Consider the following 57,671-nt stretch of genomic DNA (forward strand, 5'->3'; position numbering starts at 1 on the left):
TAGATCTCTATTAGGGAAGTAGCTCATGACAGTATTTCAATTGATAAATTCGGATTATAAAAAGCATAAAAAATACGGAGGCAGTTTTGGTTCTATTGTTTTTTTTACTCAAGGGTTTTGGGCTGCCTTTCAATATCGAATAGCTTATTTTGTTTATAAAAAAGTACAAATTCCTGTTTTGCGTCAATTATTACGTTTTTGTTGTTTATTATGGCAGAAAATAATTGAAATAGCGACTGGTATTTCTATACCAGCCTCGGCTGTAATTGGTCATTCATTTTATATTGGTCATTTTGGTGGTGTCATCATTAATTCAGAATCCATAATTGGAAATAATTGTAATGTAGCTCAAGGTGTAACCATTGGGATATCAGGAGAAGACAGTAAAAGAGGTGTTCCTGAAATTGGGGATAACGTATTTATTGGTGTTAATGCGGTTGTTGTGGGCAAAATACTAATTGGCAATAATGTTGTTATTGGAGCTTGCTCGATGGTAAATTCTTCTATCGAAGATGACGCAGTTGTACTCGGTGTTCCAGGGATAGTTATTTCGACAAAAGGATCTAAAGGATATATTTAATGAAGTTAGTAATTATTTCATCGGCCCCATTTATATATAAGCAAAATTGCGTTTTTGGTTATAGTCCCTATATTGACGAATTGATTATCTGGCAAAAACATGTTGATCAGATCGTGTTTTGTTGCCCTACATGGGGTGATGATCGTGGCCTTTTAGTTACTGAAATCCCATTTAAAATTGAAAAACATTATCAATTAAGTGATTTTAATTTAAATACATTATTTAATGGTTTAAAAGCTTTTTTTTATTCTCTGAGTAATCTTTTTGTTTTATATCAAGCGATGCGAAAAGCAGATCATATTCATTTACGCTGTCCAGGTAATATAGGACTACTTGGTTGTATTGTACAAATACTATTTCCTAAAACTCCCAAATCGACTAAGTATGCTGGGAATTGGGATCCAAAAGCGAAACAACCTTGGACTTATCAATTGCAAAAGTGGATTGTTAGTAATTCTTTTCTAACTCGAAACATGCAAGTTTTAGTGTATGGTGAATGGGGAGGAAGCAGTAAAAATATCAACCCTTTTTTTACCGCAACCTACAGAGAGGCTGAGATAGTTTCTGCGCTTTCTAGAAATTGGAATAATACAATTTGTTTTGTTTTTGTAGGTACATTAGTCATCGGAAAAAATCCTTTATACGCTGTTCAATTGGTAGAGCAGTTTTATAAGAGCGGCTATGATGTTCAATTGACATTGTATGGAGACGGGGTTTTAAGACAGAGTTTAGAACAGTATATTGTACAGCATGATTTGGAGAGTGTTGTGATGTTGAAAGGGAATCAGTCTAAAGAAACAATAAAAAATAAATACCAAGATAGTCATTTTGTCGTTTTACCGTCAGATAGTGAAGGTTGGCCAAAAGTGGTGGCTGAAGGTATGTTTTGGGGTTGTATTCCTCTGTCGACTCCGGTTTCGTGTGTACCGTTTATGTTAGATTATGGAAGCCGAGGAGTTCTGTTGGAAATGGATTTAGAAAAAGATTGTAGTCAAATAGAGATGTTATTGAGTTCACCTTCACGATTAGCAATGATGGGGGAGAATGGAACGGTCTGGTCTAGAAAATATACTGTCGAGTTTTTTGAGAGTGAAATAAAAAAAATACTGGATTGATGAGAGTTTTGCAATTAATAGATTCTTTAGCAGTAGGTGGTGCAGAGCGAATGGCTGTGAACTATGCTAATGGTTTGTCTGAAAGGATTGGTCTTTCAGCATTGGTTGCAACTAGGGAAGAAGGGGTGTTGAAAAGTCAACTAAACAATCAGATTTCTTATTTGTTTTTGAATCGGAAAAACACTTTGGATTATAGGGCTCTTTTGAGATTGAAAGCTTTTGTAAAGGAAAATAAAATTGCTACTATACATGCACACGGAACTTCCTTTTTTATTGCTTTTTTACTAAAAATAATTTATCCTCGAATTAGAATTATATGGCATGAACATTATGGAGGTCGGGTAGAACAATCACTTTTGTCAAATTGGATACTGTTTATTTGTACGCGATTTTTCGAATCCATTTTTGTAGTAAACTTGCAACTAGAGCAGTGGGTAAAAAAAACATTATGTTTTAAGAACGTGTTTTTCATTCCGAATTTTGCAACTATAAATGAAGACGTTATTAAGACAACTTTTTTGCAAGGAGAAGTTGGTAAACGTGTTGTGCTTTTGGCGAATTTAAAAAAACCGAAAAATCATATGGCTATCTTAAGTGCATTTCAAGAATTGCAACTGCAACGATTGGGTTGGAGTTTGCATTGTGTTGGGAAGATTTATAATGATCGTTATTCGGATGATATTAAAGAGTACATTTCAAATAATGAACTAGAAGATAGCATTTTTTTAATAGATGTTAGAAACGATATTTCTCACATATTATCACAAGCCACAATTGGAGTTTTAGTCTCTACAGCAGAAGGGTTCCCTGTTTCTTTGCTAGAATATGGCTTAGCTAAATTAGCGGTGGTTTCTACTAATGTTGGCTATTGTTCTGAAGTTATTAATGAGGGCGTAAATGGATTATTATTCAATCCTACTAACCCGAACGAGTTAGAATGTCAACTAAGTAAAATAATAGATGAACCGGTTAGTAGTCGGATGCAGTTTGGTTTAAATTTGCAAAAACTTGTGAAAGAGCGATATTTAGAAGAGAATATAATAACTACTTTATTTTTACATTATAGAAGAAAATAATCAAAAATGATTAAAGAAGATTTTACTTATTTGAATATGGTTTTCTTGCACGTTGCGATTGGTGCAACGGTGCAGTTTATTCCCTTTATTTCTATTTTTTTAGGGTATGGAATGTATTTTTTTTGGATTATATACATCATCAAGAAGCAAAATAGAAATAATGAAGTACTTATAGCAGCAGCTTATATTGTAGGGAGTGAGGTTTTTTTAAGGATGACAGGAGGGAATCCTTTATACGAGATTACAAAATACGGGGTAATTATTTTTCTTTTAATTGGGATGTATTATAAAGGGATATCGAGAGGAGTAATTCCATATTGGATTTTTTTGTTGTTGTTGGTCCCTGGCTTAGTATTGTCTACATCTGTTTTGAGTTTTGAATCTAACATGAGGACCACAATCATGTTTAATATCTCTGGTCCTGTGTGTTTGGGAATTGCATCTTTATATACTTTTAGGCGTAAAATTTCATTAGAAAATACAAATGATATTTTATTAGCGATGGGGTTGCCGATAGTTACTTGTATGACTTATGTTTTTATTCATGCTCCGAGTACTAGAGAAATAATAACAGGTACCAGCTCGAGTTCAGCAGCGTCAGGTGGGTTTGGTCCAAATCAGGTAGCTACGATATTTGGGCTGGGAATGTTTGTTTTTTTTTCCAGAATCATTTTATCCTCAAAAACGAGTTTTCAAGTAGTGCTTAATGCGATTTTGGCACTTTGTATCGGTTACAGAGGATTGGTAACGTTTTCAAGAGGAGGAATGATTACAGGAATTCTAATGCTTGGCTTATTGTTATTGTTTTTATATCAAAAATCAAATTTTAAAGGCCGTGTAAAATTGAGTTATATTATGATCCTTATTGGATTTACGCTATCTGTTGGATGGATTTTCACCGTTTCGCAAACAAGTGGATTAATTAATAATCGATATGCCAATCAAAATGCTAATGGAGAACAAAAAGAAAGTAAATTTACAGGTCGAGAAGATATTGCCATGGATGAGATTGATTTGTTTTTGCAAAACCCTATTTTTGGGGTAGGAGTCGGCAGAGGATATGAGCTTAGAACGATTTCAACTGGAGATGATGTTTTGTCTCACGATGAAATTACACGAATGCTTGCGGAGCATGGTTCTTTCGGTGTTTTAGGCTTGTTAATTCTTATAGTTACTCCACTAGTTTTGTATTTAGAAAATAAGTTCAATATGTTTTTGTTGTGTTTTGTAGTTTTTTGGTTTTTGACGATTAACCATGCAGCTATGAGACTGGCCGTACCCGCTTTTGTGTATTCGTTGTCTTTATTGAACTTGCAGTTAGGGAGCCCTGAGAAATTGAAAGAAGAAGAGTGATGAGTATTTAGCAATCAGTGTTCAGTATTCAGAGATCAATGTTTTTAACACGACCCTAAAGGGAGTTAGAATGTAGCGTACATTCTCCATATTTTGCTCTACAGTATAGTTGTTTCTCCATTATTACAGAGATTCGGTATTTAAATAAAAAAGAAGCTTCTTAAAATATTTAACATTTTTTAGAATGACATGAGCTCAAAAGCACTAAATTGCGAGGATAATCTATAAAAGTAATGTCCAATAAAAAAATGCATTTTGAAATCTCAGAACGGAAAATGATTCTTCGTTTCTTTGATGTTTTGTTTGTTTTGGCAGCTTTGTACTCGATAGGTAATGGCTTCGATTTGGACTATTTGCAAGCCTCTGTTTCCAATTTTTATGTGGTGCTAGTTCTGGCCATCTATATCAATGTTTTTGGAGCTATTTTCGAGATGTACGACCTTCAAGTAGCTAGCAATGAATTCCAAATTTTAAAAAGCACTTTGCTTACCGTGTCTACCACCGTCTTGGTATATTTGCTAACTCCGGTTTTTTCACCAGAATTGCCTAAGAATCGGCTTCAGATTCTGGCGTTTTATGTTGTTGTATTTGTAACCCTAATTTTATGGAGGCTGTTTTATGTTCGCTTTCTGGCGAGCAATCGCTTTCTTCAGAACGCCGTTTTGATTTGCGACCGGGAGCAAGTGGAAGAATTGATTCTGGGACTGGAAAGCATTGACCCACATTATAAAATAATTGGCTATGTGAGTGCTGATACCACGAAAAGCATTGACTTGAAGCACCATCATTATGTGGAGCCCATAAACAAAAATGATTTGGCTTCATTTGTCAAAAAAAATGGCGTTTCCGAAATTGTGATTGCTTCTCAGGAGACAGCCGGGATTACCGCTGAACTGTACCAGCAATTGATTCAGATGCTGGAATCCGGAAAGCTGATTCGGGAATACACGCAGGTTTATGAAAGTAAGACCCATCGCATACCAGTACAATACATTGAAAGGGATTTTTATCGTTTTTTTCCATTTAGCCGGAACAATCATAATAAATTATATTTATCAATTGTTCGGATTATTGAAATAGGGCTATCATTACTTGGTTTGGTTTTTTGTGTGGTTTTTATGCCCTTTATCGTAGTGGGAAATGCCATTGATAATAGAGGGAAATTATTCTACACGCAAGAGCGCGTCGGTAAGGATGGGGAGGTGTTCTCCATATGGAAATTCAGGAGTATGAAGAATGATTCCGAAAGTAATGGAGCTGTTTTTTCCACAAACGGCGATACCAGAGTAACCGCATTTGGAAAATTTATGCGTAAAACCCGCATCGACGAGTTTCCCCAATTCCTTAATGTATTGAAGGGCGATATGGCGGTGGTGGGACCGCGTCCCGAGCGTCCTTTTTTTGTAAAAGAAATTTCAGAAGTAATGCCGTTTTATGAGACCAGGCATATTATAAAACCGGGACTTACCGGTTGGGCACAGGTCAATTATTCCTATGGAGCATCGATTGATGACAGCCTGATTAAACTGCAATACGACCTGTATTATATCAAACACAGAAGCTTTTATTTGGATTTGAATATTGCGCTAAAAACCATTACAACGGTATTGTTTTACAGAGGGCAGTAACAAGACAATGGCAATGGTAAAAAGCAATGTCAATTGCAATTTCAAGAATCAATTGGTTTAAAACAGTTGATTTAATTTAAAAATAGGTCCGAATTTTTCTTTAAAAATCATTTGAAATGTTCTTGATGTAATTTTAAAATAGCAAACGCAATTTTATAAATCACTAGAACTGACGGATTGGCTCTTCAATCTAAGACAAAAGCTCTTGCTGCATTTCGGGTAGTTTTTTGATCACCCATTTCCTTTCAAAACCACAGTCGTCACTTTGAGTGTTTCAACAGTTTTATTTTGAAATGTATCGAGAAGGCTTAGCATAGATACTATTCCCCGAAATAGTTATTGGATAAATTGAACTACCCTTTTTGGGTTACTTTATTTAAATAATAATCGGAAGCTTCTTTTTGTTTTTCAGTGCTAATTTTACCAATACCACGCCAGTCGTAATAATGAGAGGGGATACAATCAGTAAATGGGCTTTGTTCATCATCATAAATAAGTACACCACTAAGCAAAGCAGGTTGAACAAAGAGCCGTTGTAGATCCATTTCTTTTTATCTGTATACCAAAAATAAAGCATCACCAGTAAGGCGGGGTTGAATAACAAGATGTTGTAATTGTATGCCAATTCGTGATGACTTGAATAAAACCCGACAAACAAAAAGAACAACCCTAATATTCCCATTAGTAAAAGGTAGATTTGGTTTATTATTTTGCGATTCATAAAGAGAATGAATCCAAGAAGAAGTCCATACGCATAGAAATTATTCCACCAAGAGCTAGGAGCGGGTTCATTAAAAGCAAGAAGGGTTTTGTTTTCCTTGGCGAGCAACTGCTTGTCGAATTTTACTGTCTTTAAACTTTTGTTCAATTCGAAGGGTAAAAAGATTTTTGTGCCTAATTGATCGACCTTTTTTCCGAAAATAATACTGGTTCCCAGTTTTTCATAAAAGTGACCATCAAAATAAGGATAGAGGATGGTTCTGTAGCTGATGTCAGTATCAGTATTTTTTACGATAGCGGTGGTATCTAATGTTTTATTGATAATATCCACTACCATGGAGGTGCAGTTTTTATCGATAAATTTATAGGTGTAATGACTTTCTCCCGAAGCCAGAGAAGTATTCAGGTTATCAAATAGCTTTTGTTTAAGACTATCGGGAATATGTAGTTCTTGCTCGTAAACGGATCGTCTTTCATAGGTATAGTCGTTTATGAAATCAGTGTACGGATGTGCAACGGCAAAATACTGCAGGTCTCCTTTGGTGAATTTAGCGACAAAGTTAGGCGTATTAAAGTCAAAAGCACCATAATTATAAACCAGATCGATAAATTGACTAGGGTCGCTAATTCGGATTGCCGTATGTCCAAAAAGGGAATAGGATTCATTTCCGATTCCGCATGTCAATACACTGACACGCGCGTTTTCTGACAATATCGGGCTTTGTGCAAAGCCATAGTTTATTGTGGCAATGAGCAGCAAAGAGAAAACTATTTTTTTTAATAATGAGGAATTCATTAGGTATACTGTTATGATAAATGTTGTGACTATTTTTTAACTAAATCGGATTTTACAATGATACATCTTAAAAAGCGTAATACTCGAACAGCTGTTTTTAATGCTCTGTTTTCTCTACTCTATGGCGTTCAAAATGAATGTACTACGCGCGCCTCTTAATTTGCTTTGTGAATCTTTGTGTAATAGTATTTTTTAAAATTATTGATTAAGTTGATTAATTCCTAAAAAGCGATAAATCCACTTTTAACGTAAATATATTCGAATACAAAGCGGCGCTTTGATTCCCTAAATCAGTTAAGGCATAATCCACCTGGATGCCTTTGTATTTGAAACCCAATCCGATATTGGGTTGGAAGCCTACTTTTTCTGTGTTGTCCAGTTGCTCAATGTTTTGGAAATTGCCCACTCCCGCACGCACAAAAACAAGATCCGTATATCCAAATTCGAATCCTAAAGCAGGATTAACACTGAAAAAATCAGTCGAAATCAAATCATTGGTTTTGGCGAAGCGCATATTGACATTGGCTGCAGCCATAATACTGTAATCATAGCGTATGATAAACTTTTTAGAGAGTCCCAGTTGTACTTTTGGAGCTGTGATCTCCGTGCTTTCGGGGAGTTCTTGATTTTGTCCCGGTACTGCATCTGCAATTTTTTGGTATTCCTTCTCATCGATATTCCATACATTATAGGTGGTAGTGATGTCGCGAACCATTAATCCGAATTTCCAATCCTTTTTTTCAAATTGAAGTCCGACATCAAATCCAAATCCCCAGGAATCGGCAAATTTACCTATAATCCTTCTTATTATTTTTGCATTGACTCCATATTGAAATCCGGGAACGGGTAGTTTTCGAGCATAAGAAAAGGTGAAACCATAATCAGCCGTAGAAAAAAGACTGATGCGATTGTAATCAATGTTTCCCTGACTGTCTATCAACTCTGTGGTGTTCAAAATCTCATCGACCCCAAAACGGATTAGGGAAATACCCCAGGCACTGCGGTCGTCAATAGGACTTGCATACCCTATGTAATCGTATTGGGCTATATTTGCAAAATAATTGGCGTGCATCAATGACAATTGATGGTCTTCTAAATGGATTAGTCCTGCAGGGTTCCAGTAGCCCGAATTCACATCGGCAGTCGAAGCCGTAACTGCGTTTGCCATCCCTAAGGCTGCCGCATCGACTCCAATATTCATAAACTCATTAGAATATTTTCTAACGGCTTGTCCGTAATTTACGGTACAAACCAAAGGCAATAAAAAGAATTGATTTATTTTCAATCGTATCGTTTTTTACTAACCCAAAGTGGGATTTAATTTTTATCAAAAATATAGTATTTTGCTGAGCTTAGTTCGTTGTTTCACTAAATAAATAGGATTGGCAATTGTACTGTTAATAATCTCTATAAAAAACGGGGGTTCAATTCACTTATTATATTAAATTTGTCAGCGAAGACTTTAAATTTCAATTTGCGATGAACATTAAAAAACACATTCCTAATTCAATAACATTACTTAATCTGCTGTGTGGCTGTATTGCGATGGTCTTTGTGACTAACGCAGATTTCGAAATGGCTTTTTATTTTGTATGTCTTGGAATCTTTTTAGATTTTTTTGATGGTTTTTTTGCCCGATTATTGAAAGTTTCAGGCCCGCTGGGTTTAGAGTTGGATTCCTTAGCTGATATGGTGACCAGTGGAGTCGTACCTGGATATGTGATGTTTTTCATGCTTTCCAACAGCCAACATGAAATTTCAACACACTTCATGCTGCCTTTTCTCGGATTTATCATCACGATGGGTTCTTGTTACCGTTTGGCTGTATTTAATATCGATACCCGTCAGACGAATTCATTCATTGGTTTGCCAACGCCTGCTAATGCGCTGTTTATTTTAAGTTTACCGCTAGTATTAAAATATTCGGATTCCTTAATTGTTCTCGAAATCCTGACAAATCAATGGGTTTTGTTGGTGATCACACTCTTTAGTGCTTACATTTTGAATGCGGAGATCCCATTATTTTCTTTGAAGATTAAAAAGTTTAATTTTAAGGATAATGCACTCCAAATTGGCTTTTTGTTTCTTTCCTTTTTGTTGTTGGTTTTTTTCCAATATGCAGGAATTCCATTTGTAATCATTGGGTATGTACTACTCTCAATAGTGAGCAATAAGTTTTTATTAGATGGGAAAAAAAAGCGTTAAAAGAATGCCACCTGTAAGACGCAGGGCTAAAAAGAAAGCTTCTTTTTTTTCTGGGAAAGTGTTGCGGGTTACAATACTTGCTTTTTTTATACTACTTGTTTTTGGACTAAGCTATTATTACCGAAATGGCCTGGCCTATTATTTTAGTTTTAAATCAAATAAGGTTTTACAGCAGGAAGAAGATAAGCGTATTTCAGATGTTCGAAATTACCAAGTTTTAGATAAACATGCAGGAAAAGCAATTGGATTAGATGTTTCTGAATACCAGGGGAAAATCAGTTGGGTTGATGTGGATACCTTGGAAAATAAATATCCCGTACACTTTGTTTTCATTCGGGCCACCGTGGGTAATGACCGATTGGACAAGCAATTTGATGAAAATTGGCTTGGCGCCAAAAAAAACAACCTCATTCGGGGAGCCTATCATTATTATCGTCCTAACGAAAATTCACTAGAACAGGCGGCTCTTTTTATTAAAACGGTTTCTTTGAAAAAAGGGGATTTGCCTCCGGTTTTAGATATTGAAAGACTTCCTGAAAACCAGTCCGTGGACCGACTGAAAATCGGATTAAAAAGATGGTTGAAAGCGGTGGAGGAGCATTACAAGGTAAAGCCTATTATCTATACTGGCGAAAGGTATTATGATGATTTTTTAAAAGAAGAATTCAGTGATTATCTTTTTTGGATCGCCAATTATAATTTTTACCGGGAAAATATACAGGAAGATTGGTTGTTTTGGCAATTCACGGAAAAAGCTTCGGTGTCAGGAATAAAAGGCAGCGTAGATGTGAATATCTACAATGGAGATGTGCAGCAGTTGCGGTTTATTACTATTGAATAACTTCTAACAGTGATGCGTTATCTTGACTGTTTACTTGGAGAAAAAAACCAGCCCAATTATTAGAATCGTTACGATCACAAATACGGCGATTGAAATAGAATTGGCAAAATTAACCGTCCAACCAGCCCAGGCTATTCTTTTGGGAGGTAATATGCGTTTGTCTTCTTTGTTGTAATAAAAGATACCAAGCTTCCAATTATCAGGGTCTTTGTGCCATTTCTCTAAAGTGGCTTTACTGGGTTTTTCTTTTTGGCTCATGAAGCAGACTAGTTTAAGTTATGGATTTGATATCCTTTCATTTTGGAGTAAAATAAGGCTCGTTTTTTTAAACTGATCACTCATTTAAATCTGACCACTGACCACTTTTTTTTAAACTGTACACTGAGTACTGATCACTCTCTTAAACCTAGCACTCCTTTAAAACTCTAGTTTCTTCTTTCTCAGTTCAAAATTTTGTCCAAGGTACACGCGACGCACCATCTCATCTTCCACTAATTCTTCCGGTACTCCTGCTTTTAAGATTCCTCCTTCAAACATAAGATAGGTTTTATCTGTAATGGCTAAAGTTTCCTGTACGTTATGGTCGGTGATTAGAATTCCGATATTTTTATCTTTTAATTGGGCTACAATTCTTTGAATATCTTCGACGGCTACTGGATCGACACCGGCAAAAGGTTCGTCAAGCAATATAAATTTGGGGTCGGTAGCTAGGCATCGCGCAATTTCAGTACGACGACGTTCTCCTCCAGAAAGTAAATCACCGCGGTTTGTACGGATGTGTTCTAAGCTGAATTCATCGATTAGGCTTTCCATTTTGGCAACTTGCTCTTCTTTGGAAAGGTTAGTTAGCTGTAAAACACTCAAGATATTGTCTTCGATACTTAGTTTTCTAAATACAGAAGCTTCTTGCGCCAAATACCCAATTCCTTGCTGTGCTCTTTTGTACATGGGATAATCGGTAATATTCAAATCGTCAAGATAGATGTTGCCGGAATTTGGTGTAACCAATCCTACAATCATATAAAAAGAAGTTGTTTTTCCAGCGCCATTAGGTCCCAGTAGACCAACGATTTCACCTTGGTTTACTTCGACCGAAATGCCCTTCACGACACTTCTTCCTTTGTATGTTTTTACTAAATTCTCAGCTCTTAAAATCATATACTTTGTTTTAAACGTTAATCGTTTAATCGTATCAAATTAACGAATAACCAAATTAACAAATAACCCTATTAACAATTATTTCGTTTCTTTTTCAAGTAGAATTCTTGCCCTATGAAGGTCAGGTGCCACTTTTGTTATCAAAGAAGAAGACTCTTATTTTGTTGTGGTTTCATCCAATGCTTCCCAAAATTCATAAGCTCTACGCAAATGAGGCACTACGATAGTTCCGCCCACTAAGGTTGCAATTCCCATTGCCTCCATCATTTCTTCTTTAGTGACCCCAATTTTATGACTGGTTTCCAAATGGTATTTTACACAATCGTCACAACGTAAAACAGCAGAAGCCACTAAGCCTAATAGTTCTTTTGTTTTTACATCAAGCGCACCTGCAGCGTAGGCATTGGTGTCAAGATTGAAAATTCGCTTTACTATTTTGTTGTTGTCCGCCAGTAATTTTTCGTTCATTTTAGAACGGTAGTCATTAAATTCTTCAATAATAGCACTCATAATTACTCTTTTTTATTTTTAGTTACAAGTACTGAAATAAAGATACTTGCTTCATAGATTAATAACATTGGTATTGCAACAATAGTTTGACTTACAACATCCGGTGGCGTTACGATGGCAGCCACGATAAGGACAAGTACAATTGCGTATTTGCGGTAGGTTCTTAAAAAGGCAGGAGTCACTAACCCTAGTTTTGTTAAGAAATAAATAATAATTGGTAATTCAAAAAATAATCCACTTGCGAGAACGGAGGTTTTAACCAACCCGATATAAGAATCTAACGTAAACTGATTTAGGACAAGATTACTGACTGTAAAGGTAGCTACAAAGTTAATTGACATGGGAATCACGATATAATAGCCAAATAGCACTCCAATAAAGAAAAGTAGTGAAGAAAAAAAGATGAATGCCTTGGCGTTTTTCTTTTCATTCTTGTAAAGTGCAGGACTTATAAATTTCCATATTTCCCATAAAATATAGGGAAAACTTAAAATAAATCCGGCAAGTAGACAGACCCAAATGAACACATTTACCTGTCCCTCCATGGAGGTATTCTGGATGATAAAGGGAAATTCAGTAATGCAGAAACTATCTGTTAAACCCAAGGATTGGGACAGTTCACAAAATAATCGATATGTGGTAAATGTTGGCCGTACCGGACCAAAGATAATAGCGTCAAACAAGTAATCACTAAAAAAATAAGTTGCAAAAGCCATAATCACTATTGCCAGTGTGCTGCGTACCAATAACCATCTTAAATCTTCAAGATGATCTAAAAACGACATTTCGTTTTGATTTTTCTTCGCCATTATACTATTCCTTCTTTTAAAATGTCATGTAAATGTAAAACGCCTTTATACTCGCCATGATCTACCACAACTAATTGAGTGATGGAGAAATCTTCGAGAATATTTAATGCGTCAGCTACCATGTCGGTTGTTTGAATTAATTTTGGATTCTTGGTCATGATGTCTTTCGCGGTCAAATCTGCGAAAGAATCTCTTTCGTTTAACATTCTTCGAATGTCACCGTCTGTTATAATTCCGATGACTTTATCGTTTTCGACAACTGCAGTAACACCAAGACGTTTTTCTGAGATTTCAAAAATCACTTTTTTTATTGCCGTATCCGGAGAAACTACAGGTTTTAAAGTATGTTCCAGCATGTCTTTAACTCTGAGCAATAATTTTTTGCCTAAAGCACCTCCCGGATGGTATTTTGCAAAATCTTCTGCTTTGAAATTCTGCATTTCCATAAGGCAAACGGCAATGGCGTCACCCATTACTAATTGAGCGGTAGTGCTATTGGTAGGAGCGAGATTATTAGGGCAAGCTTCGGCGTCCACAGTGGTGTTCAATACATAATCGGACCCTTTTGCAAGAAACGAAGTCATGTTCCCGGTTATGGCAATCAGCGTATTTCCAAAACGTTTTAAAAAGGGAACAACAGCTTTTATTTCAGGACTGTTTCCGCTTTTTGAAATGCAGATAATAATATCGTCTTTTTGTACCATACCCAAGTCTCCATGAATTGCTTCAGAGGCGTGAAGAAACATTGAAGGTGTTCCTGTGGAATTAAATGTAGCGACCATTTTTTGGGCAATGATTGCACTTTTTCCGATTCCGGTTACGATTAATCTTCCGTTCGAATTATAGATTGCTTGCGTTGCATCTGAAAAATTTTCGTCGAGGAAATCAGTTAGTTTTGTAATTGACTCGCTCTCAGATAAAATGGTTTTTTTGGCTATCGCCAATATGTTTTCTTTCGATATCAAAACGGAATATTTAAAATTTGTGAGTGTAAAAGAAAATTGTATCTTTATCTGATGCAAATTTATACAAAATACCACATAATAAAGAATGAATTCAAACGAAATTGACATACATAAAGAATTAAAGAAATATTTTGGCTTTAGTCAATTTAAAGGCTTGCAGGAACAGGTTATTGAAAGCCTAATGAAGAGACAGAATACATTTGTAATTATGCCTACGGGCGGTGGTAAATCATTGTGTTACCAGCTCCCGGCTTTAGTTCAAGAAGGCACAGCCATTGTTGTTTCTCCATTAATTGCCTTAATGAAAAACCAAGTCGACGCTATCAGAAGTTTATCTTCAGAAAGAGGTATTGCCCATGTTTTAAATTCATCACTCACAAAAACAGAGATTGCTCAAGTTAGAAAGGATATCACTTCCGGATTAACGAAGCTTTTGTATGTCGCTCCAGAATCTTTGACAAAAGAGGAAAATGTTAATTTTCTTAAAAATGTGACCATTTCTTTTGTGGCTATAGATGAAGCCCATTGCATCTCCGAGTGGGGTCATGATTTCAGGCCGGAATACAGGAATCTGAAACATATTATAAAACAACTGGGGGATTTACCTATAATAGGTCTTACCGCTACGGCAACTCCAAAAGTTCAGGAAGATATCCTGAAAAATTTAGATATGTGTGATGCTACGACTTTTAAAGCATCGTTTAACAGACCTAATTTGTATTATGAAGTACGTACAAAAACAAAAAATGTAGAATCAGATATCATTCGTTTTATAAAACAGCACCAAGGGAAGTCTGGAATTATTTATTGCCTAAGCCGCAAAAAGGTGGAGGCAATTGCTCATGTACTGCAGGTAAACGGAATTAGTGCGGTGCCTTATCATGCAGGATTAGATGCGAAAACACGGGCTAGACATCAGGACATGTTTCTTATGGAAGATGTGGATGTGGTGGTGGCTACAATCGCTTTCGGAATGGGAATCGACAAGCCAGATGTGCGATTTGTGATTCATCATGACATTCCAAAATCACTAGAAAGTTATTATCAGGAAACGGGTCGTGCTGGTAGGGATGGTGGAGAAGGACATTGTCTTGCTTACTATTCTTATAAAGATGTAGAAAAACTGGAGAAATTCATGTCCGGTAAACCAGTTGCCGAGCAGGAAATTGGGTTTGCTTTATTGCAGGAAGTGGTAGCCTATGCCGAAACTTCAATGTCAAGAAGAAAATTTTTACTCCATTATTTTGGTGAGGCATTTGACAGTGAAACGGGTGAAGGTGCGGATATGGATGACAATGTAAGAAATCCAAAGGTGAAGGTGGAAGCCAAAGACCAAGTAGTGAAATTGCTGGAGGTGGTTAGAGACACGAGGCATTTATATAAATCGAAAGAAATAGTTTTTACGTTAATCGGTAGAGTCAATGCGATAATTAAAGCCCATAGAACAGATTCTCAATCTTTTTTCGGGTGTGGTGTCGCCTTTGATGAAAAATATTGGATGGCCTTATTGAGACAAGTGCTCGTGGGAGGTTATTTATACAAAGATATTGAAACCTATGGTATCGTAAAAATTACGGATAAAGGCTTGGATTTTATTAAAAAACCAAGCTCTTTTATGATGTCTGAAGATCATCAATACAATGAGGCTGGAGACCAAGCAATTGTAAGTGCGTCTAAATCTTCGGGGGCAATAGATGAGGTGTTGATGGGTATGTTACGTGATTTACGTAAAAAAGTATCCAAAAAACTTGGACTACCGCCATTTGTTGTTTTTCAAGACCCTTCATTGGAAGACATGGCCTTGAAATATCCTGTTTCTCTAAATGAACTGATTCATATTCATGGAGTGGGAGAAGGAAAAGCTAAGAAATACGGTACTGAATTTGTTGAATTAATAAATCGGTATGTGGTAGATAATGAGATCTTACGTCCAGACGATTTGGTTGTGAAATCGACAGGAATCAAGTCGGCCATTAAATTGTATATTATTCAAAACGTCGATAGAAAATTGTCTTTAGATGATATCGCTAAGGCAAAAGGGTTGAGCATGGAAACCTTACTTAAGGAAATGGAACAAATTGTCTATTCAGGTACTAAATTGAATATCAAATACTGGGTAGATGAAATGCTTGATGACGAACAACAAGAAGAGATTCATGATTACTTTATGGAGTCAGAATCAGATAAGATAGAAGGCGCTTTAAAGGAATTTGAAGGTGATTACGACATTGATGAATTACGCTTAATGCGAATAAAATTTATCAGCGAAGTAGCGAATTAGAAAAGAAATTCTAATAAAAAGAAATTCCAAATTCCAATTCGTAACATCATTGGAATTTGGAATTTTTTATTGGGAGTTAGCCTTCGTAGACTTCACCACGATGTGGTTTCAGTGCATCACGTACTTGAATCATGTTTTCATCAGTAACTACCATAAAAGCAATAGCTTGCATTTCACCTTGGATAGCAAAACCAGTAATGTTTAGTGGCAATTTTTCCATTGCGATATATTCTTTTAGGTGGATTTCATGATGTTCAGCTGTTTTTGCGGAAGCAGGTCCACGGAAATCCCATATTAGTTTTATTTGTCTCGACATGGTGTAATAGTGTAAGGTTTAAAGGGGCAAAGTTACAAAGTTTTCAAGGCGAAAAACAATTACCGCCAAAAGAACCAATTAATTCCACTTCAAAATACTATTTTTGCACTTTGTTTTTCAATAATTATAAGGAACAAATAAACGAATTATCACTAAAGAAATGCCTCAAGAACATCTACTACAAGTATCTCCTGAAATTGCCGCAAACGAAATGTTGCTAAAAGACCACCTTGGAAAACTACTAAAGGTTTCTCCAAAAGAAATTCAGCATGTTTCCATTTTAAAGCGGTCTATTGATGCACGTCAAAAAGCAATTAAAATTAATCTGAAAGTGGCAGTCTATTTTAAAGGAGAACCTTTTAAAGAAGATACAATACGACTTCCAGAGTATGGAAATGTTGCGAACGCGCAAGAAGTAATTGTGGTTGGTGCTGGACCTGCCGGACTTTTTGCTGCCTTGCGGTTAATTGAATTGGGCCTAAAGCCAATAGTAATTGAAAGAGGGAAAGAGGTGCGTGGCCGACGTCGTGACTTGAAGGCAATCAATGTAGATCACCTTGTTAATGAAGATTCTAATTATTGTTTTGGAGAAGGCGGAGCAGGAACGTATTCTGATGGAAAATTATACACACGCTCTAAAAAAAGAGGGGATGTAACACGGATTCTGGAGTTATTAGTGGCTTACGGTGCTACTCCGGATATATTAGTGGAAGCACATCCGCACATCGGAACCAATAAATTACCCCAAATTATTCAGGATATTCGAGAGAAAATTATCGAATGTGGCGGGCAGGTACTGTTCGAAACACGAGTGATAGATATTGTAGTAAAAAATAATGAAGTTCAGGGAATCGTAACCCAAAAGGGAGATACGATTTTAGCTAATAAAATGATTTTGGCTACCGGACATTCGGCGAGAGATATTTTTGAATTATTAGACAGAAAAAAAATATTTATAGAGGCTAAGGCTTTTGCTTTGGGCGTTAGAGCCGAGCATCCGCAATCCTTGATTGACAGCATTCAGTACAGTTGTGATTATCGCGGCGAACTATTGCCACCGGCACCTTATAGTATTGTAAAGCAAGTGGGAGGCAGAGGAATGTATTCCTTTTGTATGTGTCCCGGTGGGGTGATTGCGCCTTGTGCTACCAGTCCCGGTGAAGTAGTGACAAATGGTTGGTCTCCGTCGAAACGGGATCAGGCTACGGCTAATTCTGGTATTGTAGTCGAGCTAAAACTGGAGGATTTCGAGCCTTATGCTAAATATGGTGCTTTAGCCGGAATGGAATTCCAAAAGAGTATTGAGCAAAAAGCTTGGCATCTCGCTGGTGAAACTCAAAAAGCACCAGCTCAACGCATGATCGATTTTACAAAAAGCGTAGTATCGTCGGAGATTCCTAAAACATCCTATGTTCCAGGTACCACCTCAGTAGAAATGGGGCAAGTTTTCCCTCGTTTTTTAACCGAGATTTTAAGAGAAGGTTTCACTGAATTTGGGAAATCTATGCGCGGGTATTTGACTAATGACGCTATACTGCACGCACCGGAATCAAGAACGTCTTCGCCTGTACGAATTCCCAGAGACCCCTTTACCTATGAACACGTCCAAATAAAAGGACTGTATCCATGTGGAGAAGGGGCAGGCTATGCGGGCGGAATTATTTCAGCTGCCATTGACGGAGAGAAATGTGCTTTAATGATTGGGGAAAGTCTACATAAAAAAACCTTGATTTAATTTTATATAAATCGAGGTGGGTATTTTTAGTTGTTCTTTCTAATTAAGGAATAAGAATTATTTTACCAGTACTTTTTCTGCTTTCGAGATAATCATACGCTTTTTTTCCTTCTGAAAGTTTAAAAACTGTTGGCGCCGCAATGGTAATTTGATTGCCGCTAATCCAGTCAAACAATTTGTTAGCTCTTTTAATGCGTTGTTCTTTTGATGCTAAATAGCTCCATAAGTCACCGCCGGTTAATGTTTTAGATGTATCCATTAACATTCTTGGATTGATAAAATCAGGATCTCCGCCTGCCATCCCAAAAAACACCACTTGTCCGCACGTTTTAGTTACCTCAAAACTGTCGCTTAAGGTACTGCCCACGCTGTCGTAAACAACATCTACTCCTTTGGGACAGTAGTCTAATACCTTAGATTTCCAGTCTTCAGAATATAAAAATACTTTGTCGGCTCCGTTTTTCAAAGCTATTTCCGCTTTTGACTCTGATGAGGTTAGACCAATAACTGTGGCACCCAATAGTTTGCTAATTTGAGTTAAAAATTGACCTACTCCTCCAGCAGATGCATGAATAAGCACTGTTTCTCCTTTTTTTGTTTTATGGCTGTCAGTCGCTAAATAATGAGCGGTCAATCCTTGAAGAAGAATGGTGGCGGCAGTTTCGAAAGTGATACTGTCGGGCAAAGGAATAACATGTGCAAGGGGAACGGCTACTAATTCTGCATTGGCGAAAGGGACATCAGCAAACGCAATTCGATCTCCGACTTGGAACTTGGTATTATTCGAGTCAACTACTAGGCCGGCACCCTCGTAACCCGCAATAAAAGGGGGGTCTCCTTGTAAATGATAATTCCCTTTTCGTCTGTACACGTCTGCAAAATTTAAGCCTATCGCACGCATTTCGATTAGAATCTCCTCTTTTTTTAGTACTGGAGCTGGTATGTCTATATATTCAAGAACGTCTGAAGTACCAAATGCCGAAAAAGTAAGTGCTTTCATATTTAAAATTATATTTCTTTACAAGGCAAAGTAAGGGAATTTAAATTTCTGCCGACTCTAATACAATCATAAAAAACTGATAAATAGATGGTGGTTAACCTAAATTCTCACAAGATGTTTGGTAATTTTGGCGAACAATAATTTTTCATTAATTGGTTTTGATATGTATTCATTCCCAATTAGTTGCATTTTTCCACATCGGAAGTCGTGACATCGGCAGTAAGGGCAATAATTGGAATTTTAGAATTCAGAACATTGCGGATGTATGATGTAGTCTCAAAACCATTCATTACTGGCATTTGGCAGTCCATCAAAATTATGTCATATTCATTTTCGTTTTTTTGAAGTAAATTGATTGCAATCTTGCCATTTTCAGCTATCTCAATCTCAAATCCGAAATCCAATAATATTATTTTTAGTAAAAGTTGATTTAGGACTACGTCTTCGACAACTAATACTTTGGTTGTTGATTCTTTGGAAATGTCAAGGTAAGATACTTCTGGTTCACCGTCGTTTGTGATTTCTTGTGATTTCGATTTTTTGAAATTCATAATAAAGCCAAACGAGGATCCTTTTCTTTCTTCACTAAGTGCTATTATTGTTCCTCCTTGCAGTTCGACCAAATGTTTAACAATGGCGAGACCGAGGCCGGTTCTGCCATAGGATTTGGAGGTCCCCTTGGTAGCCTATTCGAAATTCTTAAATATTTGCTCGACGTTATCTTGGGCAATGCCAATCCCCGTGACAGTTATTAAGAATTCAATTGCGATAGATTTCCTGTCTTCACTGACCATCAATATGTTTAAACTTATTTTGACTTTTGAAGTAAATTTAAGAGCGTTACTCCTTAAATTTAAAATAACTGGCCGCAAACGCATCGGATCTCCAACTAAAAGTTTAAGGATGGCGGGATCATAGATATAGGATAATTGTATGCTTTTTTTTTTTCAGCATCTTTTGTTCAAAAAGATGAAGCTTCGCAGAAATTGACTTTGATAGTTTAAAAAGGGATATTCTCAAAAGTGATCTTGCAGTATCTACCTTTGCGATGTCTAATATGTTATTTATTAAAATTATTAAAGCGTCTCCTGACTCGTTGATCGCCCTAATATTTACTGTTTGGGATTGCTTAATTAGCTTTATGTAGTCATTACCATTTAGACTAATGTTGAATCAAAATGAGGTATTTTCGACCCTTTAAATCGTAATGATTCAGAGCTCATTTTTTTAATAAAAAATGAAGATAAGGTACATAAACAGCGATTTGATAATATTTAATTTTTTAGCTGAAATAGCAAGTCTGAAACTAAATTATATTTTCCAAGTTTGGATGCCATTAATTATGTTTTGAACTGATTTTTCCTTTTTTGTGAATGCCAATGGGACGTGAAATAGCGATGTGGTATATTCTTTTTACAGATTATAGCGCTACCGGGAATAGGTTGAAAGCTAAGCTAGAAGTACGTAAAAAAAAACTGAAAATCACTTTTCGGTTCCATTGTTTATACTGTTTTTTTAAACCTTTCTATTTTGTGTTGGTTGCCATATTCCAAGTGGGTTGGCTGTTGTTATTTAGCATTTTATTTTTTCGATTGCATTTCCATATAATCTACTGTAAGGTTTGACATGGTTTTCATTCCTAAAACAAAACCACTTTCATCAATATAAAAATCCGGAGTATGATGTGGAGCTGTTTCAGAGATTGGTTTGCCTTTAGGAGCACCTCCTAAAAAGAAGTATAGCCCCGGAATTTTTTCTTGATAAAATGAAAAGTCCTCTGCGCCCATTACGGCAGGTGTAATAGAGACGTTATCTTTACCGGCCGTTGCTTCTAATGTTGGCAACAACTTTTCAGTTAATGATGGGTCGTTGTAGGTGATAAGAGTTTGCTTAGTTATATTTATTTCGGCAGTGGCTCCAGCACTTTCAGCAATTGAAGTCGCTACTTGTTTTATTCTGGCATGCAACATGTCCTGCACTTTGCTGTCGAGAGAGCGAATAGTTCCGGTCATTGTAAGTTCCTCTGGAATAACGTTACTTCTTACTCCCGCGTTTATTTGTCCTACACTAATAACAGCTGCTGATTCTGTAATGTTTATATTTCGGCTTACAATTGTTTGAAGTCCAAGTACTATCTGTGAAGCGGTAACAATAGGGTCGATTCCAAGCCATGGATAAGCTCCGTGTGTTTGTTTGCCCATTATTTTTATTGTAAACCAGTCCGAGGCTGCCATGGTTCCTTTTGGGCGATATTTTATCTTACCAACTTCTGTCTGAGCATTAATATGTAATCCGAAAATAACATCCACCTTTGGGTTATTTAAAACACCTTCTTCTACCATTAATTTTGCTCCTCCTTCTTCGCCTTCAGGAGCACCTTCTTCCGCTGGTTGGAAAATAAATTTTACAGTTCCTTTTAACTCACTTTTAATGGAAGCTAAAATTTCCGCAGTCCCCATTAGCATAGCAATATGAGTATCATGTCCGCATGCATGCATGACAGGTACTTCTCGGCCATTATACTCTCCCTCTGCTTTTGAAACGAAAGGAATGTCTACTCGCTCTTTAATCGGTAAAGCATCAATATCTGCTCTAAGAGCAACAACCGGTCCCGGTTTTCCTCCTCTTAAAATACCTACAACTCCTGTTTTGGCGACACCTGTCTGTACCTCAATTCCAAGAGAACGCAGATGTGCTGCAATTTTTTCGGCAGTTTTGAATTCTCTGTTTCCTAACTCAGGATTTTGATGAAAATTTCTCCTCCATGTGATAACTTTTGACTCTAAGGACTCAGCCTTCCTGTCAATCTTGATTTTTAGGGCAGCATTTTGAGCATAGGCAAGGCATACAAATGAAAATAGAGCTGCAGAAAAGATTATTTTTTTCATAGTTGTTTAGGACAAAGGTTCTGGTTAGTGTCTTAAAAACACTACGTTATAAGCAAATATATTAAAAATTAAACCTCTGCAATGCTATTCTAAAAAGAAAAAACATCTTGTTTGAAAAGCAAATCAAATAAAAAAAACCGAAAATCACTTTTCGGTTTCATTATTTTACCCACTATGCTTAACGCAGTCATAAAGGTTATTAAAATATTTTGTTCATCTTATTTTGTGTCCGGTATAAAATCGAGGGCTATAGAATTCATACAGTATCTTTTGCCGGTCGGGGCAGGTCCATCATCAAATAAATGACCTAAATGGCCGGCGCATCTTCCGCAAAGAGCTTCAATTCGTTCCATGCCCAGCGAATTGTCTTTTTTATAAATAACACTGTTTTTATTGTCTTGTTCGAAAAAACTCGGCCAGCCGCAGCTACTAGAAAACTTGGCGCCGGAACGAAATAATTGGTTGCCGCAGGCAGCACAGTAATACGCTCCTTTTTCATCTGTATTCCAGTATTTTCCGGTAAAAGGTCTTTCGGTGTCGGCATTTCGTGTTACCTCATATACGTCTTCTGGCAATACCTTTTTCCAGTCGGCATCTGTCAGGTGTAGTTTTGTACTGTCTGTATTGGAATAATATGGGTTTTCCGGTTTGTTGATCTTATTTTCCATAATTGTTGATTTTTTTGTTTTGATCTTTTGCTGTTTGTCCACTAGCGGTATACATGAACAAGGGGTATAAGCAAAATGATGATAAATGCTATTTTTGCATGTGTAAATACCATTTTTTTTAGAAGGAATACCGGTTTTATCTGGCTGTAGCATTCCGTTTTAATGCCCAAAGGACTTTCCGCCGTCTTGATAACAAAGATAAGCCGCTATTCGACTTTATGATGCCTTGTACCTGTTGTATTAACAGCTATTTATGTAAGTTTTAACTATTGTTATTTACATAGAAAAGAGGCTTTTGATGTTGTGGCTGATTAACTGTCAAAGTTCAACTCTCATATTCAATAAGTGTTTTTTGAATCCCACTTTTTCATAGGCTCTAATTGCGGAAGGATTATCGTGATAAACATCTAAACGGAGTTCCGTTATTTTTTGGGAAAGACACCATTCTTTTAAGGCCTCGATAATTATTGCGTTGACTCCCTTTCCTCTGTGTTGAGGATCCGTATACATAAATCCCAGATAGGCATAGTTGTCGTGATTCAAATAGGGCTTTGCAGTTTCTATTCGAGCATAACCGGAACCTACAATTTTAGCCCCGATTTCAGCAACGACAACCTCAATATGCGCTGCAGTAATCATTTTTTCAATATCGTAATAATTGATTTTCTCTTCCTTTAAGGTTGGGTCATAAGGGCGTTCGGCAGTAATGATTCCTTGTTCAAATTCGAGAAGGATATTCAAGTCTTCCAGTCTGGCTTTTCGGATATTTATTTTACTCATTGTCAAATAGTATTTAGGATATCAAAAGTAAGAAAGAATCAATTAATGATTTTTATAGATTGTTAGTGTAATTCCGATGTATTTTTTTAACTTCAACAATTCGAAACAGAAAGTTAAAGGACCCGCTATTCTTTAGGTTTTTTGTATTTTTGCAATGCTAAAATTAATTATGATAGAAGAAAATGTAATATTAGTTGATAAGGACGATCAGCAAATTGGATTGATGCCAAAGTTAGAGGCACATGAAAAAGCGCTTTTGCATCGTGCCTTTTCTGTTTTTGTTTTGAACAACAAAAATGAAGTCATGCTGCAGCAACGTGCTCATCAGAAATACCATTCTCCGCTTCTTTGGACTAATACCTGTTGCAGCCATCAAAGAGAAGGGGAGAGTAATACGGGTGCTGGTAGTAGAAGATTGTTTGAAGAAATGGGGTTCAAAACAGAGCTCAAAGAGCTTTTTCATTTTATATACAAAGCCCCGTTTGATAATGGTTTGACAGAGCATGAGCTAGATCATGTAATGATTGGTTATTATGATGAAAATCCCATTATAAATCCAGAAGAAGTCGAAGCTTGGAAATGGATGGCTATTGATGACGTGAAAGACGACATGCAAGCGCATCCGGAAATTTACACCGTATGGTTTAAAATAATTTTCGATGAATTTTATCATTTTTTAGAAGATCACAAAATTTAATAGTATCCTAAACCTTAATTTTTTATCTAAAATCCATTTGTGACTTTGAACGGAAGCAATGGTCAAAATTATAAACAATATGAAAGTAACTATAAGTAGAAAAGCACATTTTAATTCAGCTCATCGATTGTATCGCAAGGACTGGACATTCGAGAAAAACGATGCTGTTTTTGGAAAGTGCAATAACCCGAATTATCACGGTCACAATTATGAATTGATTGTAGGTGTTACTGGTCATATCGATCCAGAGACAGGCTATGTTATGGATGTAAAGATTTTGTCTGATCTCATTAAAGAAGAGGTAGAAAATCGCTTTGATCATAAAAATCTAAATCTAGATGTCCCTGAATTTCAAGATCTTAATCCTACAGCCGAAAATATAGTGGTGGTGATTTGGAATAAGTTGCGAAAAAAGATTCAAGCAGACTTTGATATAGAAGTTATTCTTTATGAGACTCCGCGTAATTTTGTAACTTACAGAGGAGAGTAATGGAATTAAAAAAAGGGGACAGCATCCCGAATTTTAAAGCGAAAGACAGCAATGGGAATGATTTTGACAGTCAAAAGCTGGTAGGTCAGAAGCCATTGGTTATTTATTTTTACCCCAAAGACAATACTCCGGGCTGTACCGCGCAGGCATGCAGCTTCCGGGATCAATACGAAGATTTCAAAGATTTGGGTGCGGAAGTTATCGGAATCAGTAGTGATACAGTAGAGTCTCATCAGAAATTTACGAAACAATATAAATTACCTTTTATTTTATTATCGGATCATGATAAAAAAATAAGGAGGCTTTTTGGAGTTCCATCAGGAATGTTTGGGATGCTTCCAGGAAGAGTAACTTATGTGACAGATAGAGCTGGGGAAATAATAATGATTTTTGATAGCATGATGGCTACTAAGCATATTCCAAAAGCGCTGGAAGCGGTAAAAAAATTGATATCTTAGAGTAACAAACAATAGTTGACATTAATTACAGAACATATAATTTTGTTTTCTGAAAAGACATTGAAATGAGTATAAATATATACCCTTTACAGTTTGATCCTATACTAAAGGAACGAATTTGGGGTGGCGAAAAACTAAAAACGGTCCTTAATAAATCAATTACTTCAAAAATAACGGGAGAGAGTTGGGAGTTGTCGACTGTTGAAGGTGATGTTAGTATAATTGCTAATGGAGATTTGAAAGGGAAGTTATTGACAGAAGTCATAGATGAAGCTCCAAATGAAATATTAGGAACAGAAGTGCATGAACGTTTTGGGAAGGAGTTTCCATTACTTTTCAAATATTTAGATGCTCGAGAAGACTTATCGGTTCAAGTGCACCCCAATGATGCTTTGGCAAAGAAAAGACATAATTCTTTCGGAAAAACAGAAATGTGGTACATCATGCAAGCTGATGAAGGTTCGGAAATAATTGTTGGCTTCAAAAAAGATTCTAATTCAAAAGAATTTTTAGAAAAGCTAAAAAGCAAGACTTTACTTTCTATTCTGGATAGTGTAGAAGTAAAAGAAGGAGATGTATTCTTTCTTGAAACAGGAACGGTGCATGCGATAGGTGCCGGGTTACTGGTTGCAGAAATTCAGCAAACATCAGACATTACATATCGTATTTATGACTTTGATAGGGTAGATGCACAGGGTAATACTAGAGAACTGCATGTGGATTTAGCTCTGGAAGCTATAAATTATAAAGAGCTTGATACTCGCAAAGAGTATTTAGAGGACGAAAACCAGTCAGATACAATTGTAAACTGTCCTTATTTCACTACTAATTTTATTCCGTTAACAGATACGATAACCATTTCGAAGACGGGAAATAGTTTTACGGTATATATGTGTATTGATGGAGCATTTGAAATTGAGTACAATATGAATCTCTATCAGTATCAAAAAGGAGATACGGTGCTAATTCCTGCCGCAATGGATTATTACGTGATAAGCGGAAAAGCTTCTATTTTAGAAATTTACATTTCATAGTCGGTAATAGAAAGATTATATGTACTTTTGCAAACGCAAATTAAAATTAAAAAGAAATGGCAAATATTAAGAATTTAAAAAAAGACATCAACTACGTTTTAGGAGATATTATTGAAGCAGTTTACTTGTATGAAATTTCAACTACTGGAAAACCAACAACAGAAACTAATAATTTAATTGATGAAGCTATCGCTGCTTTTGATACTTTGATCACAAAAGTGAACGCTAAGAAGGTAGAAGATAAAAAAGCCCACTTCAAACAAATCAATGTTGAATTGGAACAAACTGCAAATCAATTGATTGCTAAAATCAACGAATTGTAGTCAAAAAAAGCGATAAAAAAGTGCAGATTTATTTTGTAAAAGACGAATTCATCTGTATATTTGCACCCGTAATGAGACGCCAGCGTAGCTCAGTCGGCTAGAGCAGCTGATTTGTAATCAGCAGGTCGTGGGTTCGAGTCCCTCCGCCGGCTCATTGTAAAACCATCTAACTTTTGTTAGGTGGTTTTTTTTCTAAAATAGAGACAAAGAGCTGAATAGTTTGAAATCATCGAATAAAATTCATAGATAATCAATGGTTTTTTATGTAATAAAAATTCAGAACTTGATTTGTAGCCATAATATTGCCAGCGTAGCTCAGTTGGCTAGAGCAGCTGATTTGTAATCAGCAGGTCGTGGGTTCGAGTCCCTCCGCCGGCTCATTGTAAAACCATCTAACTTTTGTTAGATGGTTTTTTGTTTTAATATAGGAAATAAAAAATGTTCCCTATAAACCCAAAAAAAACGCCTCAATACAATTGGGGCGTTTTTTTGGGCGTTTTAAGAATATGTAGAAACGACTCTCTAATCGTTTTGTTCTTGAGTTTTAACCTTGGCTACATATTCGGTCAGTTTCTTTCCGTAAAGAGACTGTGCTACTTTTGGAGTCATTGATTTTTGAATCGTATCCAGGTATTTAAGATTGATATCATATATATCGGATAAAGTGATATATGGAGCTACTTCGTAATCCTTATTGTTAATGGCAAAGTTGGTAGCATATAAATACCTTCTTTTTGTATTAGAATCTTGTTTTACACTCAGGCTGTCGATTGCTTTTGTGTTCTGGCTTTTTATAGCATTGAATTTTTGTTCCAGTAAGGTTAAGTTGTCATCTCTAAAACGGGAGCTGACTTTTTTGTAATCCTCATATAATTCTTGATTTTTAGATCCTGTTATTTTAGCTGCTGAAAGGTAAGCGTCCAAGTTTGTTTCTATGTTGATATTTCCGGGCTCAGCAAAAAACAATAAATTATTGTCTAATGAATTGCTTACTCCTCTGTCTAGGAACAGATAAAGCATTTCAGGTGATTTTAAGTCGATATCACTTTCAAAAGCAGAGCTGCCATCAATTGTAATAGTGTCTATGGCAACAAGAGTACTGTCAACTACTCTTTGAATATATAAGGTGCCTTTCTTTAGCCCTTTAATATTTCCGGTAATGTGCAAGTTTGTTTTTGAGTCGTTTTTAGCACATGATGCCAAAAGCAACAGAGAAACGAATGCAAGAAGTGATTTTTTCATTGTTTAAATATTTTGCTGCAAAATAAAGAAAATTGTTGGAAAGATGAGTCGCTATATTAGGTGAATTTCATAAAAAAATCCCAATCTATTTCTAAATTGGGATTTCTTGTCTGATTTTTAGTTTTAACCTCTCAACCAAGCTTCTCTGAAAGTCTTTTTTGTTGCATCGGTTGCTTTAAGGGCTTCTTTTTCTTCATAAGGAAGTTTGACCTTTCCTTTGAGTATCTGTTCAGCTCCATCTCGCTTTATTTTAACGGTAATCCCGTCGTTTTCTTTCCAAGCCTGACTTTCACCAATCATATCATAGATGTTGTCCAGAGAATAGGGTTTGTTATTTATAGCCATTATAATATCACCTCCTTTAAGGTCTAAAGCAGTATAAAAGTCATTTAATTCAATATTCGGAATAACAACGATTTCTTTTGTCTGTGGATTTACGGTAATGTAGGGTACTTGCCCTTGCAGGAATACATTCCCGGGAGATTTTACGGTAGATTGTGTGACACCCACTTTTGCAAAGTAGGTTGCATAAGGAATTGGGGTGGTCCCAGCTACATAAGTTGCTAAAAAAGCACCCACTTCTGGGTAGGTCAAAGCCGTGATTTTAGCAAAAAGTTCGTTGTCGTTAAATGGTTTTGAAACACCGTATTCATTAGAAAGTTTTTGCATCAAATCAAGAATGCCTCTTTCTCCGTTGCTTTTTTCTCTTATAATGATATCCAAGCACATTGCTATCAATGATCCTTTTTGATATACGTTGATGTATTGGTCTTTGTAGGGTTGTTTCAAGACATTGGCGCTCATTGTGGTAAAAGACATGGTGTCGTTCATCACGCCCGCACGCTCCATTTGGTCTGATAGACGGCTGTAAAAATCTTCTTCAGTTATTAAACCTTGGTTGATTTGGAAAAGATTAGCGAAATATTCGGTAACGCCTTCGTACATCCATAAATGTTCTGACATTTTTGGGTTATTATAATCAAAATATTGGATTTCTTTAGAATGAATGCTAAGCGGAGTTACAATATGAAAAAATTCATGGGAAACTACATCCATCATCGATTTTACCAATTCCTCTTTTGGCATCACTTCGGGTAAAACAACTGTGGTAGCAGTAGGGTGCTCCAGTGCTCCAAAACCTTTTGCATCGTTTTGCTCCATGGTCGATAAATACAACAAGACTGTGTATTTTTTAGTGGCATTTATTTTTCCTAAAAAGGTTTTTTGTGCTGTCATCATAGTTTTCATCTCCGGTGTTATGCTTTCAGCAGTAACTTTTCCAGTAGGAGAATAAACACTAATTTGGATTTCCATCCCGTCAACTGTAAACGTAGTGTAATCCGGTTTTGAATACATAATTGGGTTTTCTACCAATTCTGCATAACGAGCGGTTATAAAAGTATCGGCCGTAGTGCTTTTGTCTAGGTCGGTCATTGAAGTGCTTCCCCAAAGTGTTGCAGGATGGGTAATGGTAACGTTATAAGGTATCGACATGAAGTTGGTGAAGTAACCCACAAAACAATGCGTGTTTAACATTATGTTTTTACCGGCATCAATGTTTGATCCTGCAGGTGAAAAGATATCTTCATCGCCAAATTTTGTGCCTTTCTCCGTATCAAATGAGTCATTTACTAAATAAGTGATTCTGTTCAGGGTTTTTGCTTTTGAAATAGACCAAGAATTAACATCAAGTTTTTTTACAGCCAATAAAGTCCCTTTTGCATCATAAGCTTTCAAATCTTCGATGTATCTACCGTAATTATCTTCGGAATACGTTCCTGGTACTGTTTTAGGGATGTGGTACGTAATTTCATCTGTTGTGATGGAAGGAGCTTTTATCGTTACCAGTACTTGGTCATTCGTTATTTCGTTTAGATTTATGGTTACTTGAACCTGTTCTTTTTTTGTTGCAGTTGTCACCGAACTGACAGTTTTACAACTCCAAAGGATCGATGTTAATGCAAATGCAAAAATTATTTTTTTCATTTTTTATTGTTTTCTTATTAGACTGCCAAAATGTAAAAACGTTACAAGGTACGAGCAGGGAATAAGTTTTAAAATAGGGTTAAAAATTCACGTAAAAAAAAACACCCTAAATAAGAGTGTTTTTTAATTGGTTAATCCAATTTGTTTTTGATATAATATTTACCATCCAAGTCTTCATCAAAATGATCAATTTTAATGGGTTTTGGCTTTGGTTTATTTGCAGTAGCTTTCTTTTTCCACATCTCAAATTTCTCTGCCGGCATCTTCTTTTTCATAATTTCCAAAACTTCTTTTTCGACCAGGCCAAATTCCTTTTTAATAATTTCAAAAGGATTTTTTTCCTCTAAGGCCAATGTAACAAGTTTTTCTGTTTGTTCCCAGTTTAATTCTTTGCGGTTACTCTTTTTCATCACGTGAAAATTAATTCAATTTGTTTTTAATGATTAATAATTGATTCTAAATTAGATAGAACAATATTAAGACAAATATAATTACTTCTGACCATAAAATCAATTTTTTTTTATGGAGTGTAATTCTTTTCCGAGGAACGTTGTTTTTGGAAAGGAATTTTCAACAAATTCTTCAATTCATTGTGTTCTTCATTTTTCATATGGGTGTCAATTCCATATACAATTTCTTTTTTGGAAAGTGTTCTGAACGTTCCGAAAAGACGGTCCCAAACTGAAAATATATTTCCGTAATTACTGTCGGTATAGGGTAACTTATAGTGGTGGTGGACTTTATGCATGTCTGGGGATACGATTAAATAGCTCATGATAGTGTCCCACTTTTTTGGTAATGCAATGTTGGCATGGTTAAATTGGGTTGCAATCACGGATAGCGTTTGGTAGAGGAATACCATCCACATAGGACTTCCGACAATTAAAACGCCCAAAGTCGTGAATGTAAATCGAATAATGCTTTCGCCGGGATGATGTCTGTTTGCAGATGTGGTATCTACCCAAGTATCTGTATGATGTATTAAGTGAAATCGCCACAGGAATTTAGTTTTGTGTTCGACAAAGTGTACAAGATATGCTCCAATTAAATCTAATAATAACAAACCGACTAATACATACAGCCATAATGGTATTTCAGGAAGCCATTGAAGAATTCCGAAATTATTCGCAACCGTCCAATCAGCAGTTTTTAATAAAACGAAAGCCAGTAAGAAATTAATGACAATAGTGGTTAATGTGAGGAATATATTAATACCGGCATGACGCCATTTCTTGTAATTAAAGTTAAAAAGAGGGTATGCATTTTCGATCAACCAAAAAATAGTGATTCCACTTACCAGAATTAAGCTCCTGTGCGAGGAGGGTATGGTCGAAAAATAATTAATTATTTCATTCATGACGTAATTGTTTACTCCAAAAATACTGATTTTTTAGATACAATGCCCTAGCGATGAGTTAATTGTTAGTCAGCTTGACTCAAAGTTTTATGTGTATTGATACCCCCAATAAATTAAAGCCAGTTGTAACGGCATGCGTAATAATAACACCCATTTAGGAAGGCCCATTCTTGCCTTTTTATCTTGATACATGTAGATATGGGTTGGGAAAACGGCGATTAAAAGTGCGATAATTCCCCAAGCAGCATATGTGGATAATACCGGTATAACTAATGCTATGCCGAAGATAATTTCAGCAATTCCGCTAAGGATATTCAATAATTTTGGATTAGGAAAATATGGGGGGATGATTTTTTGATACATTCTAGGACTTCTAAAATGATTTATTCCAGCTATTGTATAAATAAAAGCCATTAAGTATAAATGCCAAGGAAAATTCATAATGAGAAAGTTAAAGGTGAGGTTTACGAATGTACTGTATTTTTATAATCAAAGCTTACCGTTATACTAGTTTACGTTTAAAATTAACATTCATAATTACTATTGCGATAATAATAAGAACAATTCCAAACCACTGAAATGGTTTTACATCTTCGTTTAATAATACAAAAGCCATCATTACAGAAACGGGAAGTTCTAGGGCAGAGACAATACTTCCTAGGCCAATTCCTGTCAGTGGGAAACCTGCATTCATCAGCATTGGTGGAATAATAGTTCCAAACAAAGCAAGAATGATTCCCCATTTCAGAAAAATTTCAAAGTTAAATGGAGTGACTTGAGTTGCTATCGAAAATGAAAACACGATTATTGCACCACCCAGAAGCATATACAAACTACGCTGTGCAGAAGAAATATTGGTTGCTACGCGATTTGCAGTAAACATAGTGCTGGTAAAAGACGCTGCTGCCAGCATCCCCCACATGATACCGTGCCAATCGAGTTGAATTTCATTTTGAATTAAATTTGTTGCTAAAACGGTTCCAAAAAGTACGAAAATCACTGAAACCACTTTTTGAGTAGAAGGAAGCTTCTTTTCTAAAATCATTTCGAGTAGAACGCCCATCCAAACGGTTTGCATTAATAATACAATTCCAATAGAAACGGGAATGTACTTTACTGCTAAATAATAGAAAACACTGGTCATTCCCAATGATGTTCCAGCCAGCATCAGTTGAAATATGTTTTGTTTTGACGCCTTTAACGCCGTGTTTTTGTTTTTTGTTTTTTGGAACAAATTAATAAGCAATATTCCTATTATTCCCAACACAAATTGAGAAGTGGTGACTTCTGCCGTGGTGTATCCTTCATTATAGGCCATTTTTACAAAAGTGGCTAGCATACCGTAACTGGTAGCGCCAAATGCAACTAAAAATACTCCTTTCAGAACGCTGTTTTCAATCATTTTTTAAAAATTTAAAAGCCGGCAAATATAGGCTTTTAGTTGAAAAGACCCTGTTTTATCTTGTTTTTTGAAATTTTAATTTAATTCATTTAAGAGATTCACTTGTTTTATAAATAATGGGTTTTACTATTGATTTAAATATTTTAAACCGAAAGAGGGTTGGTTTTTATTAGTTAAACTTTTTTTGATAAAGCTGTAACATCTAATCAATAAAGCTGACTTATGACTATCTGACACAAAAAAACATGAAAAATATATATTTGATTGCTTTGATGACTATAGGAAGTTTTTGTACGCTTTCTGCTCAAATTACTCCTGAAAAAGCACCTGAAAAAACAACAGAGTTAAATGAAGTTGCTATCATCAAAACCAAAAAAGCTGTAGAGCAAAAAGGAGACCGAACCATTTTTAATTTTGCGGACCAACCTAGTTTAAATACGGGTTCTGTGTTAGAAGGGATAAAAAAATTACCGGGTTTAATTGCCTCAGACATTGCAGGAATGATGTATCAAGGAAAACAATTAGACGTTTTTATGGATGGCAGACCATTGAATATTTCTACTACTGAATTGAATGCCTTTTTAGAAGGGATGCCTGCCAATGCTATCGAAAAAATCGAAATTATTACACAACCTGGTGCCGAATTTCCAGCTACTTCCGGTGGTGCTATTTTGAATATAATTACAAACAAAAATGCCAAGAATTACTTAAGCGCCACCTACACTAATAGTACCAGTTTTACGAGTTATGATGACGTACGATGGAGAATGAACAACAGTCTTTTATTGAGTGCTAAAAATAAATACTTTGGATGGCAATTGAATTTAGGTCAGAATTATAGAGAAAGTGCTATTTGGACTTCTCTTGAGAAAGAAGAAAATGGTATGACTTCATTACTTTCAAGCACAGATGCGGATCGTATAGGGAGAAATAACTTCATAAAATCAGCAGTGACAATTGATATAGGTAAAGACCGTTTGTTATTGAATTATGATTTAACTCAAAATAATAATGATAGCTATACCTTGGGTAATGGACCCGGTTTTAGTACTAATGACGCCTCAGTTAGTACGGGATTGCGACAAGATGCCGTAGTTACCTATCAGAAAAAGTTTGAAAACACAGCTAAAAAACTTGAGTTTAAATTTAATTATAATAATAATACCAATGATTTTAAATTAAGTCCAATTGGTATTGCGTCTTCGACTTTAGATAATTCATCAAACCAAAATTTGTATAATTTCAAGTTTGATTATTCGCAACCGATTAAATTTTCTGATGAAGGGAAATTAAGTTTTGGTAGTTTGTATGAAGAGTTACTTTTTGAAGCAGCAAGCAAAGGAACTATAAATTTAGATTATAAGCGTAGAACAGCGGCATCTTATATAGAACTGCAATCTAAGTTTGATAAAGTGAATCTTATTGTTGGTGGTCGAGGCGAAGATTATAATATTACGGGTAAAACAGATACGGCTGAATTAACTGCATTCAAGCAATTTCGCTTTTTTCCAAATGCAAGCGCGCAGTATAATTTTACTAATTCAATCAATTTTAATGTCAATTATAATAAAAAGATAACGCTGCCAAGTACATCAGCATTGAATCCAAACAACACCAATTATCAAAATCCAAACATTGATTACTCTGGTAATCCAAACCTACAACCTACTATTTTTGATAATTATGAGGTGAAGTTAAGTGCTTTTGATTATGCTTTTGTTAGTTATAGTATCAGTTCGGCTAAGAACCAAGTAATCAATAGAGTGACGCTTACGAATGATTTGGTAATCAATACTAACGAGAATATTCCAGAAATTAAAATCCATAATTTTAGTGTTGGTATGCCAATACCCTATATGTTGTTTACTAAAGGACTGAAAGAAACGGTGAAAATGAATGTGAATCCGGACACGATGAACTTTTTATATGTGTATGCGGGCTATCAATACCATCAAATTCCCAATGTAGATACTAATGGCTTCTGGATGTTTAATTTTATGTCACAAATCGTCCTTCCAAAACAAATAAAATTTGTAGCTAATTATAATTATATTATTCCAAAAGGGAATTATTTTTATTTCATAGCGGTTAAGCCTTTTAGAAATGCATTGGACTTAAGTTTTTCAAAAAAGTTCTTAAAAGACCAATTAACACTTTCAATCTATGCTGATGATGTGTTGAATTCGAATGAAAATGCTTTTAATTCGTACCAAACACCATTGCTGATAAGTAATAAATTGGACACGAGAAAATTTGGCTTTAGCCTGAATTATAAGATTCCAACTAAAAACAAGTTGGCTAAAGAAAACCCAAATTTATTGAATAAAGAGAAAAAAGAGGACAACGGAATTTTAAACCAATAAGCTATTGTAGTTATCCTATTTGATATCAGATAGTAACAGAGTCGTATTTGTTTACTATTTACACTTGATCCATAATTTCATAAATAAAAAGGAAGAATACAAGATTCTTAATTTAAAGATTATCGTCCATTAAGCCACTTAGGTGAAGTCGTAAAGCATTTACAGAAATGCTAATTTCCCAAAAAGATAATCCTAAAGAAGTCAGTAAACTAAGTAAACTCAATCCAAAAAAATAGAGACTAATTACTTGTAAATCAATAAAAAGCAGCAACATCGCAAAAACCGAAAGGAACAAACAACACACACCAAAAAGTTGCATGTAACGGATAAGGGTTAATCGTAAGTTGAGGTTTTTGATTTCGAGTAATATGGTTTTATTTTCTTTTTCATCATACGTTTTTTTCAATCCCCTAACTATGGAGGCGATAGTCAAAAACCGATTCGTATAAGCCAATAAAATTAGTGAAGTAGCAGAGAATAGTAAGGCAGGGGTTTCTATGTGTAGAGTCATTTTGTTAATTTATTGGTGGGATTCAAGTAGCAAATTTCGATAAACTTTTCCGTATAACGACTTTTTTGTGTAAAAAAATAACTTAGTAGAAGTAGAAGACTTGCTGGAAATATATATTTTATTCTTTATGTTAAAAATCTATTATAGGGATAATAATTACCTTGATTCGTAGTGTTAAATTTAAAAATCTGTATTTGTCTGCGGGGTAATTATATCCACTATTATTCCTCTTTTCTCGTTAGGCAGCGCCCCCTAGGCTCGTCACCCTCATGGAGCACAATTTCGGAATGTAGGAACTGTGCAGCTTCTGCTGAATGTTTTACTTTCGTAGCACTGCGTTCTAACATTGCTGATTCAAATTCTGTTAACACACTTTTCCGCACTCCGGATTCTCTCCATTGCGATAACGGTCTGCATTCTCTTGTGATCCCTCTAGCCAGCGCCAGCGCATCAAGTAGCGCTTGATTTGCTCCCTGTCCTTTAAATGGGCTCATAGGGTGAGCTGCATCACCAATCAGAGTTATTGGTCCGCCTTTCGCCAACAATTCTGAATCGAGTAATTTTCGGTCATAGACAGGATATCCAGAAACCTGAGCTTCTAGGGTTGCCGCTAAAATTTGCGGAATGGGGTCGTGCCATTGCGTTCTACGACAGGCTTCTTCTTTGAGTGCTTTAGCGCCTTGAGCACTTAATGCCTTAGCTTCTTCTTCGGGCATTGGGAAGCTAAGCTGCCACATCACCGATTCTGAATCATAAGGCATGATGTAGATTCGCTCATGACCATTAGCGGTTTGAAATACTGTGGCCGAGTCCAGCAAAGAACTATCAACACCTTCGAGAGCGTTCAAAGGGCAAATGCCCAAGATCACAATACAATCGAGGTAACGCAAAGGGCTAATGTCGTCACCAATCAGTATCTTCCGCACTGAACTGCGAATACCATCGGCCCCAACTACTAGATCTGCCTTGGCACTCTTGACCTCACTATTTACTTCAAAGCTCAGTTCAATACCTTCACCCTCTGTTTCCTTAAAATCGACCAATTGGTGTCCCCACTGCACCGCATCATGTCCGCCGAGTTTTTCCAGCAGCGCTAAGCGCAAAGACTGCCGTGCGATATGCACATTGGTGCGCTTTGGAGACTTTTTTGCCTCGGTCTGCATCCACTTTCTCATTCCCCATTCCCCAATCACTTTTCCATCTGTAGTATGAACCAAATGTCTGGTGGAAATCACTCCTTCTTCTAATGAGAAAAGACCCAATCCTTCGATTGCTTTACTCGCTTGTTGTAAAGTGAGCCCATAGCCCTGAGATCGAGCCTCGAAGCCGCTATCTCGCTCATATAGGGTGAAAGGGATTCCACGGTGTAAACAGGCTACAGCCAGAGCAACTCCGCCTATACCGCCACCAATAATAGCAATGTGTGGATAGTTTTCTGTATCTGCAGTTGGAGGAATCGCAGCAGGAACCAAGCCAGATCCGGAACAGTTTGTGCAAGAATCTAGGTGTGCCTTAGGACGAACAGGTGCTATCCCTTCGCCATTTGATTTTTCAAATTGCTCAACTGCCATCTGATACTGGAGTCTTACTTTTTTACTGATTCGGCGGCTTTTTTTACCTTGGCCCTTACATTCCGGACAAAAAGTCCAAGTATCAGATGTGTTTTCTATCTTGTTCACTTCTTTTTATTTAAATAATAGCTAGGAAGTTCTGGAGTCATTAGATTAGTTTTTAGTAATCAAGTGAAACAAAGATAATATGGATTTATTAAGAATGTGATCGTAAACACCTTTTTGTTCTAAAGAGATGATTAAAGGTAATGTAGTTTTTTTCGAAAGTACAGCGCTTATGGGTTTTGTTTCGCAAAGACTTGCGGAGTAAACTTCGAGCTTTTTTACGATATAAGTCATATCTGTTTTGACTTGCGGGCATACTATACGTTTGTTTATTTATAAAAGCGCATCTGATTTTTGTTTTGAAGGGATTCGGAAACTTATTCAATTACAATTTTTTCTGTTATAGGTTTACCGGAGTTATAGTCTTTACCAAAAAACAGTATGTATTCAGTTTTTGCTTTGAAACGTAAAACCCCAACTTTAAGCTGCACAAACATTTTGTCTAAATACATCTTGTGTTTATTTACCGTAACATAGATTTTAGCTCCTTCACTTTCATTATAGTTAAGGTAGAAATCTATTTTTTCTGAAGCAGCAAGGTGTAATTTGAATAAATTAGGTTGCGATTCTTGTACAATCATCCCATAAGCTAATTTTTTTTGTAATAGAGATAAGGGTTTTTTGACGCCTTTTTTAGTATAAACGATTTTATACTCGTTAATAGGTTGAGACGAATCAATAATCCCTCCTTTTATATTAGCGTCATACACATATGTATTGTGGCTATTGCTGTGCTGAATATAAAACAACCGTGTCGCTGTTTTTGTGGGTTCTGGATAATTGCTTTGTGAAAAGCAGCTGTAGGAGCAAAAAAACAGATAAAAAAAGGAAAGGATGATTTTCATTATTATAAGCAGTTTATTTTTAGTACTTTTTTTTAAGCATTGCTGGATTTAAAATAAACGCAGATTATTGTCATTTAGTGAGTTAATATATTTTAAAAATACGCATTTTCTGGTATATGGAAACAAAACCTCCTAACTAGCCCCGATAACAGTGAAAATCCTTTGCTGTGGCGGAAGCCAAAAGCAACGATTGTAACGAATAGCGGGAGGGAAGTTCTGCTGGAAATCAGTCATTCTGCTCCAAAAAAAAAGCTGCCCAATGTTGGACAGCTTTTAGTGTAGTATGATGCTAATATTACTTGATCATTTCGAAACTTCTCTTTACAAAAGCAGTTAGTGCTTCTCCTTTTAATAAGTTTTGGGATAGTTTAGCTAAGTCGAGCGCTTGTTTTACTAAGTGTTCTTGGCTGGCTTTATCTTCAGTATTTAATATGGTAGTGGCTAGTGGTGAATTTGTATTTACTACTAGATTGTACATGTCAGGCATGTTTCCCATCCCAAACATTCCGCCACCACCGCCAGACTGGTTCATTTCTTTCATTCTACGCATGAATTCAGGCTGTGTGATGATAAATGGTGCTGCTAAGCTGTCCATAGCTTCCAGTTGTACGGTATAAGTTTGCTTTGGTACAATAGTTTCCAAAACTGTTTTTAATCCTTCTTGCTCTTCATCAGATAATTTAGAAATGGTATTTTCCTCTTTCTTGATTAAATTATCAATATGATCTGAATCGACACGTACAAAAGTCAATTCCTTGTTGTCTCCTTCAATTTTTTGAATCAAGTGAGAAATAATTGGAGAGTCTAATAACAACACTTCATATCCTTTTTCTTGCGCAATTTCGATATAAGAGTGCTGTGCATCTTTGTTACCAGCGTATAAAACAACTAGTTTTCCGTCTTTATCAGTTTGCTTGTCTTTTAGGTTTTCCTTTAATTCCTCAAGTGTGTAATACTTATCGTCAACTGTTGGATATAAAACGAAAGCACTTGATTTTTCATAGAACTTGTCTTCAGAAAGCATTCCGTATTCTAAAACTATTTTGATATCGTTCCATTTTTTTTCAAAATCTTCACGGTTCTCTGTGAATAATGATTTCAATTTATCAGCCACTTTACGAGTGATATAGTTCGAGATCTTCTTAACTGCAGCATCTGCCTGTAATCCAGAACGAGATACATTCAATGGAATATCTGGAGAATCGATAACTCCCTTTAGCATCGTTAAAAACTCAGGAACAATTCCTTCAACGTTATCAGTTACATAAACCTGATTTTGGTACAATTGAATTTTGTCTTTTTGAATTTGTAAGTCAGAACCTAATTTTGGGAAGTATAAAATTCCAGTTAGGTTAAATGGATAATCAACATTCAGGTGAATATGAAATAAAGGCTCCTCAAATTGCATTGGATACAATTCATGATAGAAGTTTTTATAGTCTTCATCTGATAATTCAGTTGGTAATTTTGTCCAAGCTGGATTTGGATTGTTGATAATATTGTCTACCTCAACAGTTTTATATGTTTCTTCTTTATCTGCTTCATCAACAGATTCTCCCTTCTTTTGTTCAATTTTCTCCGTTTTCGTTCCAAATTTAATTGCAACCGGCATGAACTTATTATATTTATTTAGAAGTTCCTTGATTTTAGCTTCTTCTAAGAATTCTAGTGAATCTTCGGCAATATGCAGAATGATTTCAGTTCCTCGAGTCGTTTTGTCAGCAGGCTCTAATGTGAACTCAGGACTTCCGTCGCATGTCCAATGGGCTGCTGGCTCGTCTTTGTATGATTTAGTGATGATCTCCACTTTTGAAGCGACCATAAAGGCAGAATAAAAACCAAGACCAAAATGACCAATAATACCAGAATCTTTAGCAGAGTCTTTTTCTGAATCCTTGTATTTTTCCAAAAATTCTTCAGCACCGGAAAAAGCAAGTTGGTTGATGTATTTCTCCACTTCAGCAGCGGTCATACCAATCCCCTGATCGATAAAGTGAAGTTTTTTTCCTTCCTTGTCGATTTTCACTTCTATTATTGGGTTGCCATATTCTACTTTGGCTTCGCCAATATTTGTTAGGTGCTTTAATTTTAACGTTGCATCTGTTCCATTAGAAATCAATTCACGTAAAAAAATCTCGTGATCACTGTATAGGAACTTCTTTATTAAAGGGAATATGTTTTCTACCGAAACATTAATTTTTCCTGTTGTCATATTTAAAATTTTTAAAGAGTTTTACAATCTTCCCCCAATCAGTTCAAATAGAATACCAATTCAGACGAAAGTGACAAATTGGCGTAACTGTTAATTTTGAAACAAAATAACTTAATTTTGAAACTGTTAAAATTAGTTACCGTCGTATCTTTGTGTAAGTTTAATAGTAAAACCAAATAAAATGAGAAAAATATTATTTTTAACAGCAATAGCCTTAGTGTTATTTTCGTGCAAATCGACTTCATTCACTAATTCAAAATTAGATAAAGGAGCTCAAGTAGCGATGAAAGGGAACTGGGTAATTAGTTCTGTTTCTTATCCTGGATCAGAATATATTAAAGTGAGCTCTTTTCAAATCGAAGACTCACAGTGTTTTGTGGGGAGTACTTGGAAGTTTGTTTCTAATAATAACAAAGGTAACATGGCTTTGAAAAAGAGTGGTTGTGCCCCATTTAGCTCACCAATTACTTGGTTTGTAAATAGAGATGGAGAGTTTGTTTTGAAAGTTTTAGATGCTGATATTAAAGCAAAAAAAGTAAGAGAGGGTTACGTTTTGAACGTTGCAAATCAAACTGAAACTTCATTTCAATTGATTGATAAAATTACTGTTGGAGGAAAATTAACAGATGTTATTTACCAATTTCAAAAAGCAAATTAATAAAATTAAAAATATAATTATGAAAAAGATTTCTATAGTAACATTGGCTTTATTTATGGCAATGGGAACGTTCTTCACAAGTTGTGAAGCGATAAAAAACACAAATAAAACACAAAGAGGTGCGGCAATTGGAGCAGCCAGTGGCGCGATAATTGGTGGTATCTTAGGAAACAATGTAGGAACAGGTGGTAAGGGAGCGATTGGCGCTGTTCTTGGTGGTGTTGTTGGTGGAGTTGCCGGTGGAGTGATCGGTAACAAAATGGACAAACAAGCCAGACAAATTGATGAAGCGCTTCCAGGAGCTGAAGTGAAAAGAGTGGGTGAGGGCATTCAATTGGTATTAAATGAAAATGCGGTACGTTTTGATACTAATAAATCTACACTGACAGCATCTGCAAAAGAAAATTTAGAGAAATTGGTTCCTGTTTTTTCGGAATATCCTGATACAGACATTACTATCTTCGGATATACTGATATTACAGGTCCTGCAGATTATAATTTAAAACTTTCTAAAGAGAGAGCGGCATCAGTTAGAAATTATTTAGTTGGTAAAGGTGTAGCGTCAGTTAGGTTTAATGTTACTGGTTTAGGTATTGCTGATCCGATTGCAACAAATGATACTGCAGAAGGAAGAAGTCAAAATCGTCGCGTTGAGTTCGCGATTACAGCAAATGATAAAATGCGCGCAGATGCTAAGGTAGAAGCCGGAAACTAAAACATTTTAGTTTTAAAATATATAGAAGGCCGTTTCGTTTTTAAAACGAAACGGCTTTTTTTTACATAAATTTCACTTTCATTTAATTCTTTCTCTCAAAGAAATCTATCTTTGTAGTCTCAAAATTCCATTCCATAAATATGCTTCAAGTTCAAAACATCACATTCGGTTATACTGAAAAAACCGTACTACAAAATATTAATTTCACCATAGAAAAAGGGCAGAATATTGCTATAATTGGCGAGAGCGGTTGCGGTAAAAGTACGCTACTGAAACTAATTTATGGCGTTCATGATTTACGGGAAGGTCATATTTTCTGGAATGAAACAGAAGTGTTAGGACCAAAATACAATTTAGTGCCGGGAATGTCTTTTATCAAATATTTATCACAGGATTTTGACCTGATGCCCTATACTACGGTTGCTGAGAATGTGGGTAAGTTTCTTTCCAATGTTTTTCCAGAAAGGAAAAAAGAACGCATCAATGAGTTATTAGAAATCGTTGAGATGACTGAATTTGCGGATGTGAAAACAAAATATTTAAGCGGAGGACAACAACAGCGTGTGGCTTTGGCTCGGGTTTTGGCTTTAGAGCCTGAAATATTATTATTGGATGAACCTTTTAGTCATATTGATAATTTTAGAAAAAATGCTCTGCGCAGAAATTTGTTTGCTTATTTGAAATCAAATGGAGTTACCTGTATTGTTGCGACACATGACAGTACGGATGCGCTTTCCTTTGCCGACGAGACCATAGTACTGCAAGACGGAGAATTGGTTGATAAAGCAGCTTCCTATGGTTTATACCAAAATCCTATTAATAAATATGTAGCTTCTCTATTTGGAGAAGTGAATGAGTTAAAAGCTTCCAATTTAATTTCCTTAGAAGAAGGAGAAGAGGATGAAATGCTTTTATTATATCCGCATCAGTTAATAGTAGTGGACAACGGAATGTTATTGGCGGTAGTGAAACAGTCTTATTTTAAAGGAAGTCATTATTTAATTAAAGCTGTTTTTGACAGAAAGGTAATTTTCTTTGAACATGATGTTCCATTAGAATTGAATGAAGAGGTGACCTTGATGATAGCATAAAAAACAAAGTCCCGAAATTTAGTATTTCGGGACTTTGTTTTTTATGATTAGTTTTTCAGGTATTTTTCTAAGAATTGATCTTGTTCCCAAAGAAGGTGTAAGATATTTTCTTTAGCTGCATAGCCATGAGCTTCCTTAGGTAGGATAACCATTCTTACTGGTGCTCCTGAGCCTTTTAATGCTTGGAAATAGCGCTCCGTTTGTAAAGTGAATGTTCCTGGATTGTTATCGGCTTCCCCATGCACTAGTAATAAAGGAGTTTTCATTTTGTTCGCATTCATAAAAGGCGACATGGTATTGTATACATCAGGTGCTTCCCAGTAATTGCGTTGCTCTGATTGAAAGCCAAAAGGGGTAAGCGTTCTGTTATAGGCCCCACTACGGGCAATTCCACATGCAAAAAGATTTGAGTGCGTCAATAGGTTTGCCACCATAAAGGCACCATAGGAATGTCCTCCCACAGCCACTTTATTTCTGTTGATATATCCTAAGGCATCAATAGCATTAATTGCAGCGTCAGCATTATCTACTAACTGTGTGATAAAATTGTCATTTGGCTCCGTGGTTCCTTCACCAATAATAGGGAAAGAAGCATCGTCTAGCACCGCATATCCTTTAGTAGCCCAATAGACGAATGATCCATAGTAGGGGAAAGTAAATTCATTAGGGTTTTGATTGTTTTGTCCCGCAGAATTTTTGTCTTTGTATTCTGTTGGGTAAGCCCAAATTAATAAAGGCAATTTTTCTTTTTTTACTTTATCATAACCCGCAGGCAAGTACAATGTCCCTGAAAGCCCCACGCCGTCTTTTCTTTTATATTGAATTACTTCTTTACTTACATTTTTAATGCTTTCAAAAGGATTTTTGAAGTTCGTAATTGCCGTCAGTTGGTCTTTTTTATTGATATTTCTAAAGTAATAATTAGGATACTCATTTTTAGATTGAATTTGTACTAAAACCTCTCCTTTTTTGAAATCCTCAATGGACAGTAACTCTTCTTTTTTATCTTTATATGTTGAGGTATACAGTCTTTTTGTTTGTTGGTTGTTTAAACTAAACTCATCTATGAAAGGAAATTGTCCGTTTTTAGTAAACCCATCTCCTAGCAAAAAAAGGGTGTTGTTTTCAATAGCAAGAACTTGTTTGCCAAACGCATTTTTAATAGTTTCAAAACTTCCTGGATCAGAGTAAATATCTTGAGAATTCCTGTCACTAATCACTGTTGGATTTTGAGTGGCATCTGATGGATTGAAGAGATACGTTTTAGTATTTCGAGTATCGTACCATTGATCAAAAGCAATTGCCGTAGTTTCATTTCCCCAAATAATGCCACCAAAACGTTGTTTAGTTCTTAGTATTTGAGAAGGGCTTTTGTCGAAAGGCGCCTTCCATAGGCTTATTTGATCTCTAAATTCAACTTTATTCTCTGGATTTCCTTCATCAAGTGCTTCAACATAGTACAATGTAGCTGCTTCGTCATTTCTCCAATTCATATTTCTTTTACCGGTACGGGTAGCCATAAAACCTTTTGGCATAATTTCGTTTAAAGCAACTTCGTTTACCACCTTAACTTCATTGCCCTCTAAGTCATAAACAACTGTTTTTGATGGGAAATGATTGAGCGGAACGATATACGAAAATGGTTTTTGAATCGTGCTTATCATCAGGTAATTGCCATCAGGAGAAAAGTTTTCTCCAGCATACATGTCAGCCGATTTAAATAAGGTTTTGCTTCCGTTAAGATTTACTTTGTACAACTCGGCAGTCAAAATATTTTGAAAATCCGCTTCGTCAGTTTTATTTTTCAATAAATCCTGATAGGTTCTGTTTTGAGAAACCGATCCACTTGCATTTGAAACAATTGGACCTGTTGGTAGATTTTTCTTTTCGTTTAGTAAAGCAGCTCTGTTTTTTGGCAGCATTCTTACTAAAATATTTTCATTATCGCTGTATCAGCTAAAAGGGTTTCCAAGGTTAGCGTTGACATTATCTTCGGTAAGTTGAGTCGCTTTTGCGGAAGCGACATCAACAACCCATAAGGCTACAACTGAATTTGTAGTATGTGAAAAAGCAATTTTTTTCTCATTTTTTGACCATGAGATATTGCTGATGCGAGGGTTAGCAGGTAATCCGCTAACTTGAATTTCATTTTTATCTTTGATCTTGCGAAGCTTGATGTTATTCGTATTGGTCACCGTACTAGAAATATTGGTGGTTGGGTTAATCCTTAATCCTCCCAAACGCATTTCATCTTGATTTAAATCGTCTAAAGTTTTGTAGGTGTCTCTGTAAGTTAGCAATATGTATTCCTTTTCTGTATCCATGCTAACTGATGGCGGTCTCTCATAGTCCACTAAATTAAGAATTGATTTGGAGGGTTTTTGATAGCTAAGGTTCTCTTGCGCAAAAGTATGTATGCTTAATCCAAGAAATAAAAGTAGGATAAAATTTGATTTCATACATAGTGTTTGTTTTAGTTAATTAATTGGGGATAGTGTTTAAACTTCTTTTATAATTGTTATTACGTGTAGATTTTACTTGTAAATATACTTTAATTTCATATTCCAGTGTAATTTTTTAGAGTGAATGAAATAAGGTCCTTCACTTTATAAGACGTTAATTGCTAAAAAAGCAGTAATTTTGTACCTCATATTTAACAATATAGCAACAGTACAATATTATTTTATCAAAATAACAATTATATGTATCATTCAAAAATTGCGGGATTGGGGTTTTATGTTCCTTCCAATGTGGTCACTAATGACGATTTGTCAAAAATCATTGACACCAACGACGAGTGGATTCAGGAAAGAACAGGGATTCAAGAAAGAAGACACATAATAAGAGGAGAAGACACTACGACTTCCATGGGAGTAAAAGCAGCTGAAGTAGCAATAGAACGTTCAGGCGTTGCAAAAGAAGATATCGATTTTGTCGTTTTTGCTACATTGAGCCCTGATTATTATTTCCCTGGACCAGGAGTTTTGGTACAACGTGATTTAGGTTTGAGAACGGTTGGAGCATTAGATGTTAGAAATCAATGTTCGGGATTTATCTATGCCTTGTCTGTTGCGGATCAATATATTAAAACAGGAATGTATAAGAACGTTTTAGTAATAGGATCAGAAGTACATTCAACGGGATTAGACATGACATCTCGTGGCCGTGGCGTATCGGTGATTTTTGGAGATGGAGCAGGGGCTGCAGTTTTAAGTAGAGAAGAAGATTTGACTAAAGGAATCCTTTCTACACATTTGCATTCAGAAGGGCAACACGCTGAGGAATTAGCGCTTATCGCACCAGGTATGGGAGCTAGATGGGTTACTGATATTCTTGCTGATAATGATCCTAATGATGAAAGTTATTATCCATATATGAATGGACAATTCGTTTTTAAAAATGCAGTAGTTCGTTTCAGTGAAGTTATAAATGAAGCACTGGAAGCAAATAACTTGTCTGTTTCAAATATAGATATGTTGATACCGCATCAAGCAAATCTTAGAATCTCCCAATTTATACAAAAGAAATTCGGGTTGACTGATGATCAAGTTTATAATAACATTCAAAAATACGGTAATACGACCGCCGCTTCCATTCCAATTGCTTTGACCGAAGCTTGGGAGAACGGAAAAATTAAATCTGGCGATACTGTCGTTTTAGCTGCTTTTGGAAGTGGTTTTACTTGGGGAAGTGCCATCATTAAATGGTAAACATTAGTCTTAGTTAAAGTATAGTTTTCAAATATCAAAAAACCCGGAGTTGGCATACTCCGGGTTTTTCTTTGGCAACAAAATTTAAAACTAATTCATATAAAAGTCGACCACGACCTTGGGTTTCGTTCTTGTCTCTTTATTTTCGTTGGCTGGCTTTGTTTTTACCACTGCCAAATCTATAATTGAATCCCATATAAACAGATTGACTTTCCCAGGTAAACTGTCCGTTTGCCGAAGATGCTCGTTTGAATACTGCTTCAACATTGTACTGTTCTAGACGTGCTCCAGCTTGAAAGCTCCATTTTTCCCGTTGTTTACCGAGAGTGACGTATGCTGAATAGATTTTTCGATCATAAGTAAAGTTAGAACTGTACGTCTTATCTTTATATAAATTATTGGCTGTAGACTCAGCTCTTGCCTCTAAACCCAATTCTAATTTGGTAGTCTCAGTCAACGGATTTACATAATCAAGATTGATGATGGTATTTTTTTTTACCAAGAGTCGCAACATCATTAGTAAAAGAGTTGATTAGGGATTTACTGTCTCTGTTAAAATTAGTATCGACTGCATTTTCTGGATTGTCATTTTCATTGTAATTCGCTTCTAGTTCAAGGCTGTGCAATTGTTTTGTGAATTTAACTTTATAATCGAAATTGTAGGTTTGAGAATGATTGTTACCATCACTTGTAAAAAGTTGTAGCAAGTCGGTAGCAGCATTATTCATATAATCCACATCAATGCTTCCAAGTCCTTTTCCGTTAAAGAAGCTTTGATTGGTATAAAAAGAAACCGTATTGTTGTCATCGATGTAGTAATCTATTCCAATTTTGGCTAAATGAGAGGTGTTTAGATTGTTGAATTGAAAGAGTTGTGTGTTTTGTTTGTTTTCTTGTTCGCTTTTTATAAAACTATAATTATTATTTTTACCATGATTTCCATAAAAATTAAATTTTCCGTTTCGGTAATTTAAGTCGAAAGCCGAATTAATTTTTGGTGTTTTCCAAAAATTACTCCGTTCTTGAGGCTTCCGTTAAGACCTATTTTACTGTTTTTGTACAATACAATATTGATAATACCGCTCATTTCTTCCGGATTGTACTTTCCGGATGGGTTTGTGATTAACTCAATTTGCTTGATAGAAGCCGAAGGGATTTGTTGCAATAACTGAGAAGCGTCAATATTAGATGGCTTTCCGTCAATTAGAACACGTACGTTAGCGTTTCCTCTTAAACTGATTGCATTTGTTTGCGGATCAACACAAACAGAGGGAATGTTATTCATTATTTCGCTCGCTGTGGCTCCCGCCGAAATTAAATCTTTCCCGCCGTTGATGATTTTCCGATCGATTTTTTGTTCAGTAGTTGATTTCTCACTGATAATATTAACCCCTTTTAGTTCTATTGGGTCTTCTTTTAGTGCAATTGTTCCTATATCGACATTATAATTTTTCAGATTCAGGTTTTTGATTTGAAAAACACCCTTTTCAGATGTAATTCCGCCGGTAACAAATTTGTCGCCTTCTTTTAAAATGATATTGACATAGGGAAGGACTTCACTACTTGTTTTATCGAAAACTTTTCCTGTGATGCTTCTTGGGTTTTCAAGAAGGGATGTTTTGACTGAAGTTTGTGCTTGCATCGAAACTAGGGTTCCGAATAGCCATACTAATAATAGTATGATTTGCATGATTGATGATGCAAAAGTATAGTATGTATTTAAATGTATGCAATGCACAGTGCTGTTTTGTACATAAAATAAATAGAGGGAAGAAAAAACACTTAATAGACCATTAAGTGTCGATTTTGTTACAGCGTTTTTTAAAAATCATAAATTTTAAGTTTTTAGGAAAAAGATTTTCATTTATAAATGGGAAATTATCTTGCTTTCCAATTTACAAATTGTCACATTATAACTATATTTGCAACCTTAAAATAAACACGCAAAATGACATTATCACAAATTCTTACCCCTTCAATTGAAAAGGCTGTCCAAGCCTTATTTGATATCGCTATTGACAAAGTAGAGTTTCAAACTACACGGAAGGAGTTTGAGGGAGATATCACGATGGTAATTTTTCCATTATTGAAAGTTATCAAAAGTAATCCTGTAGAATTGGGAAATAAAATTGGAAACTATTTAGTTGAAAATGTAGCTGAAGTGAGCCGTTTTAATGTAGTTTCCGGTTTTTTGAATATTGTTATTTCGGATGAATATTATTTGAATTCATTTAATTTAATAAAGGACGATGCTAAATTTGGCTTCGTAACACCAAATCCTGAGGATAAAGCGGTAATGGTGGAGTATTCTTCGCCAAACACAAACAAACCCCTCCACTTAGGTCACGTCCGTAATAATTTATTAGGTTATTCTGTCGCTGAAATTATTAAAGCTTCTGGTAAAAGAGTATATAAAACCCAAATCATAAACGATAGAGGGATTCATATTTGCAAATCGATGCTGGCATGGCAGAAATTTGGAAACGGAGTAACTCCTGAAAGTACTGGTTTAAAAGGAGATAAATTAGTAGGTAATTATTATGTCGCTTTTGACAAGGCATATAAAGTAGAAATAGCTCAGTTAATGAGCGAAGGAAAAACAGAAGAAGAGGCTAAAAAACAAGCGCCAATCATTCTAGAAGCCCAAGAAATGTTGTTGAAATGGGAAGCCGGCGATAAAGAAGTAATCGCTTTATGGACAAAAATGAACCAATGGGTTTATGACGGTTTTGCAATTACCTATAAAAATTTGGGAGTCGATTTTGATTGCTTCTACTATGAAAGCAATACCTATTTATTGGGGAAAAATGTAGTTCAGGTCGGTTTAGAAAAAGGGGTTTTCGAAAAAGACCCTGATGGTTCCGTTTGGATTGATCTAACTGATGAAGGGTTAGACCGTAAAATCGTCTTGCGTTCTGATGGAACTGCGGTTTATATGACACAAGATATCGGTACGGCCATTCAACGTGTGAAGGATTATCCAGAGATTGGCGGAATGGTGTACACTGTTGGTAACGAACAAGATTACCATTTTAAAGTATTGTTTCTGATATTGAAAAAATTAGGTTTTGATTGGTCTGAAAACCTATATCATTTATCGTACGGAATGGTAGATTTACCTTCCGGAAAAATGAAAAGCCGTGAAGGAACTGTTGTGGATGCCGATGATTTGATGCAAGAAATGACAGATACTGCCCAGAAAATTGCTGAAGATTTAGGGAAATTAGACAGTTATTCGGCTGAAGAAAAGACGAAATTATACAATACTATTGGCCTTGGTGCTTTGAAATATTATATCCTTAAAGTAGATCCGAAAAAACGAATCCTTTTTAATCCGGAAGAATCAGTTGATTTTGCAGGTAACACAGGACCGTTTATACAATATACTTATGCGAGAATTCAATCGATTATTCGTAAAGCTAATTTTGATTTTTCAAATGAATCAGGAATGGTTGAGCTTCACGCAAAAGAGAAAGAACTGTTGAAACAACTTGAATTGTTTCCTGAAGTGATTCAAAATGCAGCCCAGAATCATAGTCCTGCCTTATTGGCAAATTTTGTTTATGATTTAGTACGTGAGTACAACTCTTTTTATCAAGCGGTACCTATTCTGGGGTCAGAAGTAGAAGTGGAAAAAATATTCAGAGTGCAGTTATCAAAAAAAGTAGCAGATACCATTGCGGCTTCTTTTAGTTTGTTGGGAATAAGTGTTCCGGAGCGAATGTAATAAAACCAAAATAATCGAAAAATAGCGGACTCAATTTGGGGCCGCTTTTTTGTTTAAAATATTATGACGAAGACTGACCAATTATCTAATAATCTAATTGCCTAATAATCTAACTTAGTTTATCTTTGCATTTCAATAAAATTAAAAATTATGTTCGATAATTTAAGCGATAAGTTAGATAAAGCCTTCCATATATTAAAAGGTCACGGAAAAATCACGGATGTAAACGTAGCTGAAACTTTGAAAGAAGTTAGAAGAGCCTTATTAGATGCCGATGTGAATTTTAAAATTGCAAAGGATTTTACCAATAGAGTAAAGGAAAAAGCTTTAGGACAAGACGTATTAACGACGCTTCAGCCAGGACAATTATTAGTGAAGTTAGTTAAAGACGAGCTTACTGAGTTGATGGGTGGCGATGTAGCCGGAATAAATCTTTCTGGAAATCCTACAGTTATCTTGATGTCCGGTTTACAAGGTTCAGGTAAAACTACCTTTTCCGGAAAATTGGCTAATTATCTTTTGAATAAAAAGAATAAAAAACCGCTTTTAGTAGCTTGTGATATTTATCGTCCTGCAGCAATTCAACAATTATACGTTGTTGGAGATTCTATTGGAGTTGAGGTTTATTCAGAACCGGAGAATAAGAATCCTGTTGAAATTGCGCAAAATGCAATTAAGTATGCTAAAGAAAAAGGTTTCGATACCGTTATTGTGGATACAGCCGGGCGTCTGGCAGTTGATACTGAAATGATGAATGAAATTTCACGTGTTCATAAAGCAATTCAGCCGCATGAAACTTTGTTTGTTGTTGATGCAATGACAGGTCAAGATGCGGTAAATACAGCAAAAGCTTTCAATGATATATTAAATTTTGACGGTGTTATATTAACCAAATTAGATGGTGATACCCGCGGTGGAGCTGCTATTTCGATAAAATCTGTAGTTAACAAGCCTATTAAGTTTGTGGGTACAGGGGAGAAAATGGAAGCAATTGATGTATTCTATCCTGTTCGTATGGCAGAACGTATCCTTGGAATGGGAGATGTTGTGTCTTTAGTGGAAAGAGCGCAAGAACAGTTTGATGAAGAAGAAGCAAGAAGAATTCAAAAGAAAATCGCTAAAAACGAATTCGGTTTTGATGATTTCCTTACTCAAATTCAACAAGTAAAGAAAATGGGTAATATGAAAGATTTGGTTGGGATGATACCAGGTGCTTCAAAAGCCATGAAAGACGTGGAGATAGAAGATGATGCTTTCAAGCACATTGAGGCTATTATTCACTCTATGACTCCGGCAGAGCGAAGCAAACCTTCTCTAATTGATGTTAAAAGAAAAGCTAGAATATCAAAAGGTTCAGGAACAAAAATCGAGCAAGTCAATCAATTGATGAAACAGTTTGAGCAAATGAGCAAAATGATGAAAATGATGCAAGGGCCAGGAGGGAAAAACCTCATGAAGATGATGGGCGGAATGAAAGGAATGCCGGGCGGCGGAGCGATGCGCTAAAATATTTGTTTAAGGTTTAAAGTTTCATACATGTGAAATTTTAAACCTTAATTTTTTATATGAATATTGGTATTACTGAGATGTCCGTTTTTGTAATACTGAAAATTGGAAACTAAAACTTGAAACTAAAAATAAAATGCAACTACTAGACGGAAAAAAAACAGCGGAAGACATTAAAAGCGAAATCGCAGTCGAAGTACAAAAGATGAAAAAAAATGGGGAGAAAGTTCCTCATTTAGCCGCAGTAATTGTGGGCAACGATGGAGCAAGTTTAACTTATGTAGGAAGTAAGGTAAGAGCATGTGAAAGAGTTGGTTTTGAATCTACTTTGGTGAAATTACCAAGTACTACTTCTGAAACAGAATTGCTTAAAAAGATAAAGGAGTTAAATGAAGACGATAATATTGATGGATTTATAGTTCAATTGCCGCTTCCGGAACAAATTGATGAGCAAAAAGTATTGATGGCCGTTAGCCCAAGTAAAGATGTTGACGGATTTCATCCTGAAAATTTCGGAAAAATGGCTTTGGACATGAGTACTTTTATTCCTGCGACGCCTTATGGAATTTTAGAATTACTGGAACGTTATGGGGTAGAGACTAAAGGAAAACATACAGTCGTAATTGGTCGTAGTCATATCGTGGGAAGACCGATGAGTATATTGATGGGAAGAAAAGGGTTTCCTGGTAATTCAACTGTTACTTTGACACACAGCTATACTAAAAACATTGAAGAGATAACCATTCAAGCGGATATCATTATCACAGCCTTAGGGGTGCCTAATTATCTTAAAGCGAATATGGTTAAAGACGGCGTTGTTGTCATCGATGTTGGAATTACTCGTGTGCCAGACGAAACAAAGGAGAAAGGCTATGTCATTACTGGTGATGTAGATTTTGAAAATGTAAGTAAAAAAGCAAGTTTTATTACTCCAGTTCCCGGTGGGGTGGGACCTATGACTATAGCGATGTTGTTAAAAAACACGCTGTTGGCAAGAGAAATGAAATTATTGAAATTAGAAAAGTAAATAAATACAAAGCCTATTCATCAGAATAGGCTTTTTTTAATTATGGAAAATCCACAAAAAATAGAATTCAAATCTGTAGATGCCTTCTTGGATTTTTTGCCGGAAAAGGAATTGGAAATTGTTCTTTTTCTTCGCAAGATAGTGCTAGAATGTATGCCAGACTGTAAAGAGAAATTAGCATACAATGTTCCTTTTTATTACCGCCATTCGAGGATTTGTTATATTTGGCCAGCTTCCATTACTTGGGAGAAAGTGACTAGCGGTGTTGGGATAGGTTTCTGTAAAGGCAATTCGTTTTTAGACGAAACTTTTGAGACAACTGACTTTAGTTCTAAATCACTATTTTCTTCGATTAAAGAGATTGATGTTGTTTCTTTAAAGCAACAGATTTATGAAGCGATTTTAATTGACGAACAGATTGTCAAAGCTAGAAGAAGAAAGATACAGTAAGGTTGTTAGCAGTTTATAAAGGGAAATGCTTTTAAGACAAGATTTTGTTTTTTGGCGACATAATTTTTCTTCAAAAACATACAAATAGCTAAGGAGCATGAAATAAATAATGCTTTTGCAGGACTAAAAAATAGTACTTTATAACGACGATTATTATTCGGAAATATTGAACTAATTGAGGCGCTTGAAAAATTTCAAGAGACTATGATCAACCTATAGAATTTTGAAATGAGAACTTTTTACAAAAACAATAACGGACTAATTTCGGTTCAATTAAGGTTTCCTAATTGCTGGATTAATGTTATATGTCGAACAGAAGCCGAAAAACAATACGTACTTAAAAAGCTTCAAATTCCAGAAGCATTTTAAAGTGACATTTAAGATATTGACAAAGCTCCCGTATCGAGTTAGAAAACGAATGGACATTAATTATCATGCGTATTCCTTTGAAGAGCAACGATGTGAAACTCCCTGTTCATACTATTCCGCTAGGAATTGTTTTCAAAGGAGAAGTGTGTGTTACGTTGAGCTTTCATAAAATCGAAATGTTAACAGACTTTGTTACCTATACGAAACGAAAAGGCATCGATATTAAAGCTAATTTTGATTTAGTACTAAGGTAGCTATTGTCATCTAGTGTTTGGTATTTGAAGTACTTAAAACAAGTCAATCAAAAAATTAGATTGGCCGAGGATAATTTGGAGAAATCCATAAAAAATTAAGAATTGCAGGCTTTATTGCAAATAGAGAAATGTTTGTTTTTCTTCATGACTTCTTTGAAAGGGAATGATATTCTATTGCACCAAATTAAAAATATAAAGGCACAGCGTGTTAATTATGGTCTGGACTTGCTGGAAGATGTGGGAATTGAATTGCGTCAAGCTCAAGAAATAACCAATATTTATAGTGATATCTTGACAGGAACAATTGATGCCTATGCCTCAGTAATTTCTAATAATATCATGAAACAGATGACCTCTATCTCTATTATTTTAATGATTCCGACGTTGATAGCCAGTTTCTATGGGATGAACGTACCGAATGGGTCGCAGGACAATCCGGTGGTTTTGTGGGTGCTGGTCTTAGTTTCCTTTATTCTCTCCGCTTTTGGTGTATCCTTGTTTAAGAGAAGAAGATGGTTTTAAAAATAAAAAAATAGTATAAATAAGTGTACAACATTTTTTCATTGATTAGTCTCCTTTTTTCTTGAATCTTAGGTCGTCTCGTTTTGTGAATTCTGTTCTTGAGGTAGGAGTTTTTGACTCTGGTAAAGTCACTTATTTAGTTTTACTGGAAGGTTTGATAAGTTCAATTCCAATAAAATAAAGAAGGGGTGCTACATTTAGTATCTTTTGTTATTTAATAGTGTCTATGTTGGCATTGACTGTATTGATAGTAAAAAAATATTTCATCACAAAACGAAAAAAAACATAAACAACTGAATTCAAGTACCTTATGTATTGTAGATAAACTACTACGAGATCCCTCTTATTTAAGGTTTTTTTTTCTCTATATTTGACCAATGCTTCTTTATTATCTTGTAATTTAGTTGAATACCATCACTTTTATTTTCAGTGCCATTGTTTCTTACTACTTAATTCAGCTTTAACATTAATTTAATTATACAATATAAAGAAGGTGTTTTAACCTGAAAATTAGTAACAATTAATCAATTTAAAAAAATGAATGTAACATTTAACATCGTCCAAAACACAAAAATCAATACTGACGTATTTACTTTTAAAAACCCAGAAACGGTTACGTATCCAGTAGCTCCGTTAATTTCCGCAAAATTATTCACACCGGTCGGAGGTGTTTTAACCCTTAAGATTAGAGCCACATTGTACATCAACTCAGATGATGCTGCTCCTCCCACTATAAATATCCCTACAGAATACGGAACGATTTTAACATTGATTTACAGTTATGATTTCTCCGAGGTAACCCCAGAAAGCTGTGATGTATGGTACGTAGAGGTAGACTACAGTTCAGAAACTGTGGGTAAGATAAATAAAATCGAATCTTTCATGAAAGACGTAGATCCTGAGACATCTAGGGGTACATCAACAGTACTTCCATAAACCATAATATGAAATTAAAAATATTTTTTTTTCTTTTTTCCTTTTTTCTATTAAATAAACAACTGGTTTTCTCACAACAGGTGAGCAAAATTGGGCTTGAAGAAAAAATTATAAAACAAAAAGCTATTGATTTTAAAGTAGAAGCTGATTTTATAAAATCGCAATCTTTTTATTTAAAAAAAGATTGGGATTCTACGTTGGTCTATTCGATGAAACAACTGAGTAAAAAAAACAGTAAAGCCCTCTTAGATTATTGTCATTATTTTAGAGGAGTTAGCTTTTACAATAAGAAACTATACAAAGAGGCTATAAAAGAATTGTTTTTTGTGTCAGACTCATTTGAGTTGATAGCACTAAAAAATTATTATCTAGGAGCTTTATTTTTAGAACTTAAAGAATATCAAAAAGCATTATATTATTTCAAAATATCCGAAAAGATATTTATTGATTTAGGAGAGTCAAATAATTTGGAAAATGTGTATACGGGAATTGGTTCAGTGTACATTTATTTAAAGCAATTAGATAAAGCAGAAGTTTATTTGCTTAAAAATTTAAACCTAAGCAAAAAAACACAGAATAATGATAAAATTTGTTCCTCTTATACTAATCTAGCTAATTTGTATTATGAACAATACAAAGACGATTTAGCTTTTTTTTATTTCAAAAAAGCCTATGAATTATCTAAATCAATCAAAAACAATAATAAGAGAGAAATCGTTTCTCGTAATATGGCTGTATTCGAAGAAAACAGAGGTGACTTTAAAAAAGCTTTAGGGTATAGAAAAGAATCCGAGCAATGGAAAGATTCACTAAATGACCAAAATAAAGTTTGGGCAATTGCTGAAGTTGAGAAGAAATTTGCCGTAAAGCAAAAGCAAAAGGAAGTAAATGTACTGCAAACGGAGAATAAACTAAAAGAAGCACAAAGGAACAGTTTGTTGTACTCCTCGGTTTTGTTGTTATTGTTACTGGGAGCAAGTGTTTATTTTTACATGCAAAAAACAAAACAAAATAAAATTATACTAGCCCAAAAAGAGGAATTAGATGAACTGAATGCCACCAAAGATAAATTATTCTCCATTGTTAGTCATGATTTGCGTTCGTCGGTAAATGCCTTAAAAACCAGTAATGCTAAATTACAGGAAAGTCTTGTGACTAAAGATTTTTCGGCTTTAGATCAGCTGCTCCATAATAATAGTGAGATAGCAAATGGTACCTATAATTTATTAGACAATCTATTAAATTGGGCTTTATTGCAAACCAAACAAGCTTATTTTTATATTGATTCCTTACATTTGTTATCAATCATCAATCAGGTAGCGTATAATTATAAACCATTATTATTAAACAAAAATATCAGTTTTGAGAATAGGGTAGCTGCGTCGGTTTTTGTGTCGGCAGACCAAGATTCACTAAAAATAATTATTAGGAATGTTCTAGACAATGCGGTTAAATTTTCTAAAGAAAATGGCGCAATTGCTATTTATACCCGTGCTTCTGAGGACGGTTTTTGCCATTTAATTATAGAAGATACTGGATCCGGAATGAGCGAAGCAAAGCGACAAGAACTCCTTAAAGAAACGGTGTTGCTTTCTAAAAAAGGAAGTGATGAAAACATCGGAACCGGATTAGGAATGCAGTTGTGCAAAAGTTTGGTACATAAAAATGGGGGTACATTAAGTATTGAAAGTCAAGAAGGAATTGGTACTAAAATAATTATTAGGGTGCTTAAAATTGAAAATAATGGATAATATAAACGTACTAATTATTGAAGATACGCCAGCGGAAAGTGACGCACTGTTAAAAGTTTTAAAGGCTAATAATTATACTGTAGTTGGTATAGCAACTACTTATACCCAAGCCTTAACGCTGTTTTACAATAGTGAAATTAAGATTGATATTGTGGTGATCGATATTTTTTTAGACGGGAAGCCTGATGGGATTACTTTTGCAGAGACCATTAATATTGTACCGAATAAATCAAAACCTTTTGTTTTTTTATCTAGTTCTAAGGACAGACAAATTTTTGAAAGAGCCAAACTTACACAACCATTTAGTTTTTTATTAAAACCGTTTAATGAATTAGAGATTTTATACGCAATAGAGATGGCAGTGGAGAAGTTTTACGCCCAAACTAATGTTTTTTTGAGTGAAGACAAAGACACCGTAATAAGTGCAGAATACCTCTTTGTTAAAAAAAACAAATCTTTAAAGAAAGTGCTAATTGAGGACATTATTTATATTGAAGTAGAGGAGCGTTATTGTAATATTATAACCGAAAAGGAAAAATTTGTTATCATGATGTCGCTAACTAAAATGCTGGAGCTTCTTGATCCATCGAAGTTCAGTCGAACGCATAGGAACTATGTGGTAAACTCGGGTAAGATAGAGGAAATAATATTTAATGATAATTTGATTATTCTAGAAGGGAATCATAAAGTCATGATCAGCGATACTTATAAAGATCTTGTAAATCAGTTTCGTATTATAAAGTAACCATCTTCATTTATTTTATCACAACAATCCTTCCTCTCAGTGAAGGATTTCTATTTTTAGGATCTTTATATATTCTAACTCAACTTTGTCGTATATGCTATTTCTTAAATTATGGCAATCCTATTTATTATTTGAACCAATACATAATCTGTAGTATCATTTTTATTATTGTCTTAGCTGACGAAAAATT

General features: G+C 35.4%; 54 protein-coding genes, 2 tRNA genes and 2 pseudogenes (1 of these 58 running past the window's edge). 30 read left to right on the top strand and 28 right to left on the bottom strand.

The features are described 5' to 3' along the window. The 6 genes from CXF59_RS07215 to CXF59_RS07240 all read left to right on the top strand — a co-directional run. Positions 1-22, top strand: partial view of a glycosyltransferase family 4 protein gene (locus tag CXF59_RS07215; protein ID WP_101137151.1) — the 3' portion only. Its footprint begins 1,127 nt before the window's first position; 22 of the gene's 1,149 nt are visible here — the last part of the coding sequence; its start codon lies off the left edge, out of view; the stop codon is at positions 20-22. 3 nt (positions 23-25) lie between these two features. Next, positions 26-580, top strand: a complete 555-nt coding sequence (locus tag CXF59_RS07220; RefSeq protein WP_101137152.1) for a serine O-acetyltransferase — start codon at positions 26-28, stop codon at positions 578-580. Next, on the top strand, positions 580-1,695 hold the full coding sequence (locus CXF59_RS07225; RefSeq protein ID WP_101137153.1) for a glycosyltransferase family 4 protein: 1,116 nt from the start codon (positions 580-582) through the stop codon (positions 1,693-1,695). The genes CXF59_RS07220 and CXF59_RS07225 overlap by 1 nt, the downstream gene beginning before the upstream one ends. Then, the gene (locus CXF59_RS07230) at positions 1,695-2,771 is read left to right on the top strand and encodes a glycosyltransferase (RefSeq protein WP_101137154.1); all 1,077 of its coding nucleotides are present in this window, start codon (positions 1,695-1,697) and stop codon (positions 2,769-2,771) included. The genes CXF59_RS07225 and CXF59_RS07230 overlap by 1 nt, the downstream gene beginning before the upstream one ends. Before the next feature lie 6 nt (positions 2,772-2,777). Further along, positions 2,778-4,124 carry an O-antigen ligase gene (locus CXF59_RS07235; protein ID WP_101137155.1) on the top strand — a complete coding sequence of 449 codons (1,347 nt, stop codon included), beginning with the start codon at positions 2,778-2,780 and terminating at the stop codon, positions 4,122-4,124. A gap of 233 nt (positions 4,125-4,357) precedes the next feature. Beyond that, on the top strand, positions 4,358-5,752 hold the full coding sequence (locus CXF59_RS07240; protein ID WP_198554649.1) for a sugar transferase: 1,395 nt from the start codon (positions 4,358-4,360) through the stop codon (positions 5,750-5,752). 376 nt (positions 5,753-6,128) lie between these two features. Here the strand turns inward: CXF59_RS07240 and CXF59_RS07245 are convergent, their stop codons facing one another. Further along, positions 6,129-7,268 carry a DUF4105 domain-containing protein gene (locus tag CXF59_RS07245; protein WP_101137156.1) on the bottom strand — a complete coding sequence of 380 codons (1,140 nt, stop codon included), beginning with the start codon at positions 7,266-7,268 and terminating at the stop codon, positions 6,129-6,131. A 214-nt stretch (positions 7,269-7,482) separates the two neighbouring features. Continuing rightward, positions 7,483-8,469: a PorV/PorQ family protein gene (locus CXF59_RS07250; RefSeq protein ID WP_101137246.1), complete on the bottom strand. Its 987-nt coding sequence runs from the start codon at positions 8,467-8,469 to the stop codon at positions 7,483-7,485. A gap of 278 nt (positions 8,470-8,747) precedes the next feature. Between CXF59_RS07250 and CXF59_RS07255 the strand changes: the two genes are divergently transcribed. After that, complete coding sequence (locus tag CXF59_RS07255) at positions 8,748-9,473, top strand: phosphatidylcholine/phosphatidylserine synthase (protein WP_101137157.1); 726 nt, start codon at positions 8,748-8,750, stop codon at positions 9,471-9,473. Further along, positions 9,454-10,314: a glycoside hydrolase family 25 protein gene (locus CXF59_RS07260; protein WP_101137158.1), complete on the top strand. Its 861-nt coding sequence runs from the start codon at positions 9,454-9,456 to the stop codon at positions 10,312-10,314. The genes CXF59_RS07255 and CXF59_RS07260 overlap by 20 nt, the downstream gene beginning before the upstream one ends. A 30-nt stretch (positions 10,315-10,344) precedes the next feature. Here CXF59_RS07260 and CXF59_RS07265 read toward each other — a convergent pair whose 3' ends face one another. The 5 genes from CXF59_RS07265 to CXF59_RS07285 form a co-directional block, all read right to left on the bottom strand. Then, positions 10,345-10,572, bottom strand: a complete 228-nt coding sequence (locus CXF59_RS07265) for a DUF5808 domain-containing protein (protein WP_101137159.1) — start codon at positions 10,570-10,572, stop codon at positions 10,345-10,347. A 159-nt stretch (positions 10,573-10,731) separates the two neighbouring features. Next, the gene (lptB, locus tag CXF59_RS07270; protein ID WP_101137160.1) at positions 10,732-11,472 is read right to left on the bottom strand and encodes an LPS export ABC transporter ATP-binding protein; all 741 of its coding nucleotides are present in this window, start codon (positions 11,470-11,472) and stop codon (positions 10,732-10,734) included. Between the two features lie 156 nt (positions 11,473-11,628). After that, on the bottom strand, positions 11,629-11,982 hold the full coding sequence (locus tag CXF59_RS07275; RefSeq protein ID WP_101137161.1) for a carboxymuconolactone decarboxylase family protein: 354 nt from the start codon (positions 11,980-11,982) through the stop codon (positions 11,629-11,631). A gap of 2 nt (positions 11,983-11,984) precedes the next feature. Next, positions 11,985-12,791 carry a twin-arginine translocase subunit TatC gene (tatC, locus tag CXF59_RS07280; protein ID WP_101137162.1) on the bottom strand — a complete coding sequence of 269 codons (807 nt, stop codon included), beginning with the start codon at positions 12,789-12,791 and terminating at the stop codon, positions 11,985-11,987. Further along, positions 12,791-13,756: an SIS domain-containing protein gene (locus CXF59_RS07285; protein ID WP_198554650.1), complete on the bottom strand. Its 966-nt coding sequence runs from the start codon at positions 13,754-13,756 to the stop codon at positions 12,791-12,793. Before CXF59_RS07285 ends, tatC begins: the two co-directional genes overlap by 1 nt. 85 nt (positions 13,757-13,841) lie before the next feature. On the opposite strand from CXF59_RS07285, the gene CXF59_RS07290 reads away from it, so the two are divergent. Beyond that, positions 13,842-16,037 carry an ATP-dependent DNA helicase RecQ gene (locus CXF59_RS07290; protein WP_101137163.1) on the top strand — a complete coding sequence of 732 codons (2,196 nt, stop codon included), beginning with the start codon at positions 13,842-13,844 and terminating at the stop codon, positions 16,035-16,037. Positions 16,038-16,113: 76 nt separating this feature from the next. Here the strand turns inward: CXF59_RS07290 and CXF59_RS07295 are convergent, their stop codons facing one another. Beyond that, positions 16,114-16,353: a hypothetical protein gene (locus tag CXF59_RS07295; protein ID WP_101137164.1), complete on the bottom strand. Its 240-nt coding sequence runs from the start codon at positions 16,351-16,353 to the stop codon at positions 16,114-16,116. Positions 16,354-16,513: 160 nt separating this feature from the next. Between CXF59_RS07295 and CXF59_RS07300 the strand changes: the two genes are divergently transcribed. Then, positions 16,514-18,088, top strand: a complete 1,575-nt coding sequence (locus tag CXF59_RS07300; RefSeq protein ID WP_101137165.1) for an NAD(P)/FAD-dependent oxidoreductase — start codon at positions 16,514-16,516, stop codon at positions 18,086-18,088. A 43-nt stretch (positions 18,089-18,131) separates the two neighbouring features. Here CXF59_RS07300 and CXF59_RS07305 read toward each other — a convergent pair whose 3' ends face one another. The 6 genes and pseudogenes from CXF59_RS07305 to CXF59_RS07330 form a co-directional block, all read right to left on the bottom strand. Then, complete coding sequence (locus tag CXF59_RS07305; RefSeq protein ID WP_101137166.1) at positions 18,132-19,088, bottom strand: quinone oxidoreductase; 957 nt, start codon at positions 19,086-19,088, stop codon at positions 18,132-18,134. Between the two features lie 179 nt (positions 19,089-19,267). After that, positions 19,268-19,639: a response regulator gene (locus CXF59_RS07310; protein ID WP_232758759.1), complete on the bottom strand. Its 372-nt coding sequence runs from the start codon at positions 19,637-19,639 to the stop codon at positions 19,268-19,270. A 9-nt stretch (positions 19,640-19,648) separates the two neighbouring features. Beyond that, positions 19,649-19,966, bottom strand: a pseudogene (locus tag CXF59_RS07315) (ATP-binding protein); the annotation flags it as partial. Between the two features lie 702 nt (positions 19,967-20,668). Then, on the bottom strand, positions 20,669-21,976 hold the full coding sequence (locus CXF59_RS07320) for an amidohydrolase (protein WP_101137169.1): 1,308 nt from the start codon (positions 21,974-21,976) through the stop codon (positions 20,669-20,671). 218 nt (positions 21,977-22,194) lie between these two features. After that, the gene (msrB, locus tag CXF59_RS07325) at positions 22,195-22,644 is read right to left on the bottom strand and encodes a peptide-methionine (R)-S-oxide reductase MsrB (protein ID WP_101137248.1); all 450 of its coding nucleotides are present in this window, start codon (positions 22,642-22,644) and stop codon (positions 22,195-22,197) included. Between the two features lie 318 nt (positions 22,645-22,962). Continuing rightward, a complete protein-coding gene (locus CXF59_RS07330) occupies positions 22,963-23,424 on the bottom strand; it encodes a GNAT family N-acetyltransferase (RefSeq protein WP_101137170.1) in 462 nt (153 codons plus the stop codon). 169 nt (positions 23,425-23,593) lie between these two features. Between CXF59_RS07330 and idi the strand changes: the two genes are divergently transcribed. From idi to CXF59_RS07365, 7 genes are all read left to right on the top strand, one after another. Next, the gene (idi, locus tag CXF59_RS07335) at positions 23,594-24,121 is read left to right on the top strand and encodes an isopentenyl-diphosphate Delta-isomerase (protein ID WP_101137171.1); all 528 of its coding nucleotides are present in this window, start codon (positions 23,594-23,596) and stop codon (positions 24,119-24,121) included. Between the two features lie 79 nt (positions 24,122-24,200). Beyond that, a complete protein-coding gene (locus tag CXF59_RS07340; RefSeq protein WP_101137249.1) occupies positions 24,201-24,611 on the top strand; it encodes a 6-carboxytetrahydropterin synthase in 411 nt (136 codons plus the stop codon). Further along, a complete protein-coding gene (locus CXF59_RS07345; RefSeq protein WP_101137172.1) occupies positions 24,611-25,069 on the top strand; it encodes a peroxiredoxin in 459 nt (152 codons plus the stop codon). Before CXF59_RS07340 ends, CXF59_RS07345 begins: the two co-directional genes overlap by 1 nt. Positions 25,070-25,134: 65 nt before the next feature. Continuing rightward, positions 25,135-26,103: a type I phosphomannose isomerase catalytic subunit gene (locus tag CXF59_RS07350; protein ID WP_101137173.1), complete on the top strand. Its 969-nt coding sequence runs from the start codon at positions 25,135-25,137 to the stop codon at positions 26,101-26,103. Positions 26,104-26,159: 56 nt separating this feature from the next. Next, positions 26,160-26,426 carry a hypothetical protein gene (locus tag CXF59_RS07355; RefSeq protein WP_016988978.1) on the top strand — a complete coding sequence of 89 codons (267 nt, stop codon included), beginning with the start codon at positions 26,160-26,162 and terminating at the stop codon, positions 26,424-26,426. 78 nt (positions 26,427-26,504) lie between these two features. Beyond that, positions 26,505-26,578: transfer RNA gene (locus CXF59_RS07360), tRNA-Thr, on the top strand. A 152-nt stretch (positions 26,579-26,730) separates the two neighbouring features. Next, positions 26,731-26,804: transfer RNA gene (locus CXF59_RS07365), tRNA-Thr, on the top strand. Positions 26,805-26,948: 144 nt separating this feature from the next. Here CXF59_RS07365 and CXF59_RS07370 read toward each other — a convergent pair. The 6 genes from CXF59_RS07370 to CXF59_RS07395 form a co-directional block, all read right to left on the bottom strand. Beyond that, positions 26,949-27,668, bottom strand: a complete 720-nt coding sequence (locus CXF59_RS07370; protein ID WP_101137174.1) for a DUF4369 domain-containing protein — start codon at positions 27,666-27,668, stop codon at positions 26,949-26,951. Positions 27,669-27,791: 123 nt separating this feature from the next. Continuing rightward, entirely contained in the window at positions 27,792-29,654 is a 1,863-nt protein-coding gene (locus CXF59_RS07375; RefSeq protein ID WP_101137175.1) for a peptidase M61, read from the bottom strand. A gap of 131 nt (positions 29,655-29,785) precedes the next feature. Further along, positions 29,786-30,064 (bottom strand): DUF2805 domain-containing protein, encoded by a 279-nt coding sequence (locus CXF59_RS07380; RefSeq protein ID WP_101137176.1) that lies wholly within the window; start codon positions 30,062-30,064, stop codon positions 29,786-29,788. 110 nt (positions 30,065-30,174) lie between these two features. Further along, positions 30,175-31,011: a sterol desaturase family protein gene (locus CXF59_RS07385; RefSeq protein ID WP_101137177.1), complete on the bottom strand. Its 837-nt coding sequence runs from the start codon at positions 31,009-31,011 to the stop codon at positions 30,175-30,177. Positions 31,012-31,098: 87 nt separating this feature from the next. Further along, a complete protein-coding gene (locus CXF59_RS07390) occupies positions 31,099-31,452 on the bottom strand; it encodes a MauE/DoxX family redox-associated membrane protein (RefSeq protein ID WP_101137178.1) in 354 nt (117 codons plus the stop codon). A 61-nt stretch (positions 31,453-31,513) separates the two neighbouring features. Continuing rightward, a complete protein-coding gene (locus CXF59_RS07395) occupies positions 31,514-32,413 on the bottom strand; it encodes a DMT family transporter (RefSeq protein WP_101137179.1) in 900 nt (299 codons plus the stop codon). 245 nt (positions 32,414-32,658) lie between these two features. Here CXF59_RS07395 and CXF59_RS07400 point away from each other — a divergent pair, with 245 nt between their 5' ends. Then, positions 32,659-34,776 (top strand): outer membrane beta-barrel family protein, encoded by a 2,118-nt coding sequence (locus tag CXF59_RS07400; RefSeq protein WP_101137180.1) that lies wholly within the window; start codon positions 32,659-32,661, stop codon positions 34,774-34,776. A gap of 112 nt (positions 34,777-34,888) precedes the next feature. Here CXF59_RS07400 and CXF59_RS07405 read toward each other — a convergent pair whose 3' ends face one another. From CXF59_RS07405 to htpG, 4 genes are all read right to left on the bottom strand, one after another. After that, positions 34,889-35,287: a DUF2721 domain-containing protein gene (locus CXF59_RS07405; protein WP_101137181.1), complete on the bottom strand. Its 399-nt coding sequence runs from the start codon at positions 35,285-35,287 to the stop codon at positions 34,889-34,891. Between the two features lie 221 nt (positions 35,288-35,508). Continuing rightward, the gene (locus tag CXF59_RS07410) at positions 35,509-36,966 is read right to left on the bottom strand and encodes an NAD(P)/FAD-dependent oxidoreductase (protein WP_101137182.1); all 1,458 of its coding nucleotides are present in this window, start codon (positions 36,964-36,966) and stop codon (positions 35,509-35,511) included. 314 nt (positions 36,967-37,280) lie between these two features. Further along, positions 37,281-37,808, bottom strand: a complete 528-nt coding sequence (locus CXF59_RS07415; RefSeq protein ID WP_101137183.1) for a DUF4833 domain-containing protein — start codon at positions 37,806-37,808, stop codon at positions 37,281-37,283. 295 nt (positions 37,809-38,103) lie between these two features. Next, entirely contained in the window at positions 38,104-40,020 is a 1,917-nt protein-coding gene (htpG, locus tag CXF59_RS07420) for a molecular chaperone HtpG (protein WP_101137184.1), read from the bottom strand. Between the two features lie 181 nt (positions 40,021-40,201). Between htpG and CXF59_RS07425 the strand changes: the two genes are divergently transcribed. From CXF59_RS07425 to CXF59_RS07435, 3 genes are all read left to right on the top strand, one after another. Next, positions 40,202-40,678, top strand: coding sequence for a lipocalin family protein (locus CXF59_RS07425; RefSeq protein ID WP_101137185.1), 477 nt, complete (start codon positions 40,202-40,204; stop codon positions 40,676-40,678). A gap of 19 nt (positions 40,679-40,697) precedes the next feature. Next, positions 40,698-41,393, top strand: a complete 696-nt coding sequence (locus tag CXF59_RS07430) for an OmpA family protein (RefSeq protein ID WP_101137250.1) — start codon at positions 40,698-40,700, stop codon at positions 41,391-41,393. A gap of 140 nt (positions 41,394-41,533) precedes the next feature. Next, positions 41,534-42,484, top strand: a complete 951-nt coding sequence (locus tag CXF59_RS07435) for an ABC transporter ATP-binding protein (protein ID WP_101137186.1) — start codon at positions 41,534-41,536, stop codon at positions 42,482-42,484. A 47-nt stretch (positions 42,485-42,531) separates the two neighbouring features. Here CXF59_RS07435 and CXF59_RS07440 read toward each other — a convergent pair. Further along, a pseudogene (locus tag CXF59_RS07440) lies at positions 42,532-44,943 on the bottom strand (prolyl oligopeptidase family serine peptidase). Between the two features lie 243 nt (positions 44,944-45,186). On the opposite strand from CXF59_RS07440, the gene CXF59_RS07445 reads away from it, so the two are divergent. After that, positions 45,187-46,194 (top strand): 3-oxoacyl-ACP synthase III family protein, encoded by a 1,008-nt coding sequence (locus CXF59_RS07445; protein ID WP_101137187.1) that lies wholly within the window; start codon positions 45,187-45,189, stop codon positions 46,192-46,194. Positions 46,195-46,333: 139 nt separating this feature from the next. Here CXF59_RS07445 and CXF59_RS07450 read toward each other — a convergent pair whose 3' ends face one another. The 3 genes from CXF59_RS07450 to CXF59_RS07460 form a co-directional block, all read right to left on the bottom strand. Beyond that, positions 46,334-46,711 carry an outer membrane beta-barrel protein gene (locus CXF59_RS07450; RefSeq protein WP_101137188.1) on the bottom strand — a complete coding sequence of 126 codons (378 nt, stop codon included), beginning with the start codon at positions 46,709-46,711 and terminating at the stop codon, positions 46,334-46,336. Next, positions 46,665-46,922: a hypothetical protein gene (locus CXF59_RS07455; protein ID WP_101137189.1), complete on the bottom strand. Its 258-nt coding sequence runs from the start codon at positions 46,920-46,922 to the stop codon at positions 46,665-46,667. Before CXF59_RS07455 ends, CXF59_RS07450 begins: the two co-directional genes overlap by 47 nt. A 242-nt stretch (positions 46,923-47,164) precedes the next feature. Then, entirely contained in the window at positions 47,165-47,884 is a 720-nt protein-coding gene (locus tag CXF59_RS07460) for a TonB-dependent receptor plug domain-containing protein (RefSeq protein ID WP_101137190.1), read from the bottom strand. Positions 47,885-48,142: 258 nt separating this feature from the next. Between CXF59_RS07460 and argS the strand changes: the two genes are divergently transcribed. The 8 genes from argS to CXF59_RS07500 all read left to right on the top strand — a co-directional run bounded on the left by argS (position 48,143) and on the right by CXF59_RS07500 (position 57,481). Beyond that, on the top strand, positions 48,143-49,921 hold the full coding sequence (argS, locus tag CXF59_RS07465) for an arginine--tRNA ligase (protein WP_101137191.1): 1,779 nt from the start codon (positions 48,143-48,145) through the stop codon (positions 49,919-49,921). A gap of 150 nt (positions 49,922-50,071) precedes the next feature. After that, positions 50,072-51,427, top strand: a complete 1,356-nt coding sequence (ffh, locus tag CXF59_RS07470; RefSeq protein ID WP_101137192.1) for a signal recognition particle protein — start codon at positions 50,072-50,074, stop codon at positions 51,425-51,427. A gap of 136 nt (positions 51,428-51,563) precedes the next feature. Continuing rightward, positions 51,564-52,454: a bifunctional 5,10-methylenetetrahydrofolate dehydrogenase/5,10-methenyltetrahydrofolate cyclohydrolase gene (locus tag CXF59_RS07475; RefSeq protein ID WP_101137193.1), complete on the top strand. Its 891-nt coding sequence runs from the start codon at positions 51,564-51,566 to the stop codon at positions 52,452-52,454. Positions 52,455-52,496: 42 nt separating this feature from the next. Then, positions 52,497-52,904, top strand: a complete 408-nt coding sequence (locus tag CXF59_RS07480; RefSeq protein ID WP_101137194.1) for a DUF1801 domain-containing protein — start codon at positions 52,497-52,499, stop codon at positions 52,902-52,904. A gap of 725 nt (positions 52,905-53,629) precedes the next feature. Further along, entirely contained in the window at positions 53,630-54,049 is a 420-nt protein-coding gene (locus CXF59_RS15315) for a magnesium transporter CorA family protein (RefSeq protein WP_232758734.1), read from the top strand. A gap of 537 nt (positions 54,050-54,586) precedes the next feature. Continuing rightward, on the top strand, positions 54,587-54,985 hold the full coding sequence (locus CXF59_RS07490) for a hypothetical protein (protein WP_101137195.1): 399 nt from the start codon (positions 54,587-54,589) through the stop codon (positions 54,983-54,985). A gap of 80 nt (positions 54,986-55,065) precedes the next feature. Continuing rightward, complete coding sequence (locus CXF59_RS07495) at positions 55,066-56,736, top strand: tetratricopeptide repeat-containing sensor histidine kinase (RefSeq protein WP_232758736.1); 1,671 nt, start codon at positions 55,066-55,068, stop codon at positions 56,734-56,736. Beyond that, on the top strand, positions 56,729-57,481 hold the full coding sequence (locus CXF59_RS07500) for a LytTR family DNA-binding domain-containing protein (RefSeq protein ID WP_101137196.1): 753 nt from the start codon (positions 56,729-56,731) through the stop codon (positions 57,479-57,481). The genes CXF59_RS07495 and CXF59_RS07500 overlap by 8 nt, the downstream gene beginning before the upstream one ends. Positions 57,482-57,671: the final 190 nt, after the last annotated feature.

Origin of the sequence: Flavobacterium sp. ALD4 (assembly GCF_002836475.1) — a bacterium.
Classification (GTDB): domain Bacteria; phylum Bacteroidota; class Bacteroidia; order Flavobacteriales; family Flavobacteriaceae; genus Flavobacterium.

Bases quoted from the DNA above. Each gene is read 5' to 3' on its own strand.
- CXF59_RS07220 (WP_101137152.1), top strand. From the start codon at position 26: ATGACAGTATTTCAATTGATAAATTCGGATTATAAAAAGCATAAAAAA.
- CXF59_RS07225 (WP_101137153.1), top strand. From the start codon at position 580: ATGAAGTTAGTAATTATTTCATCGGCCCCATTTATATATAAGCAAAAT.
- CXF59_RS07230 (WP_101137154.1), top strand. From the start codon at position 1,695: ATGAGAGTTTTGCAATTAATAGATTCTTTAGCAGTAGGTGGTGCAGAG.
- CXF59_RS07235 (WP_101137155.1), top strand. From the start codon at position 2,778: ATGATTAAAGAAGATTTTACTTATTTGAATATGGTTTTCTTGCACGTT.
- CXF59_RS07240 (WP_198554649.1), top strand. From the start codon at position 4,358: ATGTCCAATAAAAAAATGCATTTTGAAATCTCAGAACGGAAAATGATT.
- CXF59_RS07245 (WP_101137156.1), bottom strand. From the start codon at position 7,268: ATGAATTCCTCATTATTAAAAAAAATAGTTTTCTCTTTGCTGCTCATT.
- CXF59_RS07250 (WP_101137246.1), bottom strand. From the start codon at position 8,469: ATGAATATTGGAGTCGATGCGGCAGCCTTAGGGATGGCAAACGCAGTT.
- CXF59_RS07255 (WP_101137157.1), top strand. From the start codon at position 8,748: ATGAACATTAAAAAACACATTCCTAATTCAATAACATTACTTAATCTG.
- CXF59_RS07260 (WP_101137158.1), top strand. From the start codon at position 9,454: ATGGGAAAAAAAAGCGTTAAAAGAATGCCACCTGTAAGACGCAGGGCT.
- CXF59_RS07265 (WP_101137159.1), bottom strand. From the start codon at position 10,572: ATGAGCCAAAAAGAAAAACCCAGTAAAGCCACTTTAGAGAAATGGCAC.
- lptB (WP_101137160.1), bottom strand. From the start codon at position 11,472: ATGATTTTAAGAGCTGAGAATTTAGTAAAAACATACAAAGGAAGAAGT.
- CXF59_RS07275 (WP_101137161.1), bottom strand. From the start codon at position 11,982: ATGAGTGCTATTATTGAAGAATTTAATGACTACCGTTCTAAAATGAAC.
- tatC (WP_101137162.1), bottom strand. From the start codon at position 12,791: ATGGCGAAGAAAAATCAAAACGAAATGTCGTTTTTAGATCATCTTGAA.
- CXF59_RS07290 (WP_101137163.1), top strand. From the start codon at position 13,842: ATGAATTCAAACGAAATTGACATACATAAAGAATTAAAGAAATATTTT.
- CXF59_RS07295 (WP_101137164.1), bottom strand. From the start codon at position 16,353: ATGTCGAGACAAATAAAACTAATATGGGATTTCCGTGGACCTGCTTCC.
- CXF59_RS07300 (WP_101137165.1), top strand. From the start codon at position 16,514: ATGCCTCAAGAACATCTACTACAAGTATCTCCTGAAATTGCCGCAAAC.
- CXF59_RS07305 (WP_101137166.1), bottom strand. From the start codon at position 19,088: ATGAAAGCACTTACTTTTTCGGCATTTGGTACTTCAGACGTTCTTGAA.
- CXF59_RS07310 (WP_232758759.1), bottom strand. From the start codon at position 19,639: ATGAATTTCAAAAAATCGAAATCACAAGAAATCACAAACGACGGTGAA.
- CXF59_RS07320 (WP_101137169.1), bottom strand. From the start codon at position 21,976: ATGAAAAAAATAATCTTTTCTGCAGCTCTATTTTCATTTGTATGCCTT.
- msrB (WP_101137248.1), bottom strand. From the start codon at position 22,644: ATGGAAAATAAGATCAACAAACCGGAAAACCCATATTATTCCAATACA.
- CXF59_RS07330 (WP_101137170.1), bottom strand. From the start codon at position 23,424: ATGAGTAAAATAAATATCCGAAAAGCCAGACTGGAAGACTTGAATATC.
- idi (WP_101137171.1), top strand. From the start codon at position 23,594: ATGATAGAAGAAAATGTAATATTAGTTGATAAGGACGATCAGCAAATT.
- CXF59_RS07340 (WP_101137249.1), top strand. From the start codon at position 24,201: ATGAAAGTAACTATAAGTAGAAAAGCACATTTTAATTCAGCTCATCGA.
- CXF59_RS07345 (WP_101137172.1), top strand. From the start codon at position 24,611: ATGGAATTAAAAAAAGGGGACAGCATCCCGAATTTTAAAGCGAAAGAC.
- CXF59_RS07350 (WP_101137173.1), top strand. From the start codon at position 25,135: ATGAGTATAAATATATACCCTTTACAGTTTGATCCTATACTAAAGGAA.
- CXF59_RS07355 (WP_016988978.1), top strand. From the start codon at position 26,160: ATGGCAAATATTAAGAATTTAAAAAAAGACATCAACTACGTTTTAGGA.
- CXF59_RS07370 (WP_101137174.1), bottom strand. From the start codon at position 27,668: ATGAAAAAATCACTTCTTGCATTCGTTTCTCTGTTGCTTTTGGCATCA.
- CXF59_RS07375 (WP_101137175.1), bottom strand. From the start codon at position 29,654: ATGAAAAAAATAATTTTTGCATTTGCATTAACATCGATCCTTTGGAGT.
- CXF59_RS07380 (WP_101137176.1), bottom strand. From the start codon at position 30,064: ATGAAAAAGAGTAACCGCAAAGAATTAAACTGGGAACAAACAGAAAAA.
- CXF59_RS07385 (WP_101137177.1), bottom strand. From the start codon at position 31,011: ATGAATGAAATAATTAATTATTTTTCGACCATACCCTCCTCGCACAGG.
- CXF59_RS07390 (WP_101137178.1), bottom strand. From the start codon at position 31,452: ATGAATTTTCCTTGGCATTTATACTTAATGGCTTTTATTTATACAATA.
- CXF59_RS07395 (WP_101137179.1), bottom strand. From the start codon at position 32,413: ATGATTGAAAACAGCGTTCTGAAAGGAGTATTTTTAGTTGCATTTGGC.
- CXF59_RS07400 (WP_101137180.1), top strand. From the start codon at position 32,659: ATGAAAAATATATATTTGATTGCTTTGATGACTATAGGAAGTTTTTGT.
- CXF59_RS07405 (WP_101137181.1), bottom strand. From the start codon at position 35,287: ATGACTCTACACATAGAAACCCCTGCCTTACTATTCTCTGCTACTTCA.
- CXF59_RS07415 (WP_101137183.1), bottom strand. From the start codon at position 37,808: ATGAAAATCATCCTTTCCTTTTTTTATCTGTTTTTTTGCTCCTACAGC.
- htpG (WP_101137184.1), bottom strand. From the start codon at position 40,020: ATGACAACAGGAAAAATTAATGTTTCGGTAGAAAACATATTCCCTTTA.
- CXF59_RS07425 (WP_101137185.1), top strand. From the start codon at position 40,202: ATGAGAAAAATATTATTTTTAACAGCAATAGCCTTAGTGTTATTTTCG.
- CXF59_RS07430 (WP_101137250.1), top strand. From the start codon at position 40,698: ATGAAAAAGATTTCTATAGTAACATTGGCTTTATTTATGGCAATGGGA.
- CXF59_RS07435 (WP_101137186.1), top strand. From the start codon at position 41,534: ATGCTTCAAGTTCAAAACATCACATTCGGTTATACTGAAAAAACCGTA.
- CXF59_RS07445 (WP_101137187.1), top strand. From the start codon at position 45,187: ATGTATCATTCAAAAATTGCGGGATTGGGGTTTTATGTTCCTTCCAAT.
- CXF59_RS07450 (WP_101137188.1), bottom strand. From the start codon at position 46,711: ATGATGTTGCGACTCTTGGTAAAAAAAAATACCATCATCAATCTTGAT.
- CXF59_RS07455 (WP_101137189.1), bottom strand. From the start codon at position 46,922: ATGAATAATGCTGCTACCGACTTGCTACAACTTTTTACAAGTGATGGT.
- CXF59_RS07460 (WP_101137190.1), bottom strand. From the start codon at position 47,884: ATGCAAATCATACTATTATTAGTATGGCTATTCGGAACCCTAGTTTCG.
- argS (WP_101137191.1), top strand. From the start codon at position 48,143: ATGACATTATCACAAATTCTTACCCCTTCAATTGAAAAGGCTGTCCAA.
- ffh (WP_101137192.1), top strand. From the start codon at position 50,072: ATGTTCGATAATTTAAGCGATAAGTTAGATAAAGCCTTCCATATATTA.
- CXF59_RS07475 (WP_101137193.1), top strand. From the start codon at position 51,564: ATGCAACTACTAGACGGAAAAAAAACAGCGGAAGACATTAAAAGCGAA.
- CXF59_RS07480 (WP_101137194.1), top strand. From the start codon at position 52,497: ATGGAAAATCCACAAAAAATAGAATTCAAATCTGTAGATGCCTTCTTG.
- CXF59_RS07490 (WP_101137195.1), top strand. From the start codon at position 54,587: ATGAATGTAACATTTAACATCGTCCAAAACACAAAAATCAATACTGAC.
- CXF59_RS07500 (WP_101137196.1), top strand. From the start codon at position 56,729: ATGGATAATATAAACGTACTAATTATTGAAGATACGCCAGCGGAAAGT.